General features: G+C 73.7%; 53 protein-coding genes and 1 riboswitch (1 of these 54 running past the window's edge). Of the genes, 28 read left to right on the forward strand and 25 right to left on the reverse strand.

Annotated features, from left to right (window positions below; all coding sequences use genetic code 11):
- Nucleotides 1–348: 348 nt before the first annotated feature.
- Nucleotides 349–528 carry a hypothetical protein gene (locus tag RE027_RS13100; RefSeq protein WP_368808718.1) on the reverse strand — a complete coding sequence of 60 codons (180 nt, stop codon included), beginning with the start codon at nt 526–528 and terminating at the stop codon, nt 349–351.
- Nucleotides 529–622: 94 nt separating this feature from the next.
- Nucleotides 623–1,513, reverse strand: a complete 891-nt coding sequence (locus tag RE027_RS13105; protein ID WP_368808719.1) for a LysR family transcriptional regulator — start codon at nt 1,511–1,513, stop codon at nt 623–625.
- A gap of 914 nt (nt 1,514–2,427) precedes the next feature.
- Between RE027_RS13105 and RE027_RS13110 the strand changes: the two genes are divergently transcribed.
- Nucleotides 2,428–2,904 (forward strand): excalibur calcium-binding domain-containing protein, encoded by a 477-nt coding sequence (locus RE027_RS13110; RefSeq protein WP_368808720.1) that lies wholly within the window; start codon nt 2,428–2,430, stop codon nt 2,902–2,904.
- Nucleotides 2,905–3,012: 108 nt separating this feature from the next.
- Here the strand turns inward: RE027_RS13110 and RE027_RS13115 are convergent, their stop codons facing one another.
- From RE027_RS13115 to RE027_RS13155, 9 genes are all read right to left on the reverse strand, one after another.
- Nucleotides 3,013–3,450: a hypothetical protein gene (locus RE027_RS13115; RefSeq protein ID WP_368808721.1), complete on the reverse strand. Its 438-nt coding sequence runs from the start codon at nt 3,448–3,450 to the stop codon at nt 3,013–3,015.
- Nucleotides 3,451–3,620: 170 nt separating this feature from the next.
- Complete coding sequence (locus RE027_RS13120) at nt 3,621–4,007, reverse strand: hypothetical protein (protein WP_368808722.1); 387 nt, start codon at nt 4,005–4,007, stop codon at nt 3,621–3,623.
- 129 nt (nt 4,008–4,136) lie between these two features.
- Nucleotides 4,137–5,567, reverse strand: coding sequence for an L-serine ammonia-lyase (locus tag RE027_RS13125; RefSeq protein ID WP_368808723.1), 1,431 nt, complete (start codon nt 5,565–5,567; stop codon nt 4,137–4,139).
- 428 nt (nt 5,568–5,995) lie between these two features.
- Nucleotides 5,996–6,094, reverse strand: a riboswitch (glycine riboswitch).
- 31 nt (nt 6,095–6,125) lie between these two features.
- Entirely contained in the window at nt 6,126–7,997 is a 1,872-nt protein-coding gene (locus tag RE027_RS13130) for an ABC transporter ATP-binding protein (RefSeq protein ID WP_368808724.1), read from the reverse strand.
- Between the two features lie 111 nt (nt 7,998–8,108).
- Nucleotides 8,109–9,044, reverse strand: coding sequence for a polyphosphate kinase 2 (ppk2, locus tag RE027_RS13135; RefSeq protein ID WP_368808725.1), 936 nt, complete (start codon nt 9,042–9,044; stop codon nt 8,109–8,111).
- Between the two features lie 157 nt (nt 9,045–9,201).
- On the reverse strand, nt 9,202–11,469 hold the full coding sequence (locus tag RE027_RS13140; protein ID WP_368808726.1) for an SGNH hydrolase domain-containing protein: 2,268 nt from the start codon (nt 11,467–11,469) through the stop codon (nt 9,202–9,204).
- 5 nt (nt 11,470–11,474) lie between these two features.
- Entirely contained in the window at nt 11,475–12,260 is a 786-nt protein-coding gene (locus RE027_RS13145) for an acyltransferase family protein (protein WP_368808727.1), read from the reverse strand.
- Nucleotides 12,261–12,355: 95 nt separating this feature from the next.
- Nucleotides 12,356–13,870, reverse strand: a complete 1,515-nt coding sequence (locus tag RE027_RS13150; protein ID WP_368808792.1) for a SulP family inorganic anion transporter — start codon at nt 13,868–13,870, stop codon at nt 12,356–12,358.
- 422 nt (nt 13,871–14,292) lie between these two features.
- Nucleotides 14,293–15,921 carry a peptide chain release factor 3 gene (locus RE027_RS13155; RefSeq protein ID WP_368808728.1) on the reverse strand — a complete coding sequence of 543 codons (1,629 nt, stop codon included), beginning with the start codon at nt 15,919–15,921 and terminating at the stop codon, nt 14,293–14,295.
- Nucleotides 15,922–16,095: 174 nt separating this feature from the next.
- On the opposite strand from RE027_RS13155, the gene RE027_RS13160 reads away from it, so the two are divergent.
- The 5 genes from RE027_RS13160 to RE027_RS13180 all read left to right on the forward strand — a co-directional run bounded on the left by RE027_RS13160 (nt 16,096) and on the right by RE027_RS13180 (nt 21,179).
- Entirely contained in the window at nt 16,096–16,461 is a 366-nt protein-coding gene (locus tag RE027_RS13160; protein ID WP_368808729.1) for an avidin-fold protein, read from the forward strand.
- Nucleotides 16,462–16,690: 229 nt separating this feature from the next.
- A complete protein-coding gene (locus RE027_RS13165) occupies nt 16,691–17,908 on the forward strand; it encodes a type III polyketide synthase (protein ID WP_368808730.1) in 1,218 nt (405 codons plus the stop codon).
- Nucleotides 17,905–18,618, forward strand: a complete 714-nt coding sequence (locus RE027_RS13170; RefSeq protein ID WP_368808731.1) for a class I SAM-dependent methyltransferase — start codon at nt 17,905–17,907, stop codon at nt 18,616–18,618. The genes RE027_RS13165 and RE027_RS13170 overlap by 4 nt, the downstream gene beginning before the upstream one ends.
- Before the next feature lie 38 nt (nt 18,619–18,656).
- Entirely contained in the window at nt 18,657–19,826 is a 1,170-nt protein-coding gene (locus tag RE027_RS13175; RefSeq protein ID WP_368808732.1) for an FAD-dependent oxidoreductase, read from the forward strand.
- Between the two features lie 669 nt (nt 19,827–20,495).
- Nucleotides 20,496–21,179 carry a TVP38/TMEM64 family protein gene (locus RE027_RS13180; RefSeq protein ID WP_368808733.1) on the forward strand — a complete coding sequence of 228 codons (684 nt, stop codon included), beginning with the start codon at nt 20,496–20,498 and terminating at the stop codon, nt 21,177–21,179.
- Nucleotides 21,180–21,241: 62 nt separating this feature from the next.
- Here RE027_RS13180 and RE027_RS13185 read toward each other — a convergent pair whose 3' ends face one another.
- Nucleotides 21,242–22,657, reverse strand: a complete 1,416-nt coding sequence (locus tag RE027_RS13185) for a dihydrolipoyl dehydrogenase family protein (protein WP_368808734.1) — start codon at nt 22,655–22,657, stop codon at nt 21,242–21,244.
- Between the two features lie 131 nt (nt 22,658–22,788).
- Here RE027_RS13185 and RE027_RS13190 point away from each other — a divergent pair, with 131 nt between their 5' ends.
- Nucleotides 22,789–23,445: a class I SAM-dependent methyltransferase gene (locus tag RE027_RS13190; protein ID WP_368808735.1), complete on the forward strand. Its 657-nt coding sequence runs from the start codon at nt 22,789–22,791 to the stop codon at nt 23,443–23,445.
- Nucleotides 23,446–23,685: 240 nt separating this feature from the next.
- A complete protein-coding gene (epsC, locus tag RE027_RS13195; protein ID WP_368808736.1) occupies nt 23,686–24,486 on the forward strand; it encodes a serine O-acetyltransferase EpsC in 801 nt (266 codons plus the stop codon).
- A gap of 50 nt (nt 24,487–24,536) precedes the next feature.
- Here the strand turns inward: epsC and RE027_RS13200 are convergent, their stop codons facing one another.
- Entirely contained in the window at nt 24,537–25,886 is a 1,350-nt protein-coding gene (locus RE027_RS13200; protein ID WP_368808737.1) for a dihydrolipoyl dehydrogenase family protein, read from the reverse strand.
- 614 nt (nt 25,887–26,500) lie between these two features.
- On the opposite strand from RE027_RS13200, the gene RE027_RS13205 reads away from it, so the two are divergent.
- From RE027_RS13205 to RE027_RS13235, 7 genes are all read left to right on the forward strand, one after another.
- Nucleotides 26,501–26,758, forward strand: a complete 258-nt coding sequence (locus RE027_RS13205) for a glycine betaine ABC transporter substrate-binding protein (RefSeq protein WP_368808793.1) — start codon at nt 26,501–26,503, stop codon at nt 26,756–26,758.
- 300 nt (nt 26,759–27,058) lie between these two features.
- Nucleotides 27,059–27,406 (forward strand): hypothetical protein, encoded by a 348-nt coding sequence (locus RE027_RS13210; RefSeq protein ID WP_368808738.1) that lies wholly within the window; start codon nt 27,059–27,061, stop codon nt 27,404–27,406.
- 359 nt (nt 27,407–27,765) lie between these two features.
- Entirely contained in the window at nt 27,766–28,023 is a 258-nt protein-coding gene (locus tag RE027_RS13215; RefSeq protein WP_368808739.1) for a hypothetical protein, read from the forward strand.
- A gap of 303 nt (nt 28,024–28,326) precedes the next feature.
- Nucleotides 28,327–28,953 (forward strand): AAA family ATPase, encoded by a 627-nt coding sequence (locus tag RE027_RS13220; RefSeq protein ID WP_368808740.1) that lies wholly within the window; start codon nt 28,327–28,329, stop codon nt 28,951–28,953.
- Between the two features lie 704 nt (nt 28,954–29,657).
- The gene (locus RE027_RS13225) at nt 29,658–30,440 is read left to right on the forward strand and encodes an ABC transporter ATP-binding protein (RefSeq protein WP_368808741.1); all 783 of its coding nucleotides are present in this window, start codon (nt 29,658–29,660) and stop codon (nt 30,438–30,440) included.
- Nucleotides 30,441–30,454: 14 nt separating this feature from the next.
- Nucleotides 30,455–31,717: an ABC transporter permease gene (locus RE027_RS13230; RefSeq protein WP_368808742.1), complete on the forward strand. Its 1,263-nt coding sequence runs from the start codon at nt 30,455–30,457 to the stop codon at nt 31,715–31,717.
- Between the two features lie 188 nt (nt 31,718–31,905).
- The gene (locus RE027_RS13235; protein ID WP_368808743.1) at nt 31,906–32,124 is read left to right on the forward strand and encodes a hypothetical protein; all 219 of its coding nucleotides are present in this window, start codon (nt 31,906–31,908) and stop codon (nt 32,122–32,124) included.
- A gap of 100 nt (nt 32,125–32,224) precedes the next feature.
- Here RE027_RS13235 and RE027_RS13240 read toward each other — a convergent pair whose 3' ends face one another.
- Nucleotides 32,225–32,512 (reverse strand): hypothetical protein, encoded by a 288-nt coding sequence (locus RE027_RS13240; RefSeq protein WP_368808744.1) that lies wholly within the window; start codon nt 32,510–32,512, stop codon nt 32,225–32,227.
- 420 nt (nt 32,513–32,932) lie between these two features.
- Here RE027_RS13240 and RE027_RS13245 point away from each other — a divergent pair, with 420 nt between their 5' ends.
- Complete coding sequence (locus RE027_RS13245) at nt 32,933–33,226, forward strand: hypothetical protein (RefSeq protein ID WP_368808745.1); 294 nt, start codon at nt 32,933–32,935, stop codon at nt 33,224–33,226.
- A 57-nt stretch (nt 33,227–33,283) separates the two neighbouring features.
- Here the strand turns inward: RE027_RS13245 and RE027_RS13250 are convergent, their stop codons facing one another.
- The 3 genes from RE027_RS13250 to RE027_RS13260 form a co-directional block, all read right to left on the reverse strand.
- Entirely contained in the window at nt 33,284–33,820 is a 537-nt protein-coding gene (locus RE027_RS13250) for a hypothetical protein (protein ID WP_368808746.1), read from the reverse strand.
- Between the two features lie 72 nt (nt 33,821–33,892).
- Complete coding sequence (locus tag RE027_RS13255; RefSeq protein ID WP_368808747.1) at nt 33,893–34,093, reverse strand: hypothetical protein; 201 nt, start codon at nt 34,091–34,093, stop codon at nt 33,893–33,895.
- 69 nt (nt 34,094–34,162) lie between these two features.
- Nucleotides 34,163–34,666: a MarR family winged helix-turn-helix transcriptional regulator gene (locus tag RE027_RS13260; RefSeq protein WP_368808748.1), complete on the reverse strand. Its 504-nt coding sequence runs from the start codon at nt 34,664–34,666 to the stop codon at nt 34,163–34,165.
- Between the two features lie 73 nt (nt 34,667–34,739).
- On the opposite strand from RE027_RS13260, the gene RE027_RS13265 reads away from it, so the two are divergent.
- A complete protein-coding gene (locus RE027_RS13265; protein WP_368808749.1) occupies nt 34,740–36,683 on the forward strand; it encodes an ABC transporter ATP-binding protein in 1,944 nt (647 codons plus the stop codon).
- Between the two features lie 83 nt (nt 36,684–36,766).
- On the opposite strand, the gene RE027_RS13270 is transcribed toward RE027_RS13265, so the two are convergent.
- From RE027_RS13270 to RE027_RS13280, 3 genes are all read right to left on the reverse strand, one after another.
- Entirely contained in the window at nt 36,767–37,777 is a 1,011-nt protein-coding gene (locus RE027_RS13270; protein WP_368808750.1) for a glycoside hydrolase family 26 protein, read from the reverse strand.
- Between the two features lie 193 nt (nt 37,778–37,970).
- A complete protein-coding gene (locus tag RE027_RS13275) occupies nt 37,971–38,753 on the reverse strand; it encodes a hypothetical protein (RefSeq protein ID WP_368808751.1) in 783 nt (260 codons plus the stop codon).
- Nucleotides 38,754–39,207: 454 nt separating this feature from the next.
- The gene (locus RE027_RS13280; protein ID WP_368808752.1) at nt 39,208–39,705 is read right to left on the reverse strand and encodes a hypothetical protein; all 498 of its coding nucleotides are present in this window, start codon (nt 39,703–39,705) and stop codon (nt 39,208–39,210) included.
- A 220-nt stretch (nt 39,706–39,925) separates the two neighbouring features.
- Here RE027_RS13280 and RE027_RS13285 point away from each other — a divergent pair, with 220 nt between their 5' ends.
- On the forward strand, nt 39,926–41,143 hold the full coding sequence (locus RE027_RS13285; RefSeq protein ID WP_368808753.1) for an MFS transporter: 1,218 nt from the start codon (nt 39,926–39,928) through the stop codon (nt 41,141–41,143).
- A gap of 420 nt (nt 41,144–41,563) precedes the next feature.
- On the opposite strand, the gene RE027_RS13290 is transcribed toward RE027_RS13285, so the two are convergent.
- Nucleotides 41,564–42,406: an SDR family NAD(P)-dependent oxidoreductase gene (locus RE027_RS13290; RefSeq protein ID WP_368808754.1), complete on the reverse strand. Its 843-nt coding sequence runs from the start codon at nt 42,404–42,406 to the stop codon at nt 41,564–41,566.
- A gap of 132 nt (nt 42,407–42,538) precedes the next feature.
- Here RE027_RS13290 and RE027_RS13295 point away from each other — a divergent pair, with 132 nt between their 5' ends.
- The 4 genes from RE027_RS13295 to RE027_RS13310 all read left to right on the forward strand — a co-directional run bounded on the left by RE027_RS13295 (nt 42,539) and on the right by RE027_RS13310 (nt 46,436).
- Nucleotides 42,539–43,411: an aldo/keto reductase gene (locus RE027_RS13295; RefSeq protein WP_368808755.1), complete on the forward strand. Its 873-nt coding sequence runs from the start codon at nt 42,539–42,541 to the stop codon at nt 43,409–43,411.
- A 56-nt stretch (nt 43,412–43,467) separates the two neighbouring features.
- Nucleotides 43,468–44,166, forward strand: coding sequence for a type 1 glutamine amidotransferase domain-containing protein (locus RE027_RS13300; protein ID WP_368808756.1), 699 nt, complete (start codon nt 43,468–43,470; stop codon nt 44,164–44,166).
- 167 nt (nt 44,167–44,333) lie between these two features.
- A complete protein-coding gene (locus tag RE027_RS13305) occupies nt 44,334–45,542 on the forward strand; it encodes a glycosyltransferase family 2 protein (RefSeq protein ID WP_368808757.1) in 1,209 nt (402 codons plus the stop codon).
- Between the two features lie 150 nt (nt 45,543–45,692).
- Complete coding sequence (locus RE027_RS13310; protein ID WP_368808758.1) at nt 45,693–46,436, forward strand: MBL fold metallo-hydrolase; 744 nt, start codon at nt 45,693–45,695, stop codon at nt 46,434–46,436.
- A 69-nt stretch (nt 46,437–46,505) separates the two neighbouring features.
- On the opposite strand, the gene RE027_RS13315 is transcribed toward RE027_RS13310, so the two are convergent.
- A complete protein-coding gene (locus RE027_RS13315) occupies nt 46,506–47,387 on the reverse strand; it encodes a manganese catalase (protein ID WP_368808759.1) in 882 nt (293 codons plus the stop codon).
- Between the two features lie 220 nt (nt 47,388–47,607).
- Entirely contained in the window at nt 47,608–48,795 is a 1,188-nt protein-coding gene (locus RE027_RS13320; protein WP_368808760.1) for a CAP domain-containing protein, read from the reverse strand.
- 334 nt (nt 48,796–49,129) lie between these two features.
- Between RE027_RS13320 and RE027_RS13325 the strand changes: the two genes are divergently transcribed.
- The 3 genes from RE027_RS13325 to RE027_RS13335 all read left to right on the forward strand — a co-directional run bounded on the left by RE027_RS13325 (nt 49,130) and on the right by RE027_RS13335 (nt 52,197).
- On the forward strand, nt 49,130–49,564 hold the full coding sequence (locus tag RE027_RS13325) for a hypothetical protein (RefSeq protein ID WP_368808761.1): 435 nt from the start codon (nt 49,130–49,132) through the stop codon (nt 49,562–49,564).
- A 75-nt stretch (nt 49,565–49,639) separates the two neighbouring features.
- Nucleotides 49,640–50,977, forward strand: coding sequence for a M20/M25/M40 family metallo-hydrolase (locus RE027_RS13330; RefSeq protein ID WP_368808762.1), 1,338 nt, complete (start codon nt 49,640–49,642; stop codon nt 50,975–50,977).
- 38 nt (nt 50,978–51,015) lie between these two features.
- Nucleotides 51,016–52,197: an acyl-CoA dehydrogenase family protein gene (locus RE027_RS13335; protein WP_368808763.1), complete on the forward strand. Its 1,182-nt coding sequence runs from the start codon at nt 51,016–51,018 to the stop codon at nt 52,195–52,197.
- A 17-nt stretch (nt 52,198–52,214) separates the two neighbouring features.
- Here RE027_RS13335 and RE027_RS13340 read toward each other — a convergent pair whose 3' ends face one another.
- On the reverse strand, nt 52,215–52,448 hold the full coding sequence (locus RE027_RS13340; protein ID WP_368808764.1) for a DUF5703 family protein: 234 nt from the start codon (nt 52,446–52,448) through the stop codon (nt 52,215–52,217).
- Between the two features lie 40 nt (nt 52,449–52,488).
- Between RE027_RS13340 and RE027_RS13345 the strand changes: the two genes are divergently transcribed.
- The 3 genes from RE027_RS13345 (at nt 52,489) to mshC (ending at nt 55,195) form a co-directional block, all read left to right on the forward strand.
- Entirely contained in the window at nt 52,489–52,839 is a 351-nt protein-coding gene (locus RE027_RS13345) for a primosomal protein (RefSeq protein WP_368808765.1), read from the forward strand.
- Nucleotides 52,840–52,951: 112 nt separating this feature from the next.
- Nucleotides 52,952–53,782, forward strand: coding sequence for an undecaprenyl-diphosphate phosphatase (locus RE027_RS13350; protein ID WP_368808766.1), 831 nt, complete (start codon nt 52,952–52,954; stop codon nt 53,780–53,782).
- A 129-nt stretch (nt 53,783–53,911) separates the two neighbouring features.
- Nucleotides 53,912–55,195, forward strand: coding sequence for a cysteine--1-D-myo-inosityl 2-amino-2-deoxy-alpha-D-glucopyranoside ligase (gene mshC, locus RE027_RS13355; protein ID WP_368808767.1), 1,284 nt, complete (start codon nt 53,912–53,914; stop codon nt 55,193–55,195).
- Between the two features lie 39 nt (nt 55,196–55,234).
- Here the strand turns inward: mshC and RE027_RS13360 are convergent, their stop codons facing one another.
- Nucleotides 55,235–55,478, reverse strand: partial view of a PAC2 family protein gene (locus tag RE027_RS13360; protein ID WP_387921112.1) — the final stretch only. 653 nt of this gene lie beyond the right edge of the window; only the last 244 of its 897 coding nucleotides appear in the window; its start codon lies off the right edge, out of view; it ends in the stop codon at nt 55,235–55,237.

Consider the following 55,478-nt stretch of genomic DNA (forward strand, 5'->3'; position numbering starts at 1 on the left):
AACCCCCGGTAGAGCCAGGTCCGCCCCGGCGCCCGGACCGGATCACGCTCCTGCGTCCCATGCTCGAACTCGCCTTGCTCGGGGACGACGCCCCCGGATCGATCACTCATGTGTCAGTCCTCACAGATACTCGTGCTTCGCTTGCAGGGTGGCTGTCGGTCTTGCGGAACAGGACGGGCCGGACCTGGGTGACGGACCTGTCGTCGAGGTCCTGGCCCGAGGGTGGGAAGGCGGCCTGCCTTGCGCCGGCGGTCCACGCGCCGGGGCAGAGGCAGATGGGGAAGGTCTCACGGTACGGACCGGTCCGCCGGGCATCGGGGGCCGGCCGCATCGCGGTGCGGCGTCGGTTCAGGCGGTGCCGTGGGCGCCCGGTGCTGCGAGGGCTTCGTGGGCGAACTCGGACGTGGTGGTGCCGCCGAGGTCGCCGGTGCGCACCAGGGTCGCGGTCGGCGCTCCGCAGGCGGTCCCGGGCACGTCCGTGCCGATGCCGTTCCCAGGGGTGAGGGTGGTGCGACAGGTGCGGGTCATGACATACATCACACCGTATCCGCCGACATAGTGTCCAAGACCAAGAAGTTGTCCCTCTGATAGTCAATTCTTATCAGCAGTCAGGATGAAGGGCTCAATCGTCGACACGGTCGGCCGCCACGGCCAGGAAGGCCTGGGCCGCCGGACTGATCGGGCCCCGGCGGTGCAGCAGGTCCACGGCCAGTGCCTCGGGCACGTCCAGGTCCCGCACCGACAACCCCGAGGCCTCGGCCGCGGCGCGGAACCCCTCGGCCACCACCGCGATCCCCGCCCCGGCCAGCACCAGCGGCAGCAGGCCCTCGCGGCTCTCGATCTCCACCACCACCCTGCTGCCCTCGGCGCCGGCCAGGACCAGGTCGGCCGCCCGGCGCACGCCGGTGCCGGGCTGCCCCACGATCAGCCGGGCCCCGGCCAGTTCCTCCGGCCGCAGCGGATCCGACCCGGTGGGCATGGCCCCGGGGTCACGGGCGACGCAGAGATAGCGCTGGACCTCCACCGGTCGGACGGTCAGCTCGGCCGGAGGAGCAGCGTGCACGGGACGGGCCATCAAGCCCAGCTCCGCCTCACCGACGCGCAGGGCGGACACGACGTCGTCGCGGTGCGCCGCCGCCCTGACCACGATCTGCACCCCGGGGTAGCGCTGCAGGAAGCGGCCCACCAGGGGGGCCAGCGGACTGGCCGCCTGCGAAGGGGTGGAGCTGATGACCAGCCGACCACTGTGCAGGCCCTCGACGGCGTCCACCATCGACCGGGCCAGTTCCACCCCGTGCATCACTTCCCGTGCGACGGGGATGAGGGCCTCCCCTGCGGCAGTGAGCGCCAGGGAACGGCCGGTCCGGTGGAACAAGGTCGCCCCCAGATCCAGCTCCAGACCCCGGAGGGCCTGGGAGATCGACGGCTGGGCCACGAACAGGGCCTCCGCCGCCCGGTGCACCCCGCCCTTGTCCACCACGGCCAGGAAGTACCGCAGCTGGCGCAGATTCATCCCGTCTCCTTCCGCAGCAGACGTCCCTCGGCACGGCAGCGGACTCCGGGGCGTCGACCGGGCTGAACCAGCGTGCCCGACCGGTGAGAGGGCGACTGCATCGTTGTCGCTCTGCTTGATCGACCGCCCTGATCGAAAGGATAGACAACGGTCCGTGAGGGCGGCGGGAGGCAGGCACCCGGGCACCTGCGGGCAGTCGTCGGCCGAGCCGGCCGCTGGAGCGCCCGGAGGTCTCATCGGCCACCGGGTTCCGCGCCCGCCGACGGATCGACCCGGATGCCGGCGCGCGCCGGGGCTGCATCCCTCGTGATCGGGGGCGAGCTGGATCCGCGAGGTTCTTGAGATGGCTGGAGGCGGAACGGCCCCCCAGCACGTTCCGCCTCCAACACTGTCTCCCCAGGGGGATGAGGGCCGGGCATCGGGTGGACTCCGTTGTCCGGCCGACGCCATGGGCTCCCAGGAAAGCCACCGCGTGACCGCTGGTCCGGTCCCGGTTTCTCCCACTACCGAGGATCGCCAATCCACCCGGTGTCCTGCAAACAGCGCCGACATATGGTGCGGATCACGGGCAACATTGTGGTGCTTCCGTGAATCTAGGAGTGGGCTCCGGCAGCAGCCGGTGGGACCCCGGAGCCCGGTGGATCCGCTCGGGGTGATCGGTGGTCACGGCAGCATTCCGCGCCATGCTTCTGCCACCACCCGTCCTGGTGCAGGCGCGATGGATTCCGTCCCGGATGTCCGGGACGGGAGGTGGCTATCGGGGTGCTGGGCAGGGGTGCCACGGAAGCCCACCGTGTGACCCGAAGTCAACCCTTCCTGGCCGGATCAGTTCTGTGTCGAGCCCAGGGTGGTGGCCGAGGGGACGGAGTGGGTACGTTGCAAATGCAAGCATCCCCGGAGAGAGCGAGAAGCAGATGAGAAGAAGCGCAGCACGTGCAGCACTGATCACCGCCGTCGGATTCTCGGCCCTGACCGTCACCCCGGCCACCGCGGCGGCTCTGCCGTTCCCGAACTGTGACGCAGCCGCGGCCGCCGGCGTCCACAACATTCCCGCCACCAGTCCGGCGTACGCTCCCGCCCTGGACCGCGATGCGGACTCCGTCGGGTGCGAGAGCGACATCTACCCCTACGACGCCGCCAAGGTCGCGGAGATCGTCGCCACGCAGCAGGGGCTGCAGGAACTGCCCCCGGGCACCGGCATCGTCGCCGGCCCCGAGGGCACCGGGCTCGAGGAGGTCCCGCAGATCGAGCAGGTCCCGGTCGGCGGCGCGGACACCGGCGTGGCCGTCGAGCCCGCCGCCGGCGACGGCGCGGCCGCGGTCGCCGGTGGCCTGGTCCTGGTCGCCGCCGGCGGCGCACTCCTGGTGCGGCGGCGCGCCCGGACCGCTTAGCGGCGCCCCGTCGGCCCCGGTGCCCCCCCCCGTGGGGCACCGGGGCCGTCGCGCGGAGTTCCTCAGGGCTGGGGAACGTGCCGGCGGATGACGGGGTGGCCGGATCGCTCAGCGCGGGGGGTGCCGCTGCAGCCACATCCGCACCCTCAGCTCGTCCCAGGACGGGACGTCCACGACCAGCGCGGAGGTCCCGCAGCGGTGGACCGGGACGACGCCGTCGCGGTCTGCGAGCTCCGCGATCAGCCACTCCACCAGCGCGGAGTGCTGCTCGGCGAGGTCGGCGCGCAGACCGACGTCGAAGCAGTCCACCTCGGCGACCACCGTCACCAGCGGTTCCTCGGTGGCGGCCGCCTCCGGACCCTCACCACGCAGCGCGCTGATCGTGCGTTCCACGTGCGCGCGCATCTCCGACCCGCTCATCGGGTCGCGGCCGTGGGCGGTCTGGTAGGCGCTGCAGATCGGCAGGCCGGGGAGGAGGACCTGGTCCTCGTCCAGCGCCTCGGCGGCCTGCTCCGTATCCATCCACTCGTACAGCAGGTCCCCCATGGGCGTGACTCTAGGGCCGTTGCCCGACGGCGTCGCGGCCGGCGGAGGGGCTCGGTCCAGCGCGGGCGGCCGGGCCGATGGACCGGCGCGCGGTCCCATGGTCTCCCGGTGCCGTCGGTCTCCCGGTGCTCCGACAGTCTCCGGATGGGCCGACACCGCCGGCCACCGGCTCAGCCCAGCGTGTCGATCTCCACGGCGAAGGCCATCGCGGCCCGGTCGTGCGTCACTCCGTCCAGGGATGCGAGATCGGACCCGCGCAGGTTGCCGAGGACCTGGCCGGTGGTGCGGTCGTCCAGCAGCGGCCCGCCCGTGCCCAGGGGGCGACCGGCGCCGTCGGTGATCTCGGCCAGGTAGAGCCCGTCCTCGACGTCGTCGCAGACGAACAGCACCCGGGCGGCGTCCGGGTGCCGGATGCGAACCCGGAGCACCAGCTCCTCCAGGGCAGCGATGGTGAGCTCGTGGCGGGCGAGCTGGAAGTTGCGCCGGGCGGTCTCGAACCGCGGTGTCGAGGTGGTCGGTCCTTGCAGGTCCGGGGGAGAGGCTGCAGAAATCCTCATGATTTCGACGATACCGCCGGGGGCCGACAGATCCATCTCGAGCCGGCCGGTCGGAGCACGGCACCTCGGGCCGGCGTCGTCCGGGGAGGCCGGGTTCAGCGCGCCACGGCGTTCAGGGTGCCGTCACCGTCAGCACTCCACGACGTTGACGGCCAGCCCGCCCAGGGCCGTCTCCTTGTACTTGTGGCTCATGTCCCTGCCGGTCTCGCGCATGGTCACGATGACCTCGTCGAGGCTGACCCGGTGCGTGCCGTCCCCCCACATGGCCATCTTGGCGGCGTTGATGGCCTTGGCCGCGGCGATCGCGTTGCGCTCGATGCACGGGATCTGCACCAGGCCCCCGATCGGGTCACAGGTCAGTCCGAGGTTGTGCTCCATGGCGATCTCCGCGGCGTTCTCCACCTGGGCGGGGGTTCCGCCGAGGATCTGCGCGAGTCCGGCCGCGGCCATCGAGGAGGCGGAACCGACCTCGCCCTGGCAGCCGACCTCGGCCCCGGAGATCGACGCCTGCTCCTTGTACAGCACTCCGACCGCCCCGGCCGTGAGCAGGAAGCGGACCACGATGTCCCGCCTGACCGCATCGAGGGCCTCCGGGCCCTGCCCGGCCGCGGCGCGGGCGGCGGGGGAGTAGTGGGTGGCGTAGAACAGCACCGCCGGGACGATGCCGGCGGCCCCGTTGGTGGGGGCGGTGACCACGCGGCCGCCGGAGGCGTTCTCCTCGTTGACCGCCAGGGCCACGAGGTTCACCCACTCCGGCCAGAAGCCCGGGTCCCGGTCCGGGTCCTCCGTGCGCAGGCGCCGGTGCCAGTCCGGGGCGCGGCGGGCGACGTTCAGCCCGCCTGGCAGCGGGCCGGTGCGCCGCAGGCTGGAGTCCTTGCACTCCTCCATGACCTCCCAGATGTGCAGCAGCTGCTGCCGGATCTCGTCCTCGCCGCGCCAGGTCCGCTCGTCGGCGAGCATCACCTCGTCGATGCTTAGCCCCGTGGTGCGGCAGTGCGCGAGCAGCTGCTCGGCGGTGCGGAAGGGATAGGGCACCTGGGCGGTGGCCGCGGCCAGCTCGGCCGCGGCGGTGTCCTCCTCGCCGTCACGGACGATGAATCCGCCGCCCACGGAGAACCAGGTCTGCGCGGTCAGCACGCCCCCGGCGGCGTCGAGGGCCTGGAAGCGCATGCCGTTGGTGTGCCGGGCCAGCACGGTCAGCGGGTGCTGCACCATGTCCGCGACGGTGTAGAGGATGTCCTTGCGGTGTCCCAGGGCCTCGCCCAGCCGCAGCGTGCCGGTGGCGGCGATGTCGGCCAGCCGGTCCTCGACCTGGTCGGGACGGACCAGTTCCGGGTCGTGGCCCTCCAGGCCCAGCAGGATCGCGGTGAACGTGCCGTGACCGCGGCCGGTGGCGGACAACGATCCGTAGACGTCCACGCGCAGGTCCGCGGTGGACTCCAGGAAGTCCTCCTCGGCCAGGGACTGTGCGAAGCGCAGGGCGGCGCGCATGGGGCCGACGGTGTGGGAGCTCGACGGGCCGATGCCCACGGTGAACAGGTCGAAGACGCTGATGGCCATGATGACGCTCCAATGCATGGTGGTGCCCCGGCAGCGGGGCAGGTGATGTGGGGGGACGACGCGCGGCCCGGGTCGGACGGGTCTCTCGGGACCGGCGGCAGCGGATCCGGGCAGCACCGGACACTCCGGCCCGGCCGGCCCGGAGCCGTGAACCGGGGCACGTCCCGGGGACCGGATCCGGGGCACGGGGCCCCCGGGGCGGCGTGCGCGTCGTGCAGGCCGGTGTGCTCACCGAGTGGCGCCGCAGTGGCCGGGCGAGCCGGGACGGTCGTCATCGAGGAACTCCAGGTTCTGCGCGGTCCACCCGCGCGGTCTGTGGGTTCCTCCCCGATCTGTTGCACGACCTGAGAGTTTCCGCCGCACCCGGACGGGGTGGGGCTTGCTCCTTCGGCGAGCGCAGAAGACACCGCGCTACTTTCCAGATGTGCCTCGGTGCGACGGTACATGGGCCTGAGAGTTTCCCGGGGAGGAATTGCTCCTACGGCGCCCGATCGGTCTGGCTGACGGGACTCTCCCGACGCACCTCGACGGCTGCAGTTCTGTGACTACCACCACAGCCTAGTGACGCTGATCGGGGAAAGCAACGATCTCCCCGTCCTCCCGCTTGAGGCCGGGCGGGGCGACCTCCGCCGGCCGGACGAGGAGCTGGTGGCGGGCCAGCTCGCGGTAGAGAGCCGAGCTGCGCAGGAGCTCGTCGTGGGTGCCTGCGGCGGTCAGGCGGCCGTGGTCGAGCACGACGATCTGGTCGGCCCCGGCGACGGTGGACAGGCGATGGGCCACGATGAGGACCGTGCGCCCGGCCGCCGCGGAGCGGATGGCGGCGTGGAGGGCCTGCTCGTTGCGGGAGTCCAGGCTGGCGGTGGGCTCGTCGAGCAGCAGCAGGGGGGTGTCCGCGAGCAGGGCGCGGGCGATGGCCAGGCGCTGGCGCTCGCCGCCCGAGAGACCTGCGCCGTCGTCCCCGACGGCGGCGTCCAGCCCGTCGGGGTGCTCCTGCAGGCGCTCCAGCAGGTTGACGGCGTCCAGCACCGTCCGGCACGAGTCCTCGTCGGCCTCGGGCGCGGCGAGCAGGAGGTTCTCCCGGATGGTTCCGGCGAGCACGGGGGCGTTCTGCTCGACGAAGCCGATCCGGGCCCGCAGGCCGGTGCGGGACAGGGCGCGCACGTCGGTGCCGTCGAGCCGGATCGATCCGTGCTCGGGGTCGTAGAAGCGCTCGACCAGGGCGAGCAGGGTGGACTTCCCGGCCCCCGACGGTCCGACGATCGCGGTGGTCGACCCGGCCGGGACCGTGAAGCTGACGTGGTCCAGCACGGGGCGGCCCGGCCGGTACGAGAAGGCGACCTCGTCGAAGGTCAGCTCGCCGGGACGTTCCCCGACCTCTGCTCCGCGCGTGACGGTCCCGGTCCGCGGTGTGGCGTCCGCCCGGTCGGAGACCTCGTCGTCCGTGTCCTCGCGGGGAAGCTCCAGGATCTCCTGGATGCGGCCCAGGGCACCCAGGGCGGTGCGCACGGTCGTGATGGCGGAGAAGAACTGGCCCAGGGGCATGACCATCATGAACAGGAAGAGGATGAAGGTCACCAGGTCGGCGACCGCCAGGACACCGGATGCCACACGGTAGCCACCCACGCCGAGGACGGCGAGGAAGGACCCCTGGACGGCGAGCCCGCTGATCGGCCAGAGCACCGCGCCGACACCGGCGACCCGGACCCCGAAGTCGTAGGCCGACGACGCCTCGGCCTCCAGCCGGGCCACCTCCCGGTCGGTGGCCCCGCTGGCGCGGATGGTGCGCACCGCCGAGACGGCGCGTTCGACGCCGGCGGCGAGCCGGCCCACGGCGTCCTGGGCCGACCGGGTGAGGGACTGGATCCGTGCCGAGGCGACCACCACGGCCAGCACGGCCACGACGACGACGCCGAGCGTGATGCCGAGCAGGAGCGCGTCCAGCAGCGCCATGCCGACCACCGCGCCGGCAAAGACCAGCGACCCGCCCAGGGCGTCCACGAGCCCACCGGTCAGCGCGGCCCGGACCATGGTGGTGTCTGCGCCGACCCGGGAGACCAGGTCCCCGGTCCGGCGGATGTCGTGCTCGCGCACGGTCAGGCGCAGCAGGTGGTCCACCAGCCGCCGGCGGGCCGAGAGCACCACGCCCTCGGCCGTGCGTTCGAGCAGATACTGCTGCACCGCGCCCACCAGGCCGGCACCGAGCACCAGCAGCACCAGCACGGTCACCAGCGGCGCCACCGGCCGGCCGGTGCCGATGGAGTCGATGATCCGGTGGACGGTCACCGGCTGCGCCAGGCTCAGCCCGGCTCCCAGCACGGACAGGACGAGCACCACGCCCAGCACGCCACGGTGCTCCGCGAGGTAGCCCGTCAGGTCCCGCAGACGGCCCCGGGGCACCTGCGCGTCCTCGGCCGTCGTGATTTCACCCATCGTCGGAACCCCCTGGCTGTCAACATGTGGTGACACCGGTGCTCCTGTCAATGCCTGATGGCAGGGTCCGGCCTCCCCGAGGGCACCAGCACGATCGGGAGGGCCCCGGACTCAGTCGCCGACGGCGTCGCGGCCGCGGGCCACGATCGAGGGGTCGGGGGGATGCACCACCGCGGGGTCCTTGTCCTCGTAGTCGAACTGGTCCAGGAAGAAGCGCATGGCGTTGAGCCGGGCGCGCTTTTTGTCGTTGGAGCGCACGGTGATCCACGGGGCGTGGTCGGTGTCGGTGCGCAGGAACATCTCCTCCTTGGCCTCGGTGTAGTCCTCCCACCGGTCCAGGGAGGCGAGGTCCATCGGGGAGAGCTTCCAGCGGCGCACCGGGTCGATCTGGCGGATCGCGAAGCGGGTGCGCTGCTCGTGCTGGGTGACGGAGAACCAGAACTTGGTCAGGTGGATCCCCGACTCCACCAGCATCTTCTCGAACACCGGGGTCTGCGCCATGAACGTGGCGTACTCCTGCGGCGTGCAGAAACCCATCACGGGCTCGACGACCGCCCGGTTGTACCAGGAGCGGTCGAAGAGCACGATCTCCCCGGCGGTGGGCAGGTGGCCGATGTAGCGCTGGAAGTACCACTGCCCGGCCTCCCGGTCGGAGGGTCTACCCAGCGCCACGACCCGGGCGGCCCGCGGATTCAGGTACTCGGTGAAGCGCTTGATCGTCCCGCCCTTGCCCGCCGCGTCCCGGCCCTCGAAGACCACCACGTGCTTGAGGTCGTGGTCCTGGCCCCAGTACTGGAACTTCAGCAGCTCGATCTGCAGCTGGTACTTCTCCAGCTCGTACTCCTCCCGGGACATCAGCTCGTCGTAGGGGTAGTCCTCCTGCCAGGTCTCCACCGCGGACCCGCCCGGATCGATGAGATGGGGGTCCTCCTCGTGCCCGTGCGGGACGGTGTAGCCCATCTCGGTGAGGTGGTCGATGAACTCCCGCAGGTTCTCCCGCACCGCCCACTGCTCGGCGGGCATCCACTGTCGTCTTCCGTCAGGCATCGACCGCTCCCTCGTCTGCTGGGCCTCCTGCCGCGCAGTGTAGGTCAGTCCGGTGGCCGGACGGTGAACATCGCTCGGAGCGGCCCACGCAGGACTGCCGGTGGCCGGACGGTGAACATCGCTCGGAGCGGCCCACGCAGGACTGCCGGCGGCCGGCTCAGGCCCGCAGGTCCGCACACAGGGCCCGGACCCGGTGGTCGAGGTCGTCGACGACGGCCCGGACCCGCTCCGGGGCCGCGTCCTGCAGGTCCGCCACGTCCCAGTGCTGGTGGACGGTGTGCTCGTAGACCGCCACGGCGTCCCGGGGCCCGAAGGTGACTACCCAGTCGGCGGCGCGGACCACGTCGTCGGTGAGCGGCTTCGGATACACCTGCCCCACCTCCACCCCGCGGGCGGCCAGCGCCTCCAGGACCACGGCGTCCACCGCGGGCCCGGGCAGGATGCCGGCCGAGCGCACCACGGCGGTGCCGGTGGCGTGGTGGGCGAGCAGGGCCGCGGCGATCTGGGCCAGCCCGGTGTCGTGCCGGCCGACGAACAGCACCTGCGGGATCCCGGAGGCGTCCCGGTCCTTGGCATGGGCCAGGGCGGCCAGCCGGTCGGCGGCGAAGTGCCCGGCTACCGGGGCGAGGTAGGTGCGCACCTTCGCGGTGCGGGCCAGGGTCGCGTAGGACTCGAAGACGACCCGCTCGACCAGCTCCGGGGGGAAGATCCCCGCGTACCGGTCGGCCAGGTGCGCCACGGTGCGCTGCAGCACCCGCGTGTCCAGGTCCTCGGGCTGCTCAATCGGATCCCTCATCACCCCTCCTGACGGGATGCACCCCGCGTGGCATCCGTGTCGAGTCCGCATGTGGTCCCGCTGCTGCCGGGAAGAGCGCTCCACGGCGTCCACGACGGCGCGGTCCCCTCGCCGTGACCAGCGGTTCCACCGAACACTAGGACCCCCGGGCGCCTCCGGAACGAACGCTGGGTGAACACTGGCCGAAGACCCCGTGCCGCCGTGACGGGCATGGTCTCCGCCCGCTGCGGCCTCCGCCGGCGCCGCAGGAGTGGGCGCTCCGGGCGCCGTCGTCGTCGGCACCCGGTGCGCGTCCACGTCACGGCAGGCTCCGTCACCCGTCCCAGCCGAGGGCCCGCACCAGACGGGCCTCCACGTCCGGGGCCAGGGTCTCGCCGTAGGTCGAGGTGACGTGGTCGAGGTCGCGGTAGACCATGATGTTGCCGACCACCCCGGGGAGGTGGTCTCGGTGCACAGCCGGTCGGTGAGGTCGATGCTGTGCAGGTCCTCGTGGCGGGCCGCCACCTCCTCGAGCGGGTTGACCGGCAGCAGCGACTCCGCCCGTGGCGGGTTGCAGCGGTCGTGGTGGGGTCCGTAGGTCTCCACGCACTCGAACATGTCGTGGTCGAAGCGGGGGTTGTCGCGGAAGGCCACGACGGGGATGTCGGCATCGAGGAAGGGGCGGACGCCGGCTTCGTAGCCCTCGACGAGTTCCTCGTGCGGGGCCTCGGCCAGGGACAGGGTGCCGATGGTGAGGATCGCGTCCGGGTCGGCCGCCAGGGCCGCGTCCCGTGCGGCGGCGTTGAACTCGTTGCACTGCTCGTCGGGGTGCTCCGACTCGGCGGTGTAGCGGCAGGCCATGCGCAGATAGGAGATGACCTTCCAGCCCTGGGCGTCGGCGGTGCGGTGGACGGGGGTGCGCAGCTGCTGGGCGTGGGAGTCCCCGATCACCACCACGGTGCGCTCGGGTGCGGTGCCGTCCTCGGGTTCGATGACCCAGCAGTCACCGCGCCCGTCGAGCTGCCCGGGGGTGTCTCCGGGGGAGCAGGGTGCGCCGGTGTCGCCCCACTCGTGCTCGCGGTCGGCGTCGGTGGGGATGATCGGCACGTCCGGGACCTCGGTCACCTCCCCGCGCAGCACCGCGGCCCCGGGGTAGTTCTGCGGGGTGCGTTCCACCCCGGCGGCGGGATCGCGCAGCAACGTGTACTGGTGCGCCCCGGTCAACGGGACCGCGACCAGCAGGTCGGTGGCGATCAGGCGCACCCCGCTGTCGGCGCGAACCCCGGGCAGGGCCCGCCAGCCGGCCAGCAGCAGCGCGGTGACCCGGGTCAAAGCCACCGAGGCGACCAGGATCCCGAGTCCGACCGGTACGGGCACGGTGTCGCGGGTAGAAAGCAGCAGATAGGTGATCAGCAGCGGCCAGTGCCACAGGTAGATGCCGTAGGCGCGGTCGCCGAACCACTGCAGCGGGCGGGCTGCCAGGAGCCGGGTGGCGCCGGCTCGGGCATCGGGGGCCAGTGCGCCGCCGAGCAAGATCGCCGCGGCCCCAGCGGTGGGGGCCAGGGCCACGGTGCCGGGAAAACGGGTCTCGGGGTAGGTGAGGAAGGGGGTGGTGAGGATCGCGGCCAGTCCCACCCAGCCAAGCGCCACCCCGGTCACCTGTGCCAGGGCTCCCCGGTGCCGGGGAAGCGCCCTGGGGGCGCCGGTGGTGGTGAGCACCAGGGCGGCCATCGAGCCCAGGGCGAACTCCCGCAGCCGGGCGAAGGTGCTGAAGTAGGCAGCCTCCGGTGTGCCGGCCGTGCGAGCACCGACCAGGCCAGGGAGCCGGCGAACACGGCCCCGAACACGCCCCAGGCCACCGGGCGGAAGCGCAGGCCGCTCCGCCGGGCTGCGGCGGCGGTGACGGCCAGCAGCAGCGGCCAGATCAGGAAGACCTGGCCCTGCACCGACAGGGACCACATGTGCTGCAGCGGAGTGGTGGCCGCGGAGTTGCCGGCGTAGTAGTCCACGGCCTGTCCGGCCAGCACCCAGTTGACCATGTAGAACAGCGAGCCCCAGGCCTGGGTGAGCAGTTCGTTCCACCGGCTGGGCGGGAAGAACGCCAGCATCGCGCCCAGGAAGGCCAGCAGCATGACTGCCACCGGTCCGATGAGCCGGGCGAAGGTCCGCGCCCAGTAGGCCGGCACCGCCAGGGCACGCCCGGTCTCGATCCGGCGGAGGAAGGAGCCGGTGAGCAGGTACGCGGAGAGGACGAAGAAGACGTCCACCCCGCCGGAGACCTTCTCCGTCCATACGTGGAAGGCCACCACCAGCAGCACCGCCACCCCGCGCAGGCCCTGCAGGTCGGGGCGGTGGACGACCCGTGGGGCCAGGGTGGTCGGGGCAGGGGATGAGGTGGTGGGGGCGGGGGACGTGGTGCTGATCGCGGTCGGAAACGTCATGGGGATCGAACGCCTGTCCGGGTCGGTGCGGATGGAGAGGGGGCGGAACCGGTGCCGGGCCCTCAGGAAGGGTCCGGTGCCGGTTCCGTGGTGCCCTAGTGCCCGCCGTTGTTGAGCATTCCGCCCAGGCGCACCCGCATCCGGCGGCTGGCCTGGTTGAGCCCGACGATCTCCACGTCCTTGCCGTAGTGGGCGTACTTGTCGGTGACCGAGTCCAGGGCCGCGGCGGTGGAGGCGTCCCACAGGTGGGAGTCGGAGAGGTCGATGACCACGTGCTGGGGGTCCCCGGCGTAGTCGAACATCGTGTAGAGGTCGTTGGAGGAGGCGAAGAACAGCTCCCCGCTGATGGTGTACTTGGCGATCTGCTCGCCGAAGTGCTCCTCGAGGGTGCGCTCCACGGAGACCATGTGCGCGACCCGGCGGGCGAAGGCGATCATCGCCACCAGCACCCCGACGATCACCCCGATGGCCAGGTTGTGGGTCCACACGGTGACCACCACGGTGGAGAGCATGACCATGGTCTCCGACCGCGGCATCCTCGCCAGGGTGGTGGGGCGCATCGAGTGCCAGTCGAAGGTGGCCCAGGCGACGAAGATCATCACGGCCACCAGCGCGGCCATCGGGATCAGGGCGACGACCGGGTCCAGGGCCACGGCGAGAACAAGCACCAGCACCCCGGCGCAGAAGGTGGAGATCCGGGTGCGGGCCCCGGAGGCCTTGACGTTGATCATGGTCTGGCCGATCATCGCGTAGCCGCCCATGCCGCCGAAGAAGCCGGTGATGATGTTCGCCCCGCCCTGGCCCCAGGACTCGCGGGTCTTGTTCGAGCGGATGTCGGTGACGTCGTCGACGAGCTCGGCCGTCATCAGCGACTCCAGCAGTCCCACGATCGCCATGGTGAAGGCGTAGGGGGCCAGGATCCGGAAGGTCTCCAGGCTCAGCGGCACGTCCGGGACCAACAGGGTGGGCAGCGCATCGGGCAGCTCGCCCTTGTCCCCGACCGTGGGCACCACCAGGGCGGCGAGGACCGCGATGAGGGTGACCACGACGATGGCCATCAGCGGGGGCGGGACCGCCTGGGTGACCCGCGGCAGCAGGAAGATGATCACCAGCCCCAGGGCGGTGAGCGGGTGCACCAGCCACGGTACCCCGATGAGTTCGGGGATCTGGGAGGTGAAGATCAGGACGGCCAGGGCGTTGACGAAGCCCACCATCACAGACCGCGGAATGAAGCGCATCAGCCGGGCCGCCCAGATCAGACCCAGGATCACCTGGAACACCCCGGCCAGGATCACGGCGGCGATGAAGTAGTCGATGCCGTGGGAGGCCACCAGCGGGGCGATGATCAAGGCGGTGGCCGCGGTGGCCCCGGAGATCATCGCCGGGCGCCCGCCCAGGAAGGAGATGGTCACGGCCATGATCGAGGCGGCGAACAGCCCCACCTGCGGGTCCACCCCGGCGATCAGGGAGAAGGCGATCGCCTCGGGGATCAGCGCCAGGGCCACGACCAGCCCGGCCAGCACCTCGGTCTTGAGCCGGCGCGGTGACCTCAGGGTGCCCAGCACGGCCTGGCGCTGCTCCGGGGACAGCTCGACGTGACCGGGGGACATCTGGTCCTGCTCGGCCTGGGACATGACGGGCAGGGAGCTGGTCCTCGGTTCTCTCTCGGTGCCGGTGCTGGCCATGAAGGGTCTCCCATGCTGCGGTTCCGGGCGCGTGGGCGCCCTCGGTGAGGTCTGTGTCGGAACGGAGGGGGCGCTGTACTGCGCCGGTCGGGACCGGGACCGGATTCCTGCGGGAATCGGTCGCTGCGGCCCATCTCCAACTCTACCCTAACGTGACTGTAGAGTTCTGATGCCGACTCGGGAGATGCCTCACACGAGAGCGGAGCTGCTACGCCGTGCGCCGGGCCCGGGAGAACCGCTCGGCGCACCACCCGGGGCGACCGGCGGCGGACGACGTTCTCCGACGGCCTGCACCGGGGGGACCGGTTCCTCGGCTCCTTCCGACGGCGGTGGTCCGGGTGGGGCGCTCAGTCGAGGGTTCCGCCGATCGGTTCCAGCGTGACCTCGGGGGCGTGGGTGGCCACCCGGCCGAGCTTCCACTTGTCGGTGAACACGGCGATCGGCTCACCGCCGGCCCGCCGGAGCACCTCGGTGCCGGGGATGCGGTTGAGGACCTCGGGGTCCGGGGCGAGCACCCGGCGGGCCAGGGTGTAGGGCAGCGGCTCGAGGCGCACCTGCGCGCCGAACTCCCGGGCCATCCGGTCGGCGACGACCTCGAACTGCATCGGGCCCACGGCCGCCAGCACCGGGGCCTGGTCCCCGCGGGTCTCCGAGCGCAGCACCTGGATCACGCCTTCGTGCTCGAGCTGGACGATCCCGCGGCGGAACTGCTTGGCGCGTCCGGCGTCCACCGCCCGGGCCACCTGGAAGTGCTCGGGGGAGAAGTGCGGGATGGGCGGGAAGACCACCGGTCCGCCCACGTAGACGCTGTCGCCGGCCCGCAGCGCGGAGGCGTTGACCAGCCCCACCACGTCCCCGGGGAAAGCGGTCTCGACGGTCTCGCGGTCCCGGCCGAAGACGTGGTGGGCGTACTTGGTGGCGAAGGGCTTCCCGGTGGCCGCGTGGGTCAGCACCATGCCGCGGTGGAACACCCCGGAGCAGACCCGCAGGAAGGCCACGTGGTCGCGGTGGGCCCGGTCCATCCCGGCCTGCAGCTTGAACACGAACCCGGAGAACGGCGCGCCCACCGGGCGCGGGGCCCCGTCCGCGTCGAGACGCGCGCCGGCCGGGGGTGCGAGGTCGACCAGGACGTCGAGCAGGGTGGCCACCCCGAAGTTCAGGGCCGCGGCGGCGAACAGCACCGGCGTGGCCTGCGCGGCCAGGAACGCCTCGGCGTCGAACTCCCCGTTGCCCTCGGCCACCAGTTCGGCCGTCTCGAGCGCCTCCGTCCACGCCTCGCCCTCGAGCGCGGCGGCCTCCCCGGGGGCGAGGACGTCGGCCTCGGCCACGGCGGCCCCGGCCGACACCCGCCGGTAGCGGGTGTAGGTGCGGGTGCGGGGGTCCAGGGTGCCCCGGAAGTCCCCGGACAGGCCCACCGGCCAGTTGAGGGGCACCGGCACCCGGCCGGTGCGCTGCTGGACCTCGTCGATGAGCTCCAGGGCGTCCTTGCCCGGGCGGTCCCACTTGTTGATCACGGTGATCACCGGCAGGCCCCGCCGTCGGCACACGTCGAAGAGCTTCAGCGTCTGGGTCTCCAGGCCCTTGGCGGCGTCGACGAGCATCACGGCGCAGTCGACGGCGGCCAGCACCCGGTAGGTGTCCTCGGAGAAGTCGGCGTGGCCGGGGGTGTCGAGAAGGTTGAACACGGTGTCCCGGTAGGTGAACTGCAGGGCGGCCGAGCTGATCGAGATGCCCCGTTCCTGCTCCATCTGCATCCAGTCCGAGACCGTGGAACGGCGGTTGGACTTGCCGTGGGTCGCCCCGGCCTCCTCGATGACCTGCGCGTGCAGGGCCAGGGCCTCCGTCAGCGTCGACTTGCCCGCATCCGGGTGCGAGATGACGGCGAAGGTGCGTCGCCGGGACGCCTCGCGCACGACGTTCGCGCCGACGTCCTCCGTCGCCGGGGACGCGGAACCTGCCTCGTGGTGAAAAGCCATCCCTTCAACCTACCGTGACGTGAGAGTCGTCCGGTGCCGTCGTGACCAGCCCGACACCGACGGCGCCCGGCAGCGGCCGACCCGCCGCCCCGGCACAGCAGCGCCCGACCACCGGATCCCGGCGGCACACCCGCCGGGTCGGGGAGGCGCCGGGGCCTCCGGCATCATGGACCCATGGACGACGACGCCACGCAGACCTCGAGGACCGTACGGATCGACGGACGCCGGTTCGCCGGAGTCACCAACTCGGCCGGTGGGGAGGTCGGCTCCGGCACGGTCTTCACCTATCACCAGGAGGGCGGGACCGTCTGGGCGGACTACGGCGGCGGAGCGGTCCGCAAGGGCTTCCTCGTCGGGACGCGGACCGGTGGCACCCTGGACTTCCGCTACTCCCACCTCGGCGTGACCGGCGACACCGCCGGCGGGCGGTGCACCTCGGAGATCGAGGTGCTGGCCGACGGCCGCGTCCGTCTCCACGAGTCGTGGGCCTGGGAGTCCCGGCCCGGGACCGGCACCAGCGTGCTGGAGGAGATCCGGTAGCCCGGGGGGCGTCCGCGGTCCGCCGCCGCCTGGCGTGGTGGCGTGCCGTCGAGCTGCCGACGCGTCCGTGCACTGCTTCAGCACCGAGGACGAGGCCGACCGACCGGTCCGGGCGGTTCGCTGAGCATCGCCCTGGGCGCACCGGCGGGCGGCCGGCCCGGAGACATTGCCGGGGAACCGTCAGGTGATCCGGGTTGTGCCCCGGCGATGCATGTCGTGACAATGAAGCATGACGGTCGCCCTGAGGTCCCTGGAAGTCGCGCTGCCCGGTGTCGCGCTCGCCCAGGACGACGTGCGCGACGTCTTCGCCGCCCAGCCGGGCCTGGGCCGTCTCGGCACACGACTGGTCCCCGCGGCGTTCAACGCCTCCGGGATCGACCGCCGCCACACGGTGCTGGGGGAGTGGGGCCGCGCCGAGCCCGCCGGTGAACCGGTCTTCTTCGACGCGAGGACGCTGCGGATCCTGAACCCCTCCACGGGCATCCGCAACGGGGTCTACGCCCAGGAGGCCACCGGTCTCTTCGTCCGGGCCGCGGCCCGTGCGCTGGCCGCGTGCGAGGGCGTCGAGGCCGCGGACATCACCCACGTCATCACCGTCTCCTGCACCGGGTTCTACGCCCCGGGGCCGGACTACCACGTCGTCCGCGGCCTCGGCCTGGACCCAGCGGTGCAGCGCTACCATCTGGGCTTCATGGGCTGCTACGCCGCCTTCCCGGCCCTGCGCCAGGCCAAGTCGATCTGCGAGGCCACCCCGGAGGCCACCGTCCTGGTGGTGTGCGCCGAACTGTGCACCCTGCACGTGCGCACCTCCGACGACCCGGACACCATCGTCGCCTCCTCCCTGTTCGGCGACGGCGCCGCCGCGGCCGTCGTCACGGGCCGCGAGCTCGACTCGACGCGAGCCGTCCTGCAGCTGGACCACTTCGAGACGGTCCTCACCCCGACCGGGGAGGAGGCGATGGCCTGGAACATCGGGGACAACGGGTTCGAGATGGTCCTGGGCGCCTACGTGCCGCACATCATCGACGGCCACATCGTGGAGGCCCTGGCCCCCCTGCTGGCCCACGACCCGGGCCTCCTGGCCCGGCCGTACTCCGAGATCGAGCACTGGGCCATCCATCCGGGCGGCCGCAGCATCCTCGACAAGGTGGAGGGCAAGCTGGCGCTGCGCCCGGAGCAGCTGGTCCCCTCGCGGGAGACGTTGCGCGACTACGGGAACATGAGCAGCGCCACCGTGCTGTTCGTGCTCAAGCACATCCTCGACGGGCCCTCCGCCGCGTCCGGGGAGAGGATCTGCGGGATGGCCTTCGGCCCGGGGCTGACGGTCGAGTCCGCGCTGATGACCAAGCTCGGCGCCACCGGCGCCCTGGTTCCCGCCGTGGGGGACCGGGCCGCCGTGGGAGACGTGCCGGAGGCGCTGGACACCGGGTCCCGGGCGGGACGGTGATCCTTCCCGACCTGACCCGGCAGGACCGGGACGCCGTCGAGCGGATGGACGCACCCCACTGCGACCTCACGGCGCTGGAGCGCACCTACGCGCACTTCCGGACCGTGAACGCGGTGGTGGCGGGATGGCGTCCCACCTACCGCCGGCACCTCCGGCCCGTCCTGCGCCGGGACCGGGTCACCACCGTGCTCGACATCGGCTCCGGGGGCGGGGACCTCCCCCGGGCCCTGGCCCGGTGGGCGGGCCGCGACGGGTACCGGGTGCAGATCACCGCGGTCGATCCCGACCCTCGGGCACACGGCTGGGCCACCGCCCAGCCCCGCGTGGAGGGGATCACCTTCCGCCGTGCGTTCAGCCACGACCTGGTCGCCGAGGGCCGGACCTTCGACGTGGTGATCTCCAACCACCTGCTCCACCACCTCGACGACGCCGGGCGCCAGGCGCTGCTGGCCGACTCGGAGCGTCTGGCTCGGCACCGGGTCGTGCACAGCGACATCGCGCGCAGCCGGTGGGCGTACTCCTTCTTCGCCGTCGGCACCTGGCCGTTCTTCCGCGGCTCCTTCATCCGCGAGGACGGGCTGACGTCCATCCGCCGCAGCTACACGGCCGAGGAGCTCGCGGCGGCCGTCCCGTCCGGGTGGCGGGTCGAACGGCGCCGGCCCTGGCGTCTGCTCCTGATCCACGAGCCGGGCCGCGCGGGCGCGGAATGAGAGCGGTGCCCAGCGGGGCGCCCGGGCGGGAGTGCGACGTGGTCGTCGTCGGAGGCGGCCCGGTCGGCCTGTTCCTGGGAACGCTGCTGGCGCAGCAGGGCGTGGACGTGGTCGTGCTCGAGCGGCGCACCGGATCCAGCGCCCACTCGCGGGCCATCGGCCTGCACCCGCCGGGGCTGGTCGCACTGCAACGGCTGGGACTCGACGAGGAGATCCTGGCGCAGGGGGTCCCGGTCGAGCGGGGCGTGGGCCGCAGCCGCGGTCGCCACCTGGGTGAGCTCGCCTTCGACAGGGTCCGGCCGGACTTCCCCTTCGTCCTGTCCCTGCCGCAGCACCGCACCGAGGCGGTGCTGGTGCGCAGGCTGGAGGAACTCGCCCCCGGCGCCCTGCGGCGAGGCTGGGACGTGCACGACGTCCAGGACACCGGCGGGAGGGTCGACGTCGTCGCCGCACGCTCGCCCGCCCCGGACGCCACTCCCGGCCCGGCGGAGCGTGCTGTCTGGCGGGGACGGGTGCTGGTGGCCGCCGACGGTGCGCGCAGCGTGGTCCGTGCCCGGTCGGGCATCGGCACCGACCTGAAGCCGTATCCGGACACGTTCCTGATGGGCGACTTCGCCGACACCACCGGGGACGGGAGCACCGCGGCGATCTACCTCGAACCCGGCGGGGTGGTCGAGTCGTTCCCGCTGCCGGGCAGGATGCGCCGCTGGGTCGCCCACACCGGCTCCGTCCCGGCCGCCTCCCGCGCGGAGGACCTCGCCTCGATCGTCGGCGAGCGGACCGGGGAAGTGCTCGATCCCGGCTCCCACACCATGACCAGCGCCTTCACGGTGCGCCGGCAGCTGGCGCGGCGCCTGGTCACCGGCCGCCAGGTGCTGATCGGCGACGCCGCCCACGAGTTCAGCCCCATCGGGGGTCAGGGGATCACCCTGGGATGGCTCGACGCCCTGGCCCTGGCCCCCCTGCTGGAGGACCTGGTGGCCGACGACCCCGGGTGCCCGTTGCCGGCGATCCCCTCGTTCCAGGACTTCCAGCGCGCCCGCCTGCGCTCCGCGCGCCGGGCCGCCCGCGTGGCGGAGCTGAACATGGCCATGGGCCGGCCGGTGTCGGTCGTGGCGGGGCGCGCTCGCGGCATCGCCGTCCGGGGCGCGCTGCGCACCCCGCTGCGCCACCCGCTGGCGCGGGCCTTCACCATGGCCTGGGGGTGAGCCGGTCGGCAACGACGCCGTCTTGTACCGGGTCGGCATGACGCGGACGCCCGAGTACGTTGCGCAGGGCGTCGTGGCACCGTCTCGGCCGCAGGATCTTCGCCGGCGCACCGCCCCGCGCGCACGTCCTGGGCCGGGGGCCGCGCTCGAGATGGTCGGGCAGCGGTGGTCGGCGGGCTCCTCGTTCCCCCACGGGTAGCGCCGGGACCGTCCGGTGGCGGGGTCCCCCGGGCGGCCTTCTCCCACGCGGTTTCGGCGGGCAGACGGCGTCCGGCCCACGGGGCCTAGGCCTCGGCCCCGTCGTAGGGCACGTGCTGCACCGGCTCTCGCCGGGGACGGGCTCGACGACGCCGAAGCGCGTCCGCCACCAGCCGCTGCCCTCGCGCCGCCAGCACCGCGGCGCGCCCAGCTCGCCGCGCTCCACCGGTCGGCCCGCCCGACCGCTCGGTCCCCGGTGCACTCCGGCCCGGTGCGGTCGCCGGGGCCGCCACGAGCTGTGGAACAGCATGGCCGCGAGCGCCGGCTCGCACCACGGGCGGAACGCCGGGGAGCACGGCCCGAGGACGGGAGCGTCATGGACTTTCTCCGAGAGCTCGGGCGGACGGGTCTCCCGTATCCTCGACCTGCAGACGGCTCCCGCACGGGCGCTCCGGACCGACCGAGGCGGCGATGATGCAGGCACAGGACGCAGGGGCCCGGCGCGCCCGTCCCGGCCCGCTCGGGCGACTGCTCCTGCTGCTGCTGTTTCTCGCCCTCGCGTCCGTGGTGGCGTACGTGCTGCCGCTCCCCACCGTGGTCGAGCTGCGGGCGATGCTTGACGATCTCGGCTGGTGGGGAGTCGCCGCCTTCGTCGTGGGCTACGCGGCGCTCACGCTGGCCCCCGTCCCCAAGAGCGTGCTGTCCATCTCGGCCGGTGTCCTGTTCGGGTTCTCGGGGGGTCTGCTGGTCGTGTACGCCGCGGCGATGCTCGGGGCCACGGCGGCCTTCTGGCTCGGCCGCGCGCTGGGCCGGGAGGCCGTCGAAAAGTTCACGGGTACGCGCGTCGGGAGGGTCGACGAGGTGCTGCGCCGGCGGGGCTTCGTGGCCGTCGTCGGGGTGCGGCTCGTGCCGGTGCTGCCCTTCACGGCCATCAACTACTCCGCGGGCCTCACCTCCGTGGGCTGGTGGCCGTACTTCTTCGGCACCATGCTGGGCATCGTCCCGGGGGCGCTGAGCTTCGTGGCCCTGGGCGCGTACGGCCTCGAGCTCGAGTGGCCCGCGCTGGTGGCGGTCGGCGTGCTGGGCGTGCTGACGCTGGCCGGCGCCGTCGTCGCCGTGCGGACCCGGCGGCGCGGAGGCGGCACCGGTGCGTGACGTCCGGCCGCGCCGGCGCATCGGCCCCTCCCGATCCGCAGCCACCGGCCGCCCGTGCCCGGCTACCGGGTGCTGCGCCGAACGCGCCACCGGTTCAGCCGCAGCAGGGCCTGCACGGCCGCGCCGGCCACCGGGGAGTCCAACGCGGATCCGGCGTGGGCGATGGCCGCGTTCCACAGGGCGTCGTTGTAGGTGGGATAGGGGTGGGTGACCCCGGCCAGGTCCCGCGTGCTCAGGCGCTGCTCGACGGCCAGGGTGAGCTCGGCCAGCGACTCCCCGGCCCGGGGGCCCACGACCGTCCCGCCCAGGATCCGGCCCCGCCGGTCGACCACGATGCGGGTCATCCCGCCCGGGTGCTGCTCGGTCACGGCCCGGTCGGTGTCCCCGTGGCGGATCGTGGACGTCGTGCGCCCCTTCCCGGAGGCCTCGGTCACCCCGACGGCGGCGAGCTCGGGGGAGGTGTAGGTGACCCGCGGGACCGTGCCGCTCACGGAGCGCCGCAGCCCCAGGACCGCGTTCGAGGCCGCGGTGCTGCCGTGCACCCCGGCGAGATGGGTGAACTCGGGGTACGGGGTGACGTCCCCGGCCGCCCAGACCGTGGGCCGCGAGGTGCGCATCCTCGCGTCCACCACGACGTGGCCGGAGTCGTCGGTGCGCACCCCGACGGCGTCCAGTCCCAGGCCCTCCGTGCGGGCGGTCCGCCCGGCGGCCACGAGCACGACGTCGGCGGCGAACGCCTGCCCGTCGGAGGTGTGCACGGTGCTGCTGCCGTCCTCGTGGGCGTCGACCCGGTCGGCTCCGGCGTTCTCGACGACCCGCACGCCGTCGGACACCAGGCTCTCGTGCACCAGGGCGGCGGCGTCCCGGTCCTCCTTGGGCAGGATCCCGGAGCGCGCCACGAGGACCACCTGCGCACCGAGCCGCGCGAAGGCCTGGCCCAGCTCGCACCCGATCGGGCCCCCGCCGACGACCACCAGCCGGCGGGGCAGCTCCTCGAGGTCCCAGACGGTCTCGGAGGTCACCGTCCGGGCGTCGTCCAGGCCCGGGATCCCCGGCACCGTCGGCGCGCTGCCCGTGGCGATCAGCGTCTGGCGGAACCGCCCCCTCCGCCCGTCGACCTCGGCCTCGCCCGGTGCCGTGAACCTCGCCGTGCCGGACAGCACGGTGACCCCCGCGTCCCGCAGGGACTCGGCTGAGTCGTCGGGCTGGATGGCGGCGATGGTGGCCGCGATCCGGGCCCGGACGGCGGAGAAGTCGGTGCCGCTGCCGGTCAGCTCCCTCTCCACCGCCGAGGCCCTCGCCACCGAGAGGATCGTCTTGGAGGGCACGCACCCGGTCCACAGGCAGTCCCCGCCGGTCCGGGAACGTTCCACCAGCACGGTCCGGGCCCCCAGCCGGGCGACGGTCCTGGCGCCGACGATGCCGGCCGTGCCACCTCCGATCACCAGCAGGTCGAGCACGCCGTCGTCGAACGCCATGGGAACTCCTCGTCGTCGTGGGTGCCGCGGTGCCGGTCCCGGCACGGACGCTGTCGGCCCACCCTATGCTGTGCCCACGGACACAGCAGGTTCTCGGCGGGTGCCGGGGACCGTCGGCGGGAGGAGCGGGCATGCCGGACGAGTACGCCGCGTTCGCCCCGTTCTACGACCTCCTGTCCGCCGAGCACCCGGTGTACCGCGCGGGCCGGAGGGCCGGCGCCGCGGCCCTGGCGCCGCGGCCGGGGGACCAGGTGCTCGACGTCGGGTGCGGCACGGGACTGAACTTCGCCCTCCTGCAGGAGGTCGTGGGGAGCACCGGGAGGATCGTCGGCATCGACCGGAGTCCGCGGATGCTCGACCGGGCCCGGCGCCGGGTCCGCCGCCGGGGATGGCGCAACGTGATCCTGCTCGAGGCCGATGCCACCACCCTGTCCGCGGAGGGGATCGGAGCCCGGATCGCCTCCGCCGGTGGCCGGGAGCGCTCGGACGCCGCGCTGGCCACCTACGCGCTGTCCCTGATGCCGGACTGGGAGGGCGCGTGGCAGCGGATGCTGGCGCTGTGCGCGCCGGCGGCCTCGCTGGCCGTCGTGGACCTGCAGGAGCCCACGGGCGCCTTCTCGGTCCTGAGGCCCCTGGCACGGCTCTCGTGCCGGCTCGGCGGCTCGGACGTCCACGCCCACCCCTGGCACGCCCTGGAGCGCGACTGCACGGACGTGGTCGCGACGTCCGCCCGTGGCGGTCACCTGCAGATCCGGGCGGGCCGCCGCAGGCCGGAGCCCCCGGCGTAGTCCCTCGTGCCGATGACCTCACGTCTGCGGGCAGGGTCTAGGTTGGAACGGAACCTCGGAGGACACCGCCGCCGCATCGCTGTGGCGGTCCGTCCAGGGCGAGGAGACGGCCGGATGCCGATGGAGGCCGCGTCACCGGAGCGGTGCACCGTGGTCCGGCCGGCTGCTCGTTCCCGTCCTGCCCGGGGCACAGGAGAGCGGTGGGCCCGGGGACGTCCGGGGCCCGGAAAGCGAGGATCGGTGCAGCACACGCAGGAACGGCTCGGTGTCTCGGTCGTCTGGGAGATGCTGGAGGACAGCATCTCCCACGACCCGGAACCGAGTCTCGTGGACCTGTTGCGAGTCGTCGTCGGGGAGTGCCATTCGTTCGAGGAGAGCCTGGCCGAGCTCATGGCCCACAAGGTCGCGGACGAGCACGTCTCCCGTGAGCGGCTCGCGGAGCTGTTCACGGGTGCGCTCGCCGCGGACCCGACGATCGCGGCGAGCGCCGCCGCCGACCTGCTCGCCAGCGTGGCGCGCAACCCGGCGTATCCCAGCGTCCTGGTGCCCTATCTGTTCGCCAAGGGCTTCCTGGGACTGCAGGTGCACCGGGTGGCGCACCTCCTGTGGTGCGAGGGGCGCCGGCTCGCGGCGATGTACCTGCAGAGCAGGGTCTCCGAGGTCTTCTCGATGGACATCCATCCGGGCGCGCTCATCGGCTCCGGAGTCTTCATCGACCACGCGACCGGTGTGGTCATCGGTGAGACCACGGTGGTCGGCGACGACGTGTCCATCCTGCAGGACGTCACGCTGGGAGGCACGGGCAAGCAGTCCGGGGACCGCCACCCCAAGATCGGGTCCGGGGTGCTCCTGGCGGCCGGCGCGAAGGTACTCGGCAACGTGGTCGTGGGGGAGGGCGCCAGGGTGGGCGCGGGCAGCGTCGTGCTGGGCCCCGTCCCGGCCGGCAGCACCGCGGTGGGGATCCCCGCCCGCGTCGTCCGATCCCGGAGCGCCGGACCGCCGGCCGAGTCGATGGATCAGACCTTCGACTACGTGATCTGACGGAGGGCCTGCCGGCGGGCACCCCGCTCCGGGAGCTCGGGCCGGCGTCGTCAGGCGTCCAGGCCGTCGAGCGCCGCCTGGTAGGCCTCGTGGTAGGTGGGGAACTGGGCGACCTGGTCCCGCAGCACCTCGAGCGGCAGCCGCGTCCGGATGGCCAGCGACGCCTGGTGGATCCACTCCCCGGCCATCGGCCCGACCGCCCACGCCCCGATCAGCACTCCCCGGTCGGTGTCGGCCAGCAGGCCCAGGTGGCCGCGAGGGTCGTCCTCGAAGGTCCACGGCCGGGCGAGGGCCTGGGCGAGGTCGAGCTCCGTCGCGGCGGTCCGGATGCCGCGCTGCTGCGCCTGCTCGGGGGTCAGACCGGCGGCGGCGACCTCGGGGTCGGCGAACACCACCCGCGGGATGCCCTCGTAGGTCGCGGGGCGGGGCCGGCCGAGGATGGCGGCGGCGGCGATCCGCCCCTGGTACTTGGCCACGTGGGTGAACGGCAGGACACCGGTGACGTCGCCGACGGCCCACAGGTTCTCCCCGGCACGGCAGTGCTCGTCGACGAGGACCTCGCCGTGCTCGCCCAGCCGTGCCCCGGCCTCCTCCAGGCCCAGGCCCTCGGTGCGGGGTCTTCGGCCGGTCCCGAGGACCACCACGTCGGCGGCCAGCTCGGTCCCGTCCTCGAGGGTCACCACGCTGTCCGCGCCGTCCCGGTGCGCCGTGGCCGCCGAGGCGTTGAGCCGGACCTGGACACCGCCCTCGGACAGGTAGTGGTGGACGAGTTCCCCCACACGGGGGTCCTCCCGGTCCAGCAGGCGTTCCCCGCGGTGGACGAGGACGACCTGCACGCCGAACCCGGCCAGGAACGTGGCCGTCTCGATCCCGACCGCGCTGCCGCCGACGACCACGGCCCGCTCCGGCAGGTCCCGTGCGGTGTAGGTCTCCCGGTTGGTCCACGCGGTGATCTCCTCGAGCCCCTCGACCGGGGGGACGACGGCCTCGGAGCCCGTGGCGACGACGACGTGCTCGGCCGTGAGCTCCCGGTCCCCGATCCGGATCCGGCCGGGGCCGGTGAGGCGGGCCTCGCCCCGGATCACGGTGGCGCCCTGGTCGGTGTAGCCGTCGGCCTGGGCCGAGTCGTCCAGGTGGCGGATCATGACGTCGCGGTGCTCACGGGCGGCGGCCCAGTCCACCTCGGCGCCGGACACCCCGGCCGCCCGGTGGACCTCGGTGCGGGCCTCGGCGGGGCGCAGCACCGTCTTGGAGGGGATGCACGCCCAGTAGGCGCACTCCCCGCCGATCAGCTCCCGCTCGATCACCGCGACCCTCTTGCCCGCGGCGATCAGCGGGTCGGCCACGACCTCGCCGCCGGGTCCCATGCCCAGCACCGCCACGTCGAAGTGCTCCGTCATGTCTGTACCTCTTCCTGCTCGGACTGCTCGGACGTCGTGCCCGACAGTGCTGGTGTCGGTGCCGGCGAACGCCGCCGCGCCGAAGGCGATGACCGCCGGACCGGCGTGGCACATCCCTGCCCCGGACGCGAGACCTCCCGGAACCGGGAGGGAGACGCCCCGGGCATGACCGTGCGCTCGGGTCTCCCGGGCCCAGTCTGCACCCTCCGCGCGGGGGAAGGACGCCCACCCTCCCCATGGACTGGCCCGGCGGCGACGGGAGGATCCCCACGGCCGGCATCGCCATCAGGTCCGACGCCCCGGGGACGACCTGTCCCGGGCGAACCACCGACCGTCCACCTTCCAGGGACTCGTCGTGCTGGAGCCCGCCGAGGCGCAGAACAAGGACACCCTGGAGACCGCCGAGCAGTGCGGGCTCACGAGCATCGCCGACATGGCGGAGGTCTGCGACCGGCTGGTGATCGCGGTGACCCCCGAGTTCGCCGAGCGCGCCTACGGCCTGGCGGGTCTCGAGGAGGACTACGGCTGCGTGCCGGCCTCCTTCGAGCCGATCAACGACGGCGAGCCCCCTGACCCTCCCGGCCCTGCTCGACGGGGACGCGGACGTCGCCGACATCTTCAGCACCACTCCGTCGATCGCCGACAACGGCCTGGCGGTCCTCGAGGATCCCGGGAACGACTTCATCGCCCAGCAGGTGGTCCCCCTTACCACGGAGGGGCGGCTGCCGCAGGCGGCGGTGGACGCCCGCAACGAGCATTCCGGCGAGATCAGCACGGAGGATCTCGCCGAGTTCGACCGCCGGGTCAGCGGCGAGGAGCCGGTCAATGCGGCCGACGCCGCGGAGGAGTGGCGCTCCGCCAACGGTTGCTGAGCCAGGCGCCGGCCCGGTCGGGAACCCAGGCCCTGTCGCCGACGGGAGAGCACCTCCTGTCGACGACAGGGCCTGCGCCCTGCCTCGGTCCAGGAAACGGACCGCCCGCTGTCGGGGACGCCCGGTCCACCGCCGGTCCCGCCGGCACCCCGGAGACCAGGTGAACAGCGGGTGAAAGCTCGGACAGCATCCTTCCGGTCTGTGACCCGGGTCTCTAGTCTGGAGGGGACAGCGTCGTCGAGCACCTCGCCCGGGGCTTCCGCAGCTCCCGGTGCGCCCGATGACCTGGAGGTCCGTCCCATGACTGTTGCCGATCCGGCGCCCGCACCGTCGGGCACCGAACCCGTCCGGCTCTCGCCCGGCATCGGCGTCGGCTTCGTCGTCGATGCCACACCGGCGGTGGACGTGTCCCGGCTGTCCCGCTGCCGGATGCGCGCCGACCGGCCGGGTCTGGACCTCCGCTCGGGGGAGACCGTGCTGTGCGCCCCCTACGAGCCCTCCGAGCTGGGCATGGTCGTGCTGGTGCGCTGCGAGGCCGACGGGCACAGCCCCGGGGCGCTCCTGGCGGCGGCCGAGGTGGAGTACCTGGGGCCCGCCCTCGGACTGGCGGCCCCGCAGGTGTGGCACAAGCCCGGCAGGCGACGCTGACCGGGCGGATCCGGGACTCCCGCGTCCGGCGTCCCGACCTGGTCCGGGCCGTGCCACCCCGGGTGCGCTGTGCCCGGGGCGCAGGGCCCCGGTCCGCCCGGCGTCCGGGTCCGTAGCCGAGGGCGGTCAGCAGCGCGCCCACGGCGACCGTCATCGCGTGGTGGAACCGGGCGTGCGGGGCCCGCTGCTGCACCGACCGCCGGGATCCGCAGCGCGCGGGGCGCGGACCTACTCGTCGGTTAGGGAAATGTGCATGAAGCGTCACGGAATCCGTTGTCGGCCGGAACACCGGGTGCCTACCGTCGGGGGCGGGGCGACCACTCGGTCCGACCACGTTCCCCAGGATGAAGGGCGCTGCCATGGACCACGAGCCATCCCCGTTCGTCGAGGCCCGGAGGGGCACGACCTCCCTCGGCCCGGACCACGAGTTCCCCGCCGACCTGGCGGGGCTGGCCCTGGTCGAGCTGCAGGTGCTGCACAGCAGGATCTGTCACCAGCTCGATCACGAGTACCTCACCGGTCCCGACGGGCCCCACCCGGTGACCCTGGACCGGTACCGGGAGCTCAGTGCCCAGCTCGACGCGCGGGAGGGAGCGGCGGCCAGGGCGGCCTCCTGAGCCGGCGGAGCACGGGAGGTCCCGTGCGCGACGGCGACGGCGCTGAGCGTGCTCGCCGGGAAGCGGCAGAATGGAGAGCCGGCGGCAGACCTGCGCCGAGCCTGCTCCCGGGCGATGTCGTCGCCTCGGTGCCGGTGGTCGCAGCGACGCCGTGCCGCAACGACGCCGTGCCGCGCCGCGGGGTGTCGGCCCGGGAGCGCGTCGCGTCACCCGCCGGTCAGCGCTCCGGGCGGCCGCGTCGGTGGGGAGGGTGCTGGTTCCCCGCCCGCCAGTTCCGGGAACAGCCGATGGATGGGAGTCCGGATGAGTCCTGCCGAGCCGGAGGGGTGGAAGCACCGGCGCGGGATTCCTCGTGCCGCCCGGCCCCGGACCGTCGTGGTGCTGGGCATCGACGGGTCCGGGAAGACGACCGCGGCCGCAGCGCTCGTAGCGGCGGAGCGGGACGCGGGCCGGCCGGCACTCGTGCTGCGCAACCGGTCCGGGCGCCGCTGGCTGGCCCGCGCCTCGGCGCGCGTCGGGGTCGAGGTCCCGGTGCGCCTGCTGGACCGGATCGAGACCGTGGTGCGCACCGCCAACGTCCTGGTGTCCCGGGCCCGGGCCGGGCACCGGACCGGTCTGGTGGTCGTCGACCGCCACCTGGTGTGCCAGCTGGTGCTCCGGCGGGTCCGGGGCCTGCCCCCGGGCCGTGTCCTGCCGTGGCTGGCGGTCCGGTGGCTGCGACAGGACACCGTGGTCGTCCTCGACGTCCCGGCCGGGACCGCGCGGGAGCGGATCCTCGACCGCGGGGAGGACGACGAGACGATGGAGCATCTGCGGGCCGCCCGGTCCGCCTACCTGGACCTCGCCCGGACGTGGGGCTGGAGCGTGGTGGACGCCACCGGGACGACCGAGGCGGTCCTCGCCCGGCTCACGGACGCCGCCGGGTCCTGACCCACCGGCAGGACTGCGGTGGCCGTCGGCGCTCGCGGGGCCGGGGCGGCGCACGGAGTCGGTGGGAAGGCCTCCGCGCGGGCACCGGGGAGCCGCGCTGTATCCGACCTGCCGGCACCCTGTCCCGCGCGGATGGGACACTCCGGGGATCCGGCGGCCGGGTCCCCGTGACGGGTGGGAAACAGGGGCTCGTCGCCGGGAGCGGGCGGTGCCCGGCTCGAAGGCGCGAACCCGTTCGCCGCGATCTCCGGGCCCCACTGCCGGGCGCGGGGGCCCGATGGCGGGCCCGCTCGGCCACGGGCCCTCGGGAGCAGCGGAACGAAGGCGGCCCAGGCGGTGCCACCGTGCGCCCGCCGGAGCGCCGGATCCGCGTCCGGACGGCGTTTTTGCAGGTCAGAGGCCCTATGTTCGGTGTGCTCGGTCCCGGGCGGCTGACCGCAGCCGGTCGGCGGACACGGGTGCGGTCCCGGTCCCGGTCCCGGTGCGCGGACGGAGCGCCGGGCCCGTCCCTGCCCGTGACGTGTCCGGCGGGGGCGGACGCGCGACCGTCGGACGCCCCCGTAGTGGGGACGCCCGGTGGTCGCCCGAGCCCGGTGCGTGTGCACATGATGGAGGGGGCGGGGAAGTGCTCGGGCGCTCCTGCCGGTCGCCGGCCACAGCCGGCCGGGCGGCCACGTCCGCCCGGGATGGGGGAGAGGCAGTTCATGAGCTCAGTGGTGCTCGAGGCCCGGGACCTGGAGAAGGTCTACGGCCGGGGGGAGAACGGCTTCGCCGCGCTGCGCGGGGTCGACCTGCGGATCGGGGCGGGGGAGTCGGTGGCGATCGTGGGCCGGTCCGGATCGGGCAAGTCCACGCTGATGCACCTGCTGGCCCTGCTGGACGCCCCCACCGGTGGCTCCGTGGCCCTGCACGGGGCGCCCACCGCGGCGATGACGGCCCGGGAGCTGAACCGGGTGCGCAACGGCTCCTTCGGCTTCGTGTTCCAGCAGTTCTTCCTCACCGCCCACGAGACGGTGCTGGAGAACGTGGTGCTGCCGCTGAAGATCGCCGGGGTGCGGCCGGCCCAGCGCCGGACCCGGGCGATGGACGTGCTGGAGCGCCTGGAGCTGGCGGAGAAGGCCTCCAGCCGGGCCACGGACCTGTCCGGGGGGCAGAAGCAGCGGGTGGCGATCGCCCGGGCACTGGTCAACGACCCGGCGGTGATCTTCGCCGACGAGCCCACCGGCAACCTCGACTCCTCCACCGGGGCGGTGGTCCAGGAGCTGCTCTTCGGGCTCCAGTGCGAGCGGGGCATCACCCTGGTGGTGGTCACCCACGACCCGGAGCTGGCCGCCCGCTGCGACCGCCAGGTCCACCTGCGCGACGGGCGCGTCGTGCCGGCCCCCGGCGTCCCACCGCACCGGCTCGAGCTCGCCGTGCCGGACGGTGCGGGCGCTGTGCTGGGCAGCCCGGCGGACGTCCTCGGCGTGGGCGGGGGCACCCGGTGAGGCCGGCGGACCTGGTGTCCTCGGCGGTCACCAGCACCTGGCGGGGCCGGCTGCGCACGATCCTGACGGTGCTCGCGGTGTTCATCGGAGCCTTCGCCCTGACCCTGACCTCGGGGATGGGCATCGGGGTCAACCGGTACATCGACGACACCGTGGCCGCCTTCGGGGCCGCGAACTCCCTGTACGTGCAGAAGTCCCAGCCGCTGCTGGAGATGTCGGCCGGCACCGGACCGCGCACCTACGACCCGGACTCCACCCAGATCGCCACGGGCTTCGGGGTCTCCTTCGAGGGGCTCAGCAGCGAGGACATCAGCACGATCGAGGGCGTCGACGGGGTGGCCTCGGTGGAACCGGTCTACGACGTCGCCCCCAGTCACCTCGTCAGCGCGGAGGGTGAGCGGTTCCAGCTCACCCTGGGCATCCCGGTCGACGGCGAGGGACTGCAGATGGTCGCCGGGCGCACCGCGGCGGAGGGCGCCGACGAGATCGCCGTCCCGGACAGCTGGGTGGCCGACCTCGGGTTCGCCTCCGCCGACGAGGCCGTCGGCGGCACCGTCGAGGTGGTCATGACGAACCTGGCGGAGGAGACCAGGGCGTACGAGGCCACCGTCTCGGGAGTGACCCAGGCCAGCCTCGCCGGGGTGGCGATGAACCCGATCCCGTCCACCTCGTTCAACGAACGCCTCTACGCCTACCAGGTCAGCGGAGCAGCCCAGCCGGTCCCGGCCAGCTACATCATGGCCCGCGCCGTCATGGACGACCCCGCCCAGGCCCCCGCGGTCCAGGCCCGGCTGGAGGAGGCGGGGATGATCGGCTCCACGGTGGAGGACCAGCTCGGCATGTTCCGCGCCGTCATCGACGCCGTCGTGTGGATCCTCAACGCCTGCGCGGTCATCGCCCTGCTCGCGGCGAGCCTGGGCATCATCAACACGCTCCTGATGTCCGTGCAGGAGCGCACCCGCCAGATCGGGCTGATGAAGGCGCTGGGCATGAGCGGGCCGAAGGTCTTCGGCCTGTTCTCCCTCGAGGCCGTCTTCATCGGCCTCCTCGGCGCGCTCATCGGTGCGACGACCGGTGTCGTCGGGGGGACGTGGCTGAGCCGGGTGCTCGCCGAGGGCCTCCTGTCGGGTCTGCCGGGGCTGTCGCTGTTCACCTTCCGGGCCCCGACCGTGGCCCTGATCGTGGTGGCGGTGATGGCCATCGCGTTCCTGGCCGGCACGATCCCCGCCGCGCGGGCGGCGCGGAAGGACCCCATCACCGCCCTGCGTCACGAGTAGCGGCCCGGTCGCCGACGGCGTCGCGATGGCTGTGGGCCGCCGGGGAGCCCCCTCCTCGACCCCGGTGCCGTCCTCCCGCCGCCCTCGGGGTGTCGGGGGAGCCTCCGGTGGCCGACCGGTGCGGTCCGGCCGGAGCGCCGGCAGCACGGGAGCCGGAGGCGTCGGCGAGGACCCTATGATGGGTGTCCGTGACCCTTGACTCGCAGCTGACGCTGCTCAGCACCGTGCTGCTGCTGGCAGCGACCGGATGGCCGTTGCTCTTCAGCATCCGGCGGCGTACGCGCTGGTCCGGCACGAGGGCCGCCCGGACGGGGCAGCCCGCCCGGGCGCGATCCACGCCGTTCGTGCTGCCGGCGGCACTGATCGCCACCAGTGTGGTGCTCCTGCTCCTCGAGGGCGTGCTCTGAGCGAGGGCGTGCTCTGGGCGAGGGCCTGCGCTGATCGAAACCTGCCCTCCGGCGCGGGTCCCGGCGAGGTGCTGCGCGTCCACGGCGGAGCGGCCCGGGCTCAGGCGCTGCGGCCCTCCCGGCGGTCTCCGGCGCGGTGGTCCTCGGGGTCGCTGCGAGGGCACGGGGGTGCGGCCGTTCCGTCTCGGAGCCTGCCCGAACCCGCCGCGCCCGCGACCGGATCGGCGGCGCGGCGGCGATCGAGGTGGAGCACGTAGAGCACGACCGCACCGGGCACCGCCACCAGCAGCATGACCGCCGGTGTGCCGGTGGCCACGGCCAGCAGGGCCACTCCGGCGGGGACGGTCAGGACGAACAGCCGCAGCCCCGTCCTCGTTGCTCGGTTCATCACCGTTCTGCTCCTCCCCGTCGCCGCTCGCCACTCCGGACGGACCCCCCGGCACCTGGCGGCGGCCGCCCCCGGTCGGCGGAGGCGCAGCACCCCCTGCGGTCCCGGAGCGGCCGAGCAACCGGTCCCGCATCCGATCCGGCCCCGCGTCGGCGACAGCACCCCCGGCCGTGTCCTCGAGATCCTCGACACCCCGCCCATGCTCGCCGGTGCAGGTGACCGGGCGGTGACCGGCAGGTGGCCCTTCGGTGTCCGGCCCTTCGCTGTCCGGCCCGGTGCGGCCGAGCCGGCCGGTGTGCCGACGGGCCGCGGAAGGACGCGGCAGGAGGGCGGGAGGTACGGCCTTGTATGTTGACGCATCAAGTTACTCTGGTGTATGAAATAGACAGGAACGAACAGCACACCGCAGGAGGCAGTCCGATGGCACACATGCTGATCACCGTCACGACCGGCGTCGGCAGCCTGGCGACCGCGGTGGCCGCCACGGGGCTGGGCCTGTCGATCGCGGCAGGCGGCATGCCGCAGCCGCCACTGGTCGGGCTCATGGCCGCCGGTGTGGTGGCGCTGGTCCTCGGGTTCGTGTGGCACTTCGAGGAGCAGTCCCGCACGTGGTCCCGGCAGGTCGCGGGACGGCGCCGGGCCCGGCAGCTCGGCGCCCGGTCGGTGCGGGACACTCCGCCCCGGCCGTCCGCGGGAGGCACGCGCCGGCGCTAGGCGGGCCGGACGACCGTCGTCGTCGGGGTGCAGGTCTCGGCGCCGGGCAGCCGGAGGCTACGGGAGGGGTCCCGGGTCCAGCTCCACGACGAGGATCGGCAGCATCAGCCGCTCGGCGGTGAAGGACACCACCCGGGCGTGCGGGATGCCCTTCTCGCGGACGAAGCGGCACGCGACCAGCCCGTGGTCGCGGTTCTGGCCGACCATCAGGAGCCAGCGCGTGCCCGAGGCGTCCACCGCGTGGGCCTGCCGTTCGAGGTCCTTGCCCGCCGGGTCCTGCGCGGTGCTCCGCTGGGCGAAGCGGGCGGCGTAGGCGGCCATGTCGGCCTCGGTGCGCAGCATCCCGGCGGCGACCCGGTGCAGGTCCTGGCTCCTCAGCGCCGGAGCGATGTCCTCGTCCCGGACCTCGAGGATCGGGTCGTCCGTCCTGCCGTCGACGACGGGCCGGCCGGTGTAGGTCCTGCGCCCGATGCGTCGTACGCGCTCGTCGTCCTTGTGGAGCTCCTGGTAGCCGGTGATCAGGGCCCTGATCTCGTGGTCCAGGTCCCGCCCCTCGGGTTCGCCGCGGTCTCGGGCCGACGGTGACTGGGACACGGGCGCCTCCTGTGGCTGAGCTCGTCGGCGCTCACCTCGGCGGCATCGCTCCGGCGGGCGCTGGCTTCGGGGTCAGTGGTCGTCGGACGGGGATCCGGTCTCCGCCTGCACGTCCTCGGTCGGAACGGGCCCGTCCTCGGCCGGGTCGGCGTCCAGGCGCTGGTTGTCGACGGTGGTGACGTCGGTCAGCGTGTCGTCGTCACGGATGCTCAGGTCCTCCTGCTGGAGTTCGGCGAAGGCCTCGCCGCGGTCCTCGGGCTGCTGGGCGGTCATCTTGACGCTCCTCTCCTCGACGGTGGTGCTTCCGATCCTATGCGTCCGCCGCCGCTTCCACGGCGTCTTCTACGGCGTCGCGCCGGGTCCGTCCGCGGCGAGCAGCCGCAGCAGGCGCTCGAGCTCCACCCGGTCCTCCGGGGCGAGCCGGGAGAAGTACTCGTCGGACTCGCGCCGCTGGTCCTCCTGGATCCGCCCGCGCAGCGCAGTGCCGCGGGGGGTCACCGACACCAGTGTGGCGCGCCGGTCGGTGGGATCCGCGACCCGCTCCACGAGCCCCTTCTCCTGCAGCAGGTCCACGACCTCGGTGGCCGAGCGCGGGGCGATGCGCAGGACCTCCGCCAGCTCCTTGACCCGCAGGCCCGCTGCTCCGCGGTCCCGTGCGCACCCACCGGTTCCCCCGGGCCGGTGCGGGCCCGGTCCCGCGTGCCCGGCGAGCGCGTTGAGCGCCCGGAACTGGTGCGGGGTCAGGCCGAACGGCGCCAGCTGGAGGGCCCACCGGCGGCGCAGCCGGCGGAAGGTGCCGTGCAGGAGCTCGCCGAGGGAGGCCGGATCGGGGTCGCTGTGGGGCATGGCACCATCCTAGCGGTCTTGTGGGAAGCCTCATAGTGAGGTAACCTCCTCAATAGTTCCCGAGGAGGATCCCATGACCACGACACCCAGCGCCGGGCGCGTGCGCACCTCCGGACAGCACGGCGGCGGATCCGGAGGCGGCTCCGCCGGCGGTGCGGTCGCCGCGCCCGGGGCGGTGCCCGTCGGCGGGGGAGGCGGCGGTGGCCGGCCCGCGCGCCTGGACCCCGCGGACCGGACGCAACTGGCCCGCCGGCCCGTGAGCCGGCGGCGCATCGCGGCACTGTTCGCCCCGCACCGGGGCAGGATCGCCGTCGTCGTCGTGCTCATCACCGCGGCGTCGGTGATCAACCTGGCCCAGCCGTTCCTGGTCCGCGGCGTCATCGACGACGCCCTGCCGAGCGGCGACACCGGCCTGCTCCTGCTGCTGACCGCCTCGATGGTGGGGGTAGCCGCGCTGACCGCCGTGATCGGCGTGGCCCAGACCTGGCTGGCCACCGCCATGGGCCAGCAGGTGATGCACGCGCTGCGCGTGGACCTGTTCACGCACCTGCAGGCGCAGTCGCTCGGGTTCTTCACCCGCACCCGGGGCGGGGAGGTCCAGTCGCGGCTCACGCACGACATCGCCGGCATGCAGTCGGTGGTCACCAGCTCCGCCACCGGTGTGGCGTCGAACCTCACGACGGCCGTGGCGACGGCCGTGGCGATGGTCGCGCTGTCCCCGGCGATGAGCCTGATCTCCCTGGTGGTCCTGCCGCCGGCCGTCTGGCTCTCCCGGCGCGTGGCCCTGATCCGGCGGGACGTCACCGACGAGCGCCAGCGCGAGCTCGCCCTGCTCCACACGCAGGTCGAGGAGGGCCTCTCCGTCTCCGGGGCCCGGCTGGCCAAGACCCTGGGCACCACCGCCCGGGACGCCGCCCGCTTCACGGCCCGTTCCGACCGGCTCCAGCACCTGGAGCTGCGCAGCCAGCTGGCCGGTCGCTGGCGGATGGCCACCATGCAGATCGTCTTCGCGGCGATCCCCGCCGTCGTCTACCTCGCCGCCGGGTTCCCGGCCACCGGCGGCGGGATGAGCATCGGCACCCTGGTGGCCTTCACCGCACTGCAGGGCGCCGTCTTCCGCCCGGTGATGGGCCTGCTCAACATCGGCGTGCAGTGGGTGACCGCGCTGGCCTTCTTCAGCCGGATCTTCGAGTACCTCGACCTGGAGCCGCAGATCAGGCCCCCGGGCGACCCCGTGCCGCTCGACCCCGGGGCCGTGCGCGGCGAGGTCCGCCTCGAGGGGGTGCGCTTCGCGTACGACGACGGCGCCGACGTCCTGCACGGCATCGACCTGACGCTGGCCGCGGGCACCACCACCGCCGTCGTCGGGCCCACCGGCTCCGGCAAGAGCACCCTGGGGTCCCTGCTGCCGCGGCTCAACGACGTCACGCACGGGCGGGTGAGCATCGACGGCACCGACGTGCGCGACGTCGCGCCGGTGGACCTCGCGCGGATCGTGGGGGTCGTCTCCCAGGAGACCTACCTCGTCCACGCCTCGGTGCGTGAGAACCTCCTGCTCGCCGCCCCGGACGCCTCCGACGCCACCCTGTGGGAGGCGCTCGGCGCGGCGCGCGTCGCCGACACGGTCGCCGGGCTGCCGGAGGGGCTGGACACCCTGGTCGGTGCCCGCGGCCACCGCTTCTCCGGCGGGGAGCAGCAGCGCCTGGCGATCGCGCGCACCCTCCTGCGCAATCCGCCCGTGCTCGTCCTGGACGAGGCCACCAGCGCGCTGGACAACACGACCGAGGCGCAGGTCCAGCACGCCCTGGACCGGCTCTCGGCCGGCCGGACGACCCTGACCATCGCGCACCGGCTCTCCACCGTGGAGAACGCGGACCAGGTGGTCGTGCTCGAGGCCGGCCGGATCGTCGAGCGCGGCACGCCCGCGCGGCTGCGGGCCGCCGGGGGCCCCTACGCCCGGCTCGCGGCGCGGGCCGGGCGCGGTGGCGAGATCGGGGCCGCGCCGGTGGCTCCGTAGCCGTGGCGCGCGCCGCCCCACGGGGTGCGTGCGGACGGTGGCCGCCGCACCGGCGCGGTGTCTGTCAAGCAACCCTCAGCCGGTCACGGGCACGGGCGCTTGGCGAGCTCGTTCGCCAGGGCGGAGGCCGAGGAGGCCGAGGAGTTGATCCGCCAGTCGGTCTCCTTGTCGTGGTGGAACCACACGAGCCCGGTCACGTCCGGCTGGGTGGCCAGGTAGTACACGAGGTGCGCGTTCCACTCGGCCTTGGAGCCGCCGGCCTCCGCGGAGGCGGTCTCTGCGACGACGATCTCCTTGCCCGGCGCCAGGCGGCGCATCTCGTCCAGGCCCCAGCCGAAGAGCTCCCACGGCTGCTGCCAGGTCGACCAGGACTGGGACGTGCCCCAGTTGTAGCCGTCCAGGCCGGCGACGTCGACGTAGTCGGCCCCGGGGTAGAGCCCGTCCAGGGGGGTGGAGCCCCAGTAGGGCACGTTCGGGTTCCAGACCCACTGCACGTTGTCGGCGCCGGCGGCGGTGAAGATGTCGTGGACGTGGCGGTAGGCCGCGACGTAGTCCCCGGCCCCGTTGCCGTTGACGCCCTCGGCCCACGGGTACCAGTTGCCGTTCATCTCGTGGCCGAACCGGAGCATCACCGGACCGCCCCAGTCGGCCAGCCGCGTCGCCCAGTCGGTGATGTGGGCGTCGTGGTCGCCCGCGGCGATCCGGTCCAGGGCGTAGGCCGGCTGGTCGGTCCCGCCGCCCCAGGCCCACGGCTCCCAGGTCAGCAGCGTGGTGGCCCCGGCCGAGCGGGCCTGCTCGAGCTCCCAGTACGGGACGGGCTGCTTGAAGTCCTTGTAGGACAGGATGATCGAGGGCTTCTCGCCGGTCAGCGACGCGACCTCGGCGAGCTCCTGGGAGGCCCCGGGTCCTCCGGGGGTGCCGACGCCGAAGCGCAGCGGGCAGGTGCGCACCTGCGGGTCCGTGGCGGTGGTGCCGGTGGTCGTCGTGGCGGACTTCTTGGTCACGACCTTCGGGGCGGCCTCGGCCGCGGGGATCGTCGACAGCGACAGGGCCGTGGCCACGACGAGGGCAGGGATCATGGGCAGACGGGGCATGGGGGTGCTCCTGGGCTCGCGGCACGTCCAGGAGGAGCACCGACAACGGAATTTGCAAAAGCATATACGTTGTCGGGCGCGAGTGCTTCACAAAAGCACATGAAGCGTGCGGTGCTCCCCGGTCCGCAGGCGCGGTGTGCCCGCGGGCCTCCTCCCCGGCGTCCGGTGCTGGGCGCCGGGGAGGAGGCCGAGATCAGGCCCGGAGCCGCCGGTGCCGGCGCAGGGCCCGGACGGGCAGTGCGGTCCCGGCGGCCAGCAGGCCCGCGGCCAGGCCGGCGGGCGGCCCCGGCTCCGCGGCGGCCGTCTGCAGGTTCAGGCCGGGGTTCACGGCCACGGGGGCGGGATCCGCCGGCGCGGCGGGTGCAGCGGGCACGACCGGTGCCTCCGGCACGGCGGGCTCCGCCGGGACGGACGGCGGGGTCCCAGGGCTCCCGGGCAGGGAGTCGGTGCCGCAGGCGCCGTGCCGGGCCTGGGCCAGGGCCAGGGCGATCAGGTTCTCGGCGGTGGCCTCGCCGAGGGACAGGGCCTTGATCAGGGTCGCGAAGGCGAGCTGCCCCGCCTGGAGGGACGCCCGGACCATGTTGATCTCCGGGGTGTCCAGGAGCGGGTACAGGAGGGGCAGGAGCTCGTCGATCCGCGCGCCGGCCGCCTGCGCGGCCTCCGCGTCACCGGCCCGGACCGCGGCCTCGCGCTGGGCCTCGACGGCGTTCAGCTCGGCCAGCACCGAGCCCCCGGCGGCCTCGGTGAGCGCGTCGTAGGTGCTCTGGGACACCGCCATGGCGGTGATCGTCTCCTCCATCTGGGTCAGCGCGGCGGGACTGGCCCCGGTCGCGGCCAGCGCGGCGTCCAGCTGGGCCGATGCGGCCGCGCACGCGGCGTCCTCGGGGGCGGCGACGGCCGCGGGGCCTCCCAGCAGGAGACCTCCCGCGAGGACGGCGGCGGAACCGGCGGCCACCCATCGTGTCAGAACAGGCATGTCGTGCTTCTCCTCGTTCGAGCGTCGGCCCCGGGGTGCTCCCCGGAGCCGCCAGCCGGCGGGACCCCGCTCGCCGGGCCGTCGGAGAACGGCGGCGGAGCGGGGCTGTCGTGCTGCGGGTCGGCCGGCCGTGCGGGACGGAGCACGGGGTCGTCGCGGCCCCGGTCGGGCCGGCGGACTGCTGTGGACACAAAATAGAACCTGACCAGCGCATTCACAAGAGTGAACGGACGGATGACGGGTACGGGAGGAGCGCGGTCCCGTGCGGGCCGGCCTCCGGGGCGCGCTCCGCCCGTGCTGCGGGCCGTGGCCGCCCGTCAGGACGGGTGGGGAGGGCGCGGGGACCGGGCGACGGCCCGCCGTCCGGTGCGCCCGCGGCACACGGCTCCGCTCCCACGGTGCGGTGCCCGTGCCGCGGGCGGCGTCCTGGACTCCCAGGACGGCGGGCGCCCGGTCAGGGCGTGAGGTCCCGGTCCTCGTCCCGGGCGTGCTTGTCGACGACCGCCCAGAACAGGTCCTCCGGGACCGCCTCGAGATCGGGGTGGATGGCGGCCAGCTCGTCGATGACGGCGGCGACGTCGTAGTGGGCGTGCACGTCCCCGCGCCGGGCGAGCCGGTTCGCGGCGATCAGGCCCTCGACGTAGGCGGCGTGGTCGGTGTCGGTGAAGGCGCTCAGCACCGCGTCGGCCCACAGCTGCTCGAACTCCGGGTGCCCCTCCGTGACCACGCGCGCGGGGAGCGCGTCGGGCTCCGCGGTGTCGAGGGTCGCGGGGCCGCACACCAGGCCGGTGGCCTTGGCGAAGCGGGTGCCGTCGTCGACCGTGACGGTGCGCTCGGACTCGTCGACGACGGTGTGCCGCTCGGTGCGCAGCCCCGTTCCACCGCGGATCACCACGGCGCGGGTGCCGACGCCGGTCGCGCCGCGGACGGTGTCGTGGTGGTGGTCGGTCACGGCGTTCGCTCCTCGGGCTCGGGACGGGGACACGGCGCTCGCCCCGGTGGTCGACGGGCCTCAGCAGCTGTCGTCACCGACCGTGCGGAGCGGCCCGGGTGCACCGGGGCCGGTCCGCCGGGGCCGGCCGGGTGGGCCATGATGGACTCCGGGCCCGGCACGTCCTCGCGTTCGACCCGCGCCCGCCCTCCACCGTACGCCCCCGCCGAAGGACCTGACCATGCACCGTGCCGAGCCGCCCGCCGACCGAGGCCACCGGGGGGCCGCGCCGCGGGCGTGGCTGCTCATGGTCTGCATCGGGCTGGTGGCCCTGACCCTGCGCAGCCCCATCGTCGCCCTCGCACCGGTGCTCGGGGAGCTGCGGGAGGACCTGGGGCTCTCGGCAGCCGAGGCCGGGCTGCTCACGAGCATCCCGGTGCTGTGCTTCGCTCTCGCCTCTCCGCTGGCGTCGCTGGCGATCCGCCGCTTCGGGGTGGAGTTCGCGATCACCCTCACCCTCCTGGGCGTGCTGGCCGGCACGGTGCTGCGCTCGGCCGGGGACACGGCGGCGACGATGCTGGGCACCGTGGTGATCGGGGTGGCCATCACCGTGGGCAACATCGCCGTGCCCCTCATCATCCGCAGGGACTTCCCGGTGCGCCGGCAGGCGGCGGCCACCGGCATCTACACCGCCGCGCTCAACATCGGCTCGACCCTCGCGGCCCTGCTCACGGCCCCGATCGCGGCGGCGGCCGGCTGGCGGATCGGTCTCGCGTCGTCGGTGCTGGCGGTCCTCGTGGGTCTGGCGGTGTGGCTGCCGGCGCTCGGACGGCGCCGCGCCCTCGTGCCCGCACCCCGGGCCCGGCCGGCGACGAGACCCGCCGGACGGGCCGGCGGCCGGTGGGCCGCCGCCGGTCTCGCGGCCGGGTTCTCGGGCCAGGCCTTCGCGTTCTACGGCGTCACGGCCTGGCTGCCGACCCTGCTCGTGGACGTCGTGGCGATGTCCACCGTCGAGGCCGGGGCGGCGTCCTCCTTCTTCCAGGTCTTCGCGATCGCGGGGGCGCTCGGCGTGCCGCTGGCGGCTCGCCGGGTCAGCACGACGACGGTGGCCGGCGCCGTGGGCGCGACCTGGCTGTTCCTGCCCGTGGGCCTCCTGCTGGCCCCGGAGCAGTGGTGGGCCTGGACGGCCCTGGGCGGCGTGGCCCAGGGCGGCGGCATCACCGTGATCTTCATCGCCATCATGCGCCTGGCCCACGACGGCCCCTCGGCCGGGCGCATCTCCGCGGTGGTGCAGGGCGTCGGCTACGGGTTCGGCGCCCTGGCCCCGGCCGTCCTCGGCTTCGTGCACGAGCGCACCGGGACCTGGTCCGCGTCGTTGCTGGTCGTGCTGGCCGCCACGGCCACGTACCTCGTGTGCACCACGCTGGCGGTGCGCAGCGTCGCCCGCCGTCCCCGGTGACCGCACTCGGGGTGCGGCGGGGGAGCCCCGGACACGCGAACGGCGCCGCCGGACGAGGTCGGGCGGCGCCGAGGGGCGCGGTGAGGCTCTGGGCTCAGCCCACGCCGATCACGGCGCGGAAGAAGTCGAGGAACATGCCCAGGATCGCGGTGAAGTTGGGGTTGAAGAACGCGTCGAATTTGCCGGAGAGCTCGATCATGAAAGTTCCTTCCGAAGGGGGGGCGGGGGGAAGTCCGGGCGGCCGCGGGGGAGCGGTGCCCGGGGCCCAATCTAGCCGACGCGTTCGCTGCTGCGAATGGCCTTTCGTTCAGTTCTCGGCCGGCGCCGGGCGCCACGGCCACCCGGCCGGTGTCCGCGGGCCCGGCCGCCGGTGGCCCGACCGGTGCCGGAACCCCGCCGCGATCCCCGACCCCCAGGCGCTCAGCGGGCGGACGGGCCGAGGCCCACGCGCTCGGCGCTGTGCTCCCAGAGGGCGTCGGCGAGCGCGTCGTCGTGGGCCCGGGGGTTCGTCCGGGCCGGTCTCTTCTTCTCGTAGTAGCCCCCGGAGCGCCAGTCCCGCCCGGGGGTCCCCTCGGCCAGCCACACCAGGGTCTCCGCGCCCCGCTCGGGACTGATCATGAGCCGGCGGCCCAGGGGGGTGCGGTACAGGAAGCGCAGGGGAGTGCTGGTGGCAGAGGCGAAGTTGGTCGCCACGCCACCGGGGTGGAACGCCGCGGCGGCCGGCCCGTGCCGGCGGGCCAGGGCGCGGGCGAAGAGGATGTTGGCGAGCTTGCTGTCCCCGTAGGCCCGGTGGGGGGACCACCCCCGGGGGTCGCCGAGGTCCTCCGGGCGCAGCCGGCCGAGACGGGCGGCCACGCTCGAGGTGTTGACCACGGCGGCCCCGTCGGCCGTCAGCCGGTCCAGGAGCAGCTGGGTGAGCAGGAAGGGCGCCAGGTGGTTGACCTGCCACGTTCTCTCGTGCCCGTCCGGGGTGAGCTCGCGGTGGTCGAAGATCCCGCCCGCGTTGTTGACCAGCACGTCGATGCGCGGGACGGCCCGGCGCAGGTCCTGGGCGAGCCGGCGCACGTCGTCGAGCCGGGCGAAGTCGGCGCTGAAGTGCCGCGCCCCGAGGGGGCGGGCCACCGCCTCGGCCTTCTCCGCCGAGCGGCCGACGACCACCACCTCGTGCCCTACGCCGGCGAGCCGGCGCGCGGCGGCGGCGCCGATGCCGTCGCTGGCGCCGGTGATCACGATCGTGCGCGGGTCGCTGCTCTGCTGCTCCATGGGGCCTCCTCGGAAGATCCGGCGTCGGCCCCAGGGTACCGGTGCCCTCCGGGCTAGCGGGCAGGGACCGGCGGCCGGGCGGAATAAGCGGCCGGGCGGAATAAGCGGCCGGGCGGAGCCGTTGCGGCACGCATGACGGAAAACACCGGCACCACGACCTCGACCGTGCCCGCCACCATCGACCTCCCGGACCTCGGCACCGTCCACCGCCTCGGCTTCGGCGCCATGCGCATCGTGGGCGAGGGCGTGTGGGGCGAGCCCGCCGACCGCCCCAACGCCGTGCGCGTGCTCCGCCGGGCCGTGGAGCTGGGCGTCGACTTCATCGACACCGCCGACGCCTACGGACCCGACGTCAGCGAGCAGCTCATCGCCGAGGCCCTCCACCCCTACCCCGCCGGCCTGCGGATCGCCACCAAGGTCGGCTTCGCCCGCACCGGCCCGGGCGAGTGGATCCCGCTGGGCCGGCCCGAGTACCTGCGCCAGCAGACCGAGCTGAGCCTGCGCAAGCTGCGGGTCGACGCCCTCGACCTGCTCCAGCTGCACCGGATCGACCCGGGGGTTCCCGCCGAGGAGCAGTTCGGGACCCTGCGCGAGCTCCAGGACGAGGGGAAGGTCAGGGCCCTGGGCCTGTCCGAGGTCACGGTCGAGCAGCTCGCGGCCGCGGGGGAGCACTTCACGGTCTCCACCGTGCAGAACCGCTTCAACCTCACCGACCGCGCCTCCCAGGACGTCCTGGACCACGCCGCGGAGCACGGCATCGGCTTCATCCCCTGGGCCCCGATCTCGGCGGGCGAGCTGGCCCGGCCCGGCGGCCCGGTCGCCGAGGCCGCCCGGCGCCTCGGCGCCACCACCTCCCAGGTGGCCCTCGCCTGGCTGCTGCGGCACTCCCCGGTGCTCATGCCGATCCCGGGCACCGCCTCCCTCGAGCACCTCGAGGAGAACATGGGCGCCGCGGACCTCCGGCTCGACGACGCGACCTACGAGGAGCTCACCGCCGCCGGCTGAGCAGCCCTGTCCCCGCGACCCACCGCACCGACACCACACCCGAGGAGGAACCCGTCATGGCTCGTGTTCTGATGATCGTCTCGGCCGCAGACTCCCTCACCATGCGCGACGGCACCGAGCACCCCACCGGCTTCTGGGCCGAGGAGCTCGTCGTCGCCCACCAGGTGCTGCGCGAGGCCGGGCACACCGTCGAGCTCGCCACCCCGGGCGGGCGCCGGCCCACCGTGGACCAGGCCAGCCTGGCCCCCGGGACGGCCGGGGGCCAGGAGGAGGCCGACGGGTTCCGCGCCTACCTGGAGCGGATCGACGCGGAGCTCTCCGCGCCCCTGGTCCTGTCCGAGGTCGACCCGGGCGACTACGACGCCCTCGTGCTGCCCGGCGGCCACGGACCGATGGCCGACCTCGTGCACGATGCGTCCCTGGGCCGGATCCTCTCCTCCGCCGACCGGGCCGGCCGGCTCATCGCCCCGTTCTGCCACGGCCCCGCCGGTCTGCTCAGCGCCCAGGACGACGGCACCTTCCTCTTCGCCGGGCGGCGGATGACCGCCTTCACCAACGAGGAGGAGCTGGGCGGGGGCACCGGCGAGAACACGCCCTGGTTCCTGGAGACCGTGCTGCGGGAGAAGGGGGCCGTCGTGGAGACCGGGCCCGCCTGGTCCAGCCACGTCGTGCGCGACGCCCACCTCGTGACCGGGCAGAACCCCCAGTCCAGCCGCGCCGTCGCCGAGGTCGTCCTGGAGGCGCTCGCGGAGTGAGGCCCCACGCCGGCGGGCGCGACCCCCGGCCCGCCGGGGCCGCGCCCACCGGCGCGTGCGGATCCCCGTGCCCGGGGCCTTGACCGCCGAGTGGCCGACCCGTCAGAATCCGAAGCGGTTCAGCAGCGAGCCCGACCACACCTCCTCGTGCCGAGAAGGATGCGCACATGGGCCCGCTGCCTGCTCCCGCCGATCCGTTCGCCGACGCCCACTACGTCCTGCCGCTGAAGTGGACCGACGACGAGGTCCTGCCCGACCTCGTCCGCTATCTCACCGAGGTCGTCCGGTGGCTTCCGGTGACCGTCGTGGACGGCTCCGCGGACGAGCTCTTCGCCGCCCACCGGCGCGCCCTCCCCGAGGCCGTGCGGCACCTGCGCCCGGAGCCGTGGCCCGGGGCCAACGGCAAGGTCGGCGGCGTCATGACCGGCGTGCGCCGCACGCCCCAGGAGCGGATCGTCCTGGCCGACGACGACGTGCGCTACACGCGGGAGGCCCTGGCCGCGGTGGTCGGCCTGCTGGCGGACGCGGAGCTGGTCCGCCCGCAGAACTACTTCCTCGACCTGCCCTGGCACGCCCGCTGGGACACCGGCCGCACCCTGCTCAACCGTGCCCTGGGCGGCGACTACCCCGGGACGCTGGGCGTGCGCCGCTCGGCCCTCGTCGGCGCCGGCGGCTACGACGGCGACGTCCTCTTCGAGAACCTCGAGCTCATCCGCACCGTCACCGCCGCCGGCGGGCGCGAGGTCCGGGCCCTGGACGTGCTCGTGGGGCGGGTCCCGCCCAGCGCGGCCCACTTCGGCGGCCAGCGGGTGCGGCAGGCCTACGACGACTTCGCGCAGCCGGCGCGGCTGGCCGTCGAGCTCTCGCTGCTGCCCCTGCTGGGCTGGGCCGCCCGCCGCCCCGTCCGTCTGGCCGGGCTGGGCCTGCTCGTCTGCGCGGTGGCCGAGGCGGGGCGGCGGCGCGCCGGGGGCCGGAGGGTCTATCCGCCCGGGACCGTGCTGTGGGCCCCGGCGTGGGTGCTCGAGCGCTCGGTGTGCGTGTGGGCGGCGCTGGGCGCCCGGCTGCGCGGTGGCGTGCCCTACGCCGGCTCGCGGCTGCGCACCGCGGGGCACTCCCGGGCCGCCCTGCGCCGGCGGCTGCGGGGGCGCCCGGCCTCTGGCGGGGACGCGGGCGGCGAGCGCCGGGGCCCGGGCGGCCGGCACGGCGTCGCGGAAGACCGGGAACGTGCGGCGGAGGGGACGGCCGCTGTCCGCGGGAACGCACGTCATCCCCCACTTCTGCCGGCGGAACCGGTGGAACGGGACGGCGACGATCTCCACGGAGGGCAGGGCACCGGGACGCTGGTCGAGCACAGCAGGTCCTCTCGGGGGCAGTGACGGACCGTCCCGGCCGGACCGGTGGGGGATCCGCCGGCCGGGGACCTGGCCGGGCCCATGCCACCGCGCCGGGCTGCGCTGCCGGCTCCGCTCTCCCGCGCGTCCCCGTCCGGGCGGTATGCTCAGCACACTGATCGAGTGAGGAGACGCATGTTCACCGCGCACGTGGCCGACGGCATCCACCGCATCACCCACGCCCATGTCAACTGCTATCTCGTCGAGGACGACGACGGCGTCACCCTCGTGGACGCCGGGCTGCCCAGCATGTGGCCCATGCTCCTGGCGGCCCTGGAGGACCGGGGGCGGCGTCCCGACGAGGTGCGGGCGCTCGTGCTCACGCACGCGCACTTCGACCACGTCGGCTTCGCCCGCCGCGCCCAGGAGGAGTGGGGCCTGCCGGTGCTCGGGCACCCGGACGACGCGCGCCTGGCCGCCCACCCGTACCGGTACCGCCCGGAGCGCAACCGCTTCCTCTATCCCTTCGGCCACCCCCGGTCGCTGCCGCTGCTGGGCCGGATGGCGGCCGCCGGGGCGCTGACCGTGAAGGGGGTGCGGGACCTGCGCCCCCTGGAGACGGGAACGGCGCTGCCGGTCCCCGGCCGGCCGGTCGTGGTGCACACCCCCGGCCACACGGACGGGCACTGCATCCTGGACCTGCCCGACCGCGGCGCCGTGCTCAGCGGGGACGCGCTCGTGACCCTCGACCCCTACACCGGCCGGCGCGGCCCGCAGATCGTCGCGGCGGCCGCGACCAAGGACACGGCCGTGGCACTGGACTCCCTCGACGCCGTGGCCGCCACCGGGGCCGGGACCGTGCTGCCCGGCCACGGGGACCGCTGGACCCAGGGCGCCGAGGCCGCCGCACGGCACGCCCGCGCGGTGGGCGCCCACTGAGCCGGCACGCGGGGGGCCCGGGACGGACGGATCCGTCCCGGGCCCCCCGCGTGCCGGTCGGCGCCGGGCCTACTCCCGGTTGAGCTTGTCCTGGATCGCGCCGGCGGCCTTCTCCACCCGGTTGGGGACCTCGGTGGTGCCGTAGAACCGGGCGTCCGGGTGCGTGGGAGGCGGCATCGGCACGCCCTCCATGGGCTCCGCCCGGTACCCGAAGGTCCCGTTGCCGTCCGGGGTCGGCCCGGAGGCCCAGGAGCCCTCGGCGGCGGCGGCGCCGTCGGAGAAGTTGTAGTAGTCGTAGGAGAACTCCGTGGCCTCCTTGGACTGCGGGAAGTTGGAGGGCACCGGCATCTGCTCGAGTCCGTCCTCCTGCAGCTCCTTGACCGCGGCCATCCACTGGTTCTGGTGCATGGTGTCGCGGGCCAGCAGGAAGGAGAGCATGTCCCGGATGCCCTTGTCGTCGGTCATGTGGTACAGCCGGGCCACCTGGGTCCGGCCCTGCATCTCCGCGTTCACGTTGGAGCTCATGTCCGCGAGCAGGTTGCCGCTGGCGGTGACGTAGGAGCCGGACCAGGGGTTGCCCATGGAGTCCACCGGGCGGGCGCCGGCGCCGGCCACGATGGCGTGCTGGAGGTCGGTGCCGCCGATGACCGCCGCGACCGCGGGGTCCCCCTGCACGGCCTCCTCCGTGATGCCCAGCGGGGCCTTCTCGAGCAGCTGCGCGACCATCGTGGCGAGCATCTCGATGTGGCCGAACTCCTCGGCGGCCGTGCCGAAGAGCAGGTCACGGTACTTGCCGGGGATGTGGGCGTTCCAGGCCTGGAAGCTGTACTGCATCGCCACGGTGATCTCGCCGTACTGGCCGCCGATCACCTCCTGGAGCTTGCGCGCGTACACCGCGTCGGGGGCTTCCGGGGTGGCGTTGTACTGGAGTTTCTGCTGGTGGAAGAACATGCTGACCTCCGTCGTGGACTGCAGTGGTCCCGTGGTCGGGAGGCACTCGTCCGCCCCGCCGCACCTCGGGTAAGGCCACCCTAATCCGGCTCGCCCGAGATGTGAAGTGTGCTGATGAAAGGGGCGCGTCCGGCCGGACGGTGGGCGGGGGGCATCCGCGCCGCCGGACCGCCCGCTGCCGTGCCCCGCCCCCGGAGTTCCGGGAGGCGGGGCACGGGGCTCACCACCCGGTGACCCAGACCTGACCGGTCACGGAGGACCAGTTGACCTTGTAGCCGTTGGAGAAGCGCTGGTAGACCGTGGTCCCGTACTGGATCTCGTCGGTGACCGGGTAGCCGTAGCCGCGCTCGAAGCCCGCGGCCTTCCAGGCCCGGCCGATCGCGCCGGTCTCCTTCACCGCCCGTGCCCCGTGGGCCCGGGTCCACAGCACCTTGGTGAGCGCGCCGTCCTTGGAGTACACCTGGTAGGAGGAGCCGTCGGGGAGCCGGCGCTCCTCCGTGGTGGGGTAGCCGTAGCCGTTCTCGCGTCCGGCGGCCACGAACTTCTGGCCGATCGTCGTGGCGTTCTCGACCCAGTGGGCCCCGGTGGCCGGGCTCCAGTAGAGGGTGCTCTTGCGCCCGTTGAGCGAGAACTCCTGGTACACGCCGCCGGCGCGCAGGCCGCCGAGCTCGGGCGTCACCGGCACCCCCAGCACGGAGGCCCCGCCCAGGGCGTGGTACTTCGAGCCGATGGCGCCGGCCACGCCGTAGCCGGCCGGGTTCTGGACCGGCGCCACCGGCTGCGACGTCTCGTAGCTGTAGGAGGGGGTGCCGACCACGCTCGCCGTGGTGTCCGCGGGCGCGCCGCCGTTGGCGTAGCCGTAGAGGTTCACGGTGGAGAGCACCTGCCAGGGCTGGCCCGTGTTCTCGAGCCTGCCGTCCGCGTAGGTGAGGCCGACGCCGATCACCTCGTGGCGGGGGTCCTTGATGGCCTTGTCGTGGGCGGGGGAGGACTTCCACCACGCCACCAGCGCCCGCACGTCCCGGTGGTACTCCAGGGCGATGACCTCGTTCGCGCTGGTCCAGGGCCCGGTGCGGGGGTCGGTGAGGAAGCTGGTGCTGTGGGAGAACTTCTCCTCGACCACCTGCCGATCGGACTCCCGCTGGACCACCTGGGACAGCGTGGCCGAGTACTTCAGCGGCTTCACCCCGAGGGACGCCCGGTACCGGTTGATCTCGTCGAGGATGAGCTGGGCGTCGGTCTGCCGCGTGGCCGCGTCGACCTGGACGATGTCCTGCGCGGCCGCCTGGGCCGCCGGGGCGGCGAGCAGGGACGTGCCCGCGAGGGTGGTGACGCCGATTCCGGCGGAGAGGGCCAGAGCGGCCATGCGGCCGTGACGGCGCACGGGGGCGCAGCGGTGTTTCGCCATGGGTGCTTCTGCTTCCTGGTCTGTCTGCACGCACGGGGAAATTGGGGGTCTCCGCGCGGCGGGGGGCTATCGTCGTCCGGCCGGACGACGAGACAGATTGGGCTGGGGAAGGCGCCCAGGAAGATGCTAGGGAATTCTGATTGCAAATCGAGAATGTGTGTAATTGTTTCGTGACCTTCGGTGCGGACACGGTTCCGGTGCCGGATCTCCCGCACCGGAGGACCGGCTCTGGTTATAGTGCCCGGTTTCGCGGCACGGCCCCGGCCGGTCCGGGCGCCACCGACCGCGCGGCCCGGAGCGATAGGCTGGCAGAGCACACGCGGAGAGGAGCTCGATGACCGACCACGCCACCCGTACCACCGGCCGCCGGCGCGCGCTCCTGCTGGCTCCGGTCGTGGCGGCCGCCCTGGCCCTGGCCGGGTGCGGCCCCGACCTCGACACGCCGGAGGGGACGGTCCGGGCCTTCGTGGACGCGATGGCCGAGCGCGACTGGGAGAGCGCCTGCGGGCTGCTCTCCCACGACCTCGTCCACCGGTCCATGGACGGGAACTCCCAGTATTGCCCCGCATACCTGGAGCGCTGGCACCAGGACACCACCCTCTACCGCACGCTCGTGGTCGAGGGCGAGGCCACCGCGACCACGGAGGGCCACCGGCTGGAGGTCGCCCCCGAGGACGCGCCCGACCGGGCCGAGGAGGTCACCGTGGTGGAGGAGTCGGGCCGCCTCGTGCTGGTGCGCTATCCCGGCCGCGACACCGCCGACCGCTGACCGCACCCCGCTGACCGCCACCCGCTGACCGCATCCCGCGTGCGCATCCGCCCGCAGGGCACAGGAAGGACCGCCATGACCGATCCGCAGACCGTTCCCGCCGCCCCGGCGGCGTCGTCGTCGCCCGAGGGGGAGACCGTCGAGATCTGCCGCAACCTGATCCGGATCGACACCTCCAACTACGGCAGCGGGGACGCCAAGGGCGAGCGGCGGGCCGCGGAGTACGTCGCCGGCCTGATCGAGGAGGTCGGGCTGACGACGACGCTGCTGGAGTCCGCGCCCGGGCGCGCCAACGTCTTCGCCCGGCTGGAGGGCACCGACCCGTCCGCGGACGCGCTGCTGGTGCACGGGCACCTCGACGTGGTGCCCGCGATCGCCGCGGACTGGTCCGTGGACCCGTTCGCCGGGGAGCTCAAGGACGGCATGATCTGGGGCCGCGGCGCCGTGGACATGAAGGACATGGACGCCATGATGATCTCCGTGCTGCGGCACATGGTGCGCAGCGGCACCCGGCCCCGGCGCGACATCGTCTTCGGGTTCTTCGCCGACGAGGAGGCGGGGATGGCCTACGGCTCGCACTGGATCGCGCAGCACCACCGAGGGCTCTTCGACGGGGTCACCGACGCGATCAGCGAGGTGGGCGGCTATTCCGCGACCATCGGCGGCCGGCGCGCCTACCTGCTGCAGACGGCCGAGAAGGGCCTGATGTGGCTGCGGCTCAACGCCCAGGGCACGGCCGGGCACGGGTCCCAGATCAACGACGACAACCCCGTCACCCGCCTCTCCGGCGCCCTGGCCAACATCGGGCAGTACCAGTGGCCGGTGGAGCTGACCAAGACCACCCGCGCGTTCCTCGACTCCGTCACGGAGCTCACGGGGGTCGAGTTCGACCCGCAGAACCCCCAGCGGCTGCTCGCCGAGCTCGGGTCCGTGGCCCGCTTCGTGGGAGCGACCCTGCAGACCACCGCCAATCCGACGATGCTCGAGGCCGGGTACAAGGTCAACGTCGTCCCGGGCTCGGCGCAGGCCGGGCTGGACGTGCGCTACCTCCCGGGCCAGCGCGAGATCGTGCTGGAGAAGCTGGCCGAGCTGGCCGGCGAGGGCGTGGACTTCGAGTTCGAGTCCGACGACATCGCCCTCGAGGTCCCCTTCTCCGGCAACGTGGTCGACGCCATGGTCTCCGCCCTGCACGCCGAGGACCCGGGAGCGGTCGTGCTGCCCTACATGCTCTCCGGCGGCACGGACAACAAGTCCCTGGACCCGCTGGGGATCACCGGCTACGGGTTCGTGCCCCTGCGGCTGCCGGACGAGCTGGACTTCCCCGCGATGTTCCACGGCGTCGACGAGCGGGTGCCCACGGACTCCCTGGAGTTCGGCTCCCGGGTCCTGCACCGGCTGCTCAGCGCGTACTGACCCGCCGCGCCCCGACCCCCGCACCCGACGAGGACCTCATGCCCCGCACGGACGCCCCGACGCCCGAGACCCTGCTGCCCGACGAGCTGCTCACCGCCTTCCGCGAGCGCGCGGCCGGCTACGACCGGGAGAACCGGTTCTTCGACGAGGACCTCGCGGACCTGGTCCGCATCGGCTATCCCCTGATGCTGGTGCCGCGCGAGCACGGGGGTCTCGGGTTCACGCTGCGGCAGGCCGCGGCGGCGCAGCGCCGGCTCGCGGCCGCGGCACCGGCCACGGCCCTGGGCATCAACATGCACCACGTGCTGGTGGGCGTGGCCCACACGCTGCGGCTGCGCGGCGACGGGCGCGCCCGGCGGATCTTCGAGCAGGCCGCGGCCGGGGAGATCTTCGCCTTCGGCATCTCCGAGGCGGGCAACGACGCCGTCCTCTTCGACGCGGTGACCACCGCGGAGGCCGACGGCGACGGGTACCGGGTCACCGGCACCAAGATCTTCACCTCGCTCTCCCCGGTGTGGACCCGGCTGCTCGTCCACGCCCGCGACGACGCGGACCCGCGGACCCCTCTGGTGTTCGGCCTCGTGGCCCGCGACGACGAGGGCATCGAGATCCTCGACGACTGGGACACGCTGGGGATGCGGGCCTCCCAGTCCCGCAGCACGGTCCTGCGCTCGGTGCGGCTGCCGGCCGAGCAGGTGCTCACGCACACCCCGGCGGGACCCAACCCCGACCCGGTGGTGTGGGGCATCTTCGGCTGCTTCGAGCTGCTCCTGGCGGCGGTCTACACCGGCATCGCGGACCGGGCGGTGGAGCTGGCGGCGGAGATCGCCCGGGCCCGCCCGTCGCGGGCCACGGGCACGGTCCACGCCCAGGACCCCGACATCCGCTGGCAGATCGCCGAGGCCGCGCTGCTGCGCGACGGGGTGGAGCTGCAGCTGGACCGGCTGACGGCCGACGTCGACGCCCTCGGCTCGGCCGCCGAGCCCGACCACGGCCCCCGCTGGTTCCTGCTGTTCTCCGGGGTCAAGCACCGGGCCACGGAGACGGCCCGGCAGGTGGTCGACCTCGCGATGCGCACCTCGGGCGGCGCCCACTACTCCCGGGGCCGGGAGCTGGAGCGGCTCTACCGGGACGTCCTCGCCGGGATCTACCACCCCTCCGACAGCGAGTCGGTGCACGCGGCCGTGGCCAAGGCGCTGCTGGGCCCGATCGGCGGCTGAGCCGCGGACCGGGGGTCTCAGGCGGTGCGCTCCACCCGCATCACCCGGCGGCGCAGCCAGTACTTGCGGGTGCCCCCGTAGAGGAGCACGGAGCGGGTCAGCTCCCACTTGCCGTACTCGGCGTGCTCGCTCAGGCGGGCCCGCGCCTCGCTGAGCCGTTCGTGCGGGGCGACGGTCAGCAGGAGGTACTCGTAGCGCTGGTCGGCGCCGCGGCTGAGGGTCGCCGAGCTGGTCCGGACTTGTTCTCTCATCGGTCCCCATTCTGCACGGATAAGCGCTAACGTCTACTCCATGAGCAATGATCCTCGTGCCGCGCTGCAGACTCTCGTGAGTGCCTTCGAAGAACACCTCGCTGCCGCCTCCAACCGCCGCGGCGACGACGACCCGGCGGTCGACGGGGCGTACATCGCCATCGCCGACGCCTTCGACGCCTATGAGGAGGCCCTCTACGAGGCCTACGACGAGGTCACCCCGCTGACGGTGTTCGCCGAGGAGGAGGACGACGACTCCGACGACGAGGACGACGACGACGAGGAGGACGAGGAGCTCCTGGAGGACAACGAGATGCTCGACGAGGACCTCGTCGACGAGGAGGACTACGAGGACCTCGACGGCGCGGACGGGGCCCGCTCGGCCCGCTGAGCCCAGCCGCTCCCGCGCTCGACGGAGGAACGGCCCGCACCGCGGGCCGTTCCTCCGTCCGTCCGGGCCTGTCCCGGCGCTGCCGGGCGGGACGGTGCCGTAGGGTGGCCGGGTGAATTGGATCGAAAGCATCATTCTGGGCCTGGTCCAGGGCCTGACCGAGTTCCTGCCGGTCTCCTCCTCGGCGCACCTGCGGATCGTGGGGGAGTTCCTGCCCAACAGCGCGGACCCGGGGGCGGCGTTCACGGCGATCACGCAGCTGGGCACCGAGACCGCCGTGGTCATCTACTTCTGGCGGGACATCGCCCGGATCCTCCGGCAGTGGAGCCTGTCACTGGTGGGCCGGGTGGAGCGCTCCGACCCCGACGCCCGGATGGGCTGGCTGATCATCCTCGGCTCGCTGCCGATCGGCGTGCTGGGCCTGCTGCTCGAGGACTACATCGACACGGAGTTCCGCTCCCTGTGGATCACCGCCACGATGCTGGTGGTCTTCGGTGTGATCCTGGCCGTGGCCGACCGCGTGGGCCGCCAGGCCCGGCACCTCGACGAGCTCACCGTCAAGCACGGCGTGCTCTTCGGGCTCGCCCAGGCCCTCGCCCTGATCCCCGGTGTCTCCCGCTCCGGCGGCACGATCACCGCTGGCCTGCTGATGGGCTACACCCGCGAGGCCGCTGCCCGCTACGCCTTCCTGCTCGCCATCCCGGCCGTCTTCGCCTCGGGGCTGTACAAGCTCGCGAAGTCGCTGGGGGAGCCCCAGAGCGGGCCCTACGGGACGGCGGAGACGCTCCTGGCCACCGGCATCGCCTTCGTCGTGGCCTACGTGATCATCGGCTGGTTCATGCACTACATCTCCAACCGCAGCTACACCGTGTTCGTGTGGTACCGCATCGCGCTCGGCCTGGCGATCTTCGTGCTGCTGGGCCTGGGCCTGGTCAGCGCCTGAACCCGCGCGGGGGGACCTCGGCCGGTCCGGCAGGTGGTGGGAGGCCCCGTGCCGGTCCGGTAGGTTGTGGGAGGCCCCGTGCCGCTCCGGCCGAGCCCCGACCCGTCCCCGAACTCCTCCGAGGTGAGCATGAAAGCCTGGTCCGCCCGATCCGTCCCCGACCTCCCCGGTGAGGCCCCCCTGCCGGTCGTGCAGGACACCCGGCTGCGGCGTCGGGCGGAGCTGCCGCGGCAGGAGCGTGCCGGCCTCTACGTCTGCGGGATCACCCCGTACGACGCGACCCACATGGGCCACGCCGCCACCTACGTGGCCTTCGACGTGCTGCACCGGGCGTGGCTGGACGCGGGCACGCCGGTGGACTACGTCCAGAACGTCACCGACGTCGACGACCCCCTGCTCGAACGGGCCGAGGCCACCGGAGTGGACTGGCGGGAGCTGGCCGCGGAGCAGACCGAGCTGTTCCGCACCGACATGAGCGCCCTGAACGTCCTCCCGCCCCAGCACTACGTGGGCGCCACCGAGGTCGTCGACCGGATCGTGCCCGCCGTCGAGGGACTCGTGGCCCGCAGCCTGGCCTACCCGGTGCCCGGCCAGGACGGAGAGCCCGACGGCGACGTCTACTTCGACGTGGAGGCCGCCGGGGCGCTGGCTCCCGACGACGAGGACGCCTGGGTGCTCGGCGACGTGTCCCACCTCGGCCCGGAGCAGATGCTGCCGCTGTTCGCCGAGCGCGGCGGGGACCCCGACCGCCCGGGCAAGCGCCACCGGCTGGACCCCCTGCTGTGGCGCGTGCACCGCCCGGGGGAGCCCGCGTGGGCCGGCGCCTCGCTGGGCGAGGGCCGCCCGGGCTGGCACATCGAGTGCTCCCTGATCGCCCTGGAGTACCTGCCCGCGCCCTTCACCGTCCAGGGCGGCGGCTCCGACCTCGTCTTCCCGCACCACGAGATGGGCGCCGGGCACTCCTGGGCGCTGACCGGGCGGCCGATGGCCGAGCACTTCCTGCACACCGGCATGGTGGGCCTGGACGGCGAGAAGATGTCCAAGTCCAGGGGCAACCTCGTGCTCGTCTCCACGCTGCGCGCCGAGGGCGTGGACCCGGCGGTGATCCGCACCGCGATCCTCGCCCACCGCTACTCAGACGACTGGTTCTGGACCGACCTCGTGCTGGCCGGCGCCGTCGTCCGCGTGGACGCCTGGCGCCGGGCCCTGGCCGCGGCCCCCGAGGGCAGCGCGGCTCCCCTGCTGGAGGCCGTGCGCACCGCCCTGGCCGACGACCTCGACAGCCCGGCGGCGCTGGCGGCCCTGGACGACTGGGCCGCCGGCGCCCTGACCGGGGGGCCCGCGGAGTGCTCCGCGCCCGACGCCCAACTGGTGCGCGACCTCGTGGAGGCCCGCTTGGGCGTGGTGCTCTGAGCCCTCCCGCCCGGGCCCCTCGGCGGGCCCGGGCGGGACTCACTTCTCGTCGCGGCGCCGGCGCAGGTAGCGCTCGAACTCCTTGGCGATCGCGTCCCCGGTGGCCTCGGGCAGGTCCGTGGTGTCCTTGGCCTCCTCCAGCTGCTGGACGTAGGCGGCGATCTCGGGGTCGTCCGAGGCCAGCTCGTTGACCCCCCGCTCCCACGCCTCGGCGTCCTCGGCGATGACGTCCAGTGGCAGCGTGACGTTGAGCAGCTCCTCGATCTCCCGCAGCAGCGCCAGC

This window comes from Kocuria sabuli (assembly GCF_040981185.1).
Lineage (GTDB): Bacteria > Actinomycetota > Actinomycetes > Actinomycetales > Micrococcaceae > Kocuria > Kocuria sabuli.

What these genes read in the sequence shown, in the direction of transcription:
- RE027_RS13145 (WP_368808727.1), bottom strand. Translation starts at nt 12,260, where the DNA reads ATGACGTTTCCGACCGCGATCAGCACCACGTCCCCCGCCCCCACCACC.
- RE027_RS13115 (WP_368808721.1), bottom strand. Translation starts at nt 3,450, where the DNA reads ATGGGGGACCTGCTGTACGAGTGGATGGATACGGAGCAGGCCGCCGAG.
- mshC (WP_368808767.1), top strand. Translation starts at nt 53,912, where the DNA reads ATGAAAGCCTGGTCCGCCCGATCCGTCCCCGACCTCCCCGGTGAGGCC.
- RE027_RS13320 (WP_368808760.1), bottom strand. Translation starts at nt 48,795, where the DNA reads ATGGCGAAACACCGCTGCGCCCCCGTGCGCCGTCACGGCCGCATGGCC.
- RE027_RS13330 (WP_368808762.1), top strand. Translation starts at nt 49,640, where the DNA reads ATGACCGATCCGCAGACCGTTCCCGCCGCCCCGGCGGCGTCGTCGTCG.
- RE027_RS13110 (WP_368808720.1), top strand. Translation starts at nt 2,428, where the DNA reads ATGAGAAGAAGCGCAGCACGTGCAGCACTGATCACCGCCGTCGGATTC.
- RE027_RS13190 (WP_368808735.1), top strand. Translation starts at nt 22,789, where the DNA reads ATGCCGGACGAGTACGCCGCGTTCGCCCCGTTCTACGACCTCCTGTCC.
- RE027_RS13285 (WP_368808753.1), top strand. Translation starts at nt 39,926, where the DNA reads ATGCACCGTGCCGAGCCGCCCGCCGACCGAGGCCACCGGGGGGCCGCG.
- RE027_RS13310 (WP_368808758.1), top strand. Translation starts at nt 45,693, where the DNA reads ATGTTCACCGCGCACGTGGCCGACGGCATCCACCGCATCACCCACGCC.
- RE027_RS13220 (WP_368808740.1), top strand. Translation starts at nt 28,327, where the DNA reads ATGAGTCCTGCCGAGCCGGAGGGGTGGAAGCACCGGCGCGGGATTCCT.
- RE027_RS13335 (WP_368808763.1), top strand. Translation starts at nt 51,016, where the DNA reads ATGCCCCGCACGGACGCCCCGACGCCCGAGACCCTGCTGCCCGACGAG.
- RE027_RS13275 (WP_368808751.1), bottom strand. Translation starts at nt 38,753, where the DNA reads ATGCCTGTTCTGACACGATGGGTGGCCGCCGGTTCCGCCGCCGTCCTC.
- RE027_RS13125 (WP_368808723.1), bottom strand. Translation starts at nt 5,567, where the DNA reads ATGGCCATCAGCGTCTTCGACCTGTTCACCGTGGGCATCGGCCCGTCG.
- RE027_RS13290 (WP_368808754.1), bottom strand. Translation starts at nt 42,406, where the DNA reads ATGGAGCAGCAGAGCAGCGACCCGCGCACGATCGTGATCACCGGCGCC.
- RE027_RS13255 (WP_368808747.1), bottom strand. Translation starts at nt 34,093, where the DNA reads ATGACCGCCCAGCAGCCCGAGGACCGCGGCGAGGCCTTCGCCGAACTC.
- RE027_RS13200 (WP_368808737.1), bottom strand. Translation starts at nt 25,886, where the DNA reads ATGACGGAGCACTTCGACGTGGCGGTGCTGGGCATGGGACCCGGCGGC.
- RE027_RS13210 (WP_368808738.1), top strand. Translation starts at nt 27,059, where the DNA reads ATGACTGTTGCCGATCCGGCGCCCGCACCGTCGGGCACCGAACCCGTC.
- RE027_RS13345 (WP_368808765.1), top strand. Translation starts at nt 52,489, where the DNA reads ATGAGCAATGATCCTCGTGCCGCGCTGCAGACTCTCGTGAGTGCCTTC.
- RE027_RS13295 (WP_368808755.1), top strand. Translation starts at nt 42,539, where the DNA reads ATGACGGAAAACACCGGCACCACGACCTCGACCGTGCCCGCCACCATC.
- RE027_RS13260 (WP_368808748.1), bottom strand. Translation starts at nt 34,666, where the DNA reads ATGCCCCACAGCGACCCCGATCCGGCCTCCCTCGGCGAGCTCCTGCAC.
- RE027_RS13325 (WP_368808761.1), top strand. Translation starts at nt 49,130, where the DNA reads ATGACCGACCACGCCACCCGTACCACCGGCCGCCGGCGCGCGCTCCTG.
- RE027_RS13315 (WP_368808759.1), bottom strand. Translation starts at nt 47,387, where the DNA reads ATGTTCTTCCACCAGCAGAAACTCCAGTACAACGCCACCCCGGAAGCC.
- RE027_RS13215 (WP_368808739.1), top strand. Translation starts at nt 27,766, where the DNA reads ATGGACCACGAGCCATCCCCGTTCGTCGAGGCCCGGAGGGGCACGACC.
- RE027_RS13150 (WP_368808792.1), bottom strand. Translation starts at nt 13,870, where the DNA reads ATGTCCCCCGGTCACGTCGAGCTGTCCCCGGAGCAGCGCCAGGCCGTG.
- RE027_RS13265 (WP_368808749.1), top strand. Translation starts at nt 34,740, where the DNA reads ATGACCACGACACCCAGCGCCGGGCGCGTGCGCACCTCCGGACAGCAC.
- RE027_RS13225 (WP_368808741.1), top strand. Translation starts at nt 29,658, where the DNA reads ATGAGCTCAGTGGTGCTCGAGGCCCGGGACCTGGAGAAGGTCTACGGC.
- RE027_RS13130 (WP_368808724.1), bottom strand. Translation starts at nt 7,997, where the DNA reads ATGGGTGAAATCACGACGGCCGAGGACGCGCAGGTGCCCCGGGGCCGT.
- RE027_RS13155 (WP_368808728.1), bottom strand. Translation starts at nt 15,921, where the DNA reads ATGGCTTTTCACCACGAGGCAGGTTCCGCGTCCCCGGCGACGGAGGAC.
- RE027_RS13240 (WP_368808744.1), bottom strand. Translation starts at nt 32,512, where the DNA reads ATGAACCGAGCAACGAGGACGGGGCTGCGGCTGTTCGTCCTGACCGTC.
- RE027_RS13160 (WP_368808729.1), top strand. Translation starts at nt 16,096, where the DNA reads ATGGACGACGACGCCACGCAGACCTCGAGGACCGTACGGATCGACGGA.
- RE027_RS13340 (WP_368808764.1), bottom strand. Translation starts at nt 52,448, where the DNA reads ATGAGAGAACAAGTCCGGACCAGCTCGGCGACCCTCAGCCGCGGCGCC.
- RE027_RS13100 (WP_368808718.1), bottom strand. Translation starts at nt 528, where the DNA reads ATGACCCGCACCTGTCGCACCACCCTCACCCCTGGGAACGGCATCGGC.
- RE027_RS13105 (WP_368808719.1), bottom strand. Translation starts at nt 1,513, where the DNA reads ATGAATCTGCGCCAGCTGCGGTACTTCCTGGCCGTGGTGGACAAGGGC.
- RE027_RS13245 (WP_368808745.1), top strand. Translation starts at nt 32,933, where the DNA reads ATGGCACACATGCTGATCACCGTCACGACCGGCGTCGGCAGCCTGGCG.
- RE027_RS13120 (WP_368808722.1), bottom strand. Translation starts at nt 4,007, where the DNA reads ATGAGGATTTCTGCAGCCTCTCCCCCGGACCTGCAAGGACCGACCACC.
- RE027_RS13300 (WP_368808756.1), top strand. Translation starts at nt 43,468, where the DNA reads ATGGCTCGTGTTCTGATGATCGTCTCGGCCGCAGACTCCCTCACCATG.
- RE027_RS13305 (WP_368808757.1), top strand. Translation starts at nt 44,334, where the DNA reads ATGGGCCCGCTGCCTGCTCCCGCCGATCCGTTCGCCGACGCCCACTAC.
- RE027_RS13270 (WP_368808750.1), bottom strand. Translation starts at nt 37,777, where the DNA reads ATGCCCCGTCTGCCCATGATCCCTGCCCTCGTCGTGGCCACGGCCCTG.
- RE027_RS13165 (WP_368808730.1), top strand. Translation starts at nt 16,691, where the DNA reads ATGACGGTCGCCCTGAGGTCCCTGGAAGTCGCGCTGCCCGGTGTCGCG.
- ppk2 (WP_368808725.1), bottom strand. Translation starts at nt 9,044, where the DNA reads ATGCCTGACGGAAGACGACAGTGGATGCCCGCCGAGCAGTGGGCGGTG.
- RE027_RS13185 (WP_368808734.1), bottom strand. Translation starts at nt 22,657, where the DNA reads ATGGCGTTCGACGACGGCGTGCTCGACCTGCTGGTGATCGGAGGTGGC.
- RE027_RS13180 (WP_368808733.1), top strand. Translation starts at nt 20,496, where the DNA reads ATGATGCAGGCACAGGACGCAGGGGCCCGGCGCGCCCGTCCCGGCCCG.